Source organism: Geobacillus sp. Sah69, assembly GCF_001414205.1.
GTDB classification, from domain to species: Bacteria; Bacillota; Bacilli; order Bacillales; family Anoxybacillaceae; genus Geobacillus; species Geobacillus stearothermophilus.
This window is the reverse complement of the sequence record NZ_LLKS01000048.1, coordinates 57,672-109,830: the sequence shown is the minus strand read 5'-3', so window position 1 is coordinate 109,830 and position 52,159 is coordinate 57,672. Positions and strand designations below refer to the sequence as shown.

Genomic DNA, 52,159 nt, shown 5'->3' with positions numbered 1-52,159 from the left:
ACATAGGTCATTCGGTAAAATCGTATGCTGGGCATGATAGGCAAAACGAGCGTCCGAGTCATTGGCCGATTGAACGCATAGCTGAAGGCAGGCGCCGGATAACAAGTCATATTCAAACTGAATTTTCACCCCCGACGAAACGGAACCTCGATAGTCTTCCCCATAGTCAGCGGGAACCAAAAAGCTGGTTGAGTCCAAAATCCGCAGGCGGGTAAAACAAGTTCGATAGGTCTCCATGGCTGACAAAAGCAATGGACGTTGATGCAGGAGGAGAAGGAAAAACACTTCTCGCAAAAATGCCACGGCCCGATCGGTAAAACGCTGATTCAAGCCTTCGCTTGAAAGGGAACAGCCATGCCAGAGCGTCAAGGCCGCACACAACCGCTGAAGCGACTGTTTGGCCAGTGAGCCATCTCCCCATGCACAGAGAGTCAGAAAGGCTTCCGCCGTTAACGAACGCTGCCGCCGGATAAAGCCTGTTTTCCGTGCGAGACGGGTTAATTCTTCGGGAGAAAAGAGTTGACGAATGGTTTGAATCCATGCTTTCATTTGTTTTTCCATGAAAAAAATCCTTTCTAACGTGGAGTGTTCGTTAGAAAGGATACCATGTTTTTGACGATGCACAAAGACCAAAATTCTTAACTTGATGGGTATGGAGGGGGGTCCCCTTCTTCCTTTTTTCAACGTCTGCATCGAAACGCTGTCCATTCCAGCCTAGGCTTGGCTATGAACATGTGGGAAAAGGGGGATACATAACATGCGTGTTCTTGTCGTGGGAGCGGGGGCGGTTGGCGGCTATTTCGGCGGACGCCTGCTCGAAAAAGGCGTCGATGTGACATTTCTCGTCCGTGAGCGGAGAAAGCGGGAGCTTGAGGAACGCGGGCTTGTCATCCGCAGCGTCCACGGCGATGCAGTGCTCGCGCCGAAACTGATCGCGGCCGGTGAACGGACGGAGCCGTTCGATCTTGTTGTGTTTTCAAACAAGGCGTATCATTTGGCGGGCGCCATCGCTGATGCTAAACCGTACGTCGGTGAGACAACGATGATTTTGCCACTCTTAAACGGCATGGCCCATATGGATGTGTTGCGGGAGTCATTTGGCGATGACAAGGTGTTGGGGGGCTTTGTTTCATCGAAACGACGTTAAACGAAAAAGGGGAAATCGTTCAAACGGCTGTTGTTTTACGGGCGGCAATTGAAAACAACAGCCTAAAAATATTCATCAATCATTTTTTCGCTAGTCTTGAAAAAAGAGAGTTGTATATTTCCGTCATGTAGTGTACAGTGGATAGTGAAAACGTGTGCACAAAGGGGGAGGAAGCCTTGAAAAAAACATGGTGGAAAGAGGGCGTCGCCTATCAAATTTATCCGCGCAGCTTTATGGATGCCAACGGCGACGGCATCGGCGATCTTCGCGGCATCATCGAAAAGCTGGATTATTTGGTGGAGCTTGGAGTCGACATTGTTTGGATTTGTCCAATTTACCGGTCGCCGAACGCCGATAACGGATATGACATCAGCGATTATTATGCCATTATGGATGAGTTTGGAACGATGGATGACTTCGATGAATTGCTTGCCCAAGCCCATCGGCGCGGGTTGAAAGTCATTTTGGATTTGGTCATCAACCATACGAGTGATGAGCATCCGTGGTTTATCGAATCGCGGTCATCGCGCGACAATCCGAAGCGCGACTGGTACATTTGGCGTGACGGCAAAGACGGGCGCGAACCGAACAACTGGGAAAGCATTTTCGGCGGCTCGGCGTGGCAGTATGACGAGCGGACGGGTCAATATTATCTGCATATTTTTGATGTCAAACAGCCCGACTTGAACTGGGAAAACAGTGAGGTGCGCCAGGCGCTTTATGAGATGGTCAACTGGTGGCTGGATAAAGGTATCGACGGCTTTCGTATCGACGCGATCTCCCACATTAAGAAAAAGCCGGGTCTTCCCGATTTGCCAAACCCGAAGGGGCTGAAGTATGTACCGTCGTTTGCCGGGCATATGAACCAGCCTGGCATTATGGAATATTTAAGAGAGTTGAAAGAGCAAACGTTTGCGCGATATGACATTATGACGGTCGGCGAGGCGAACGGAGTAACGGTTGATGAGGCCGAACAATGGGTCGGGGAAGAAAACGGCGTGTTCAATATGATTTTTCAGTTTGAGCATCTAGGGCTATGGGAAAGGAGTGCGGATGGTTCCATCGATGTCCGCCGCCTAAAGCGGACGTTGACGAAATGGCAAAAAGGGCTTGAAAACCGCGGGTGGAATGCGTTGTTTTTGGAAAACCACGATTTGCCCCGCTCCGTTTCGACGTGGGGCAATGACCGCGACTATTGGGCGGAAAGCGCCAAGGCGCTCGGCGCGCTCTACTTTTTCATGCAAGGGACGCCGTTCATTTATCAGGGGCAAGAGATCGGGATGACGAACGTGCGGTTCGATGACATCCGTGATTATCGTGATGTGTCCGCTCTTCGCCTGTATGAACTCGAACGGGCGAAGGGGCGGACACATGAGGAAGTGATGAAGATCATTTGGCAAACCGGGCGCGACAACTCGCGCACCCCGATGCAATGGTCTGATGCCCCAAACGCTGGATTCACGACAGGTACGCCATGGATCAAGGTGAACGAAAACTATCGTACGATCAATGTCGAGGCCGAGCGGCGCGACCCGAACTCGGTATGGTCGTTTTATCGACAAATGATTCAGCTTCGGAAAGCGAATGAGCTGTTTGTTTACGGAACGTACGATCTGCTTTTGGAAAACCACCCATCCATTTACGCGTACACAAGAACGCTCGGACGTGATCGCGCGCTTGTAGTCGTCAACTTGTCGGACCGCCCGTCACTTTACCGCTATGACGGCTTCCGCCTTCAGTCAAGCGATTTGGTGCTCTCGAACTACCCGGTCCGTCCGCATAAAAATGCGACGCGTTTTAAGCTGAAACCGTACGAGGCGCGCGTATACATCTGGAAAGAATAAGAAGGAATTTGCCTTTCTGTGTGGAATGAATACGGAAGGGAGATGATCAACACGGGGACGGTCGATCCGATTCGCTACCCGATCGGAACGTTTCAAGTCCAACCGGAAGGAGCGTTGCGGCCGATGCCGCTGTACGTATTGACCGCGCTGTATGCATGACATGGCAGGCATCATACGGCGCAAATTGTGTCATTGCGGAAACGGAAAGGATGGTAAAAAGCCGCCGATTGGCGGCTTTTTTTACTCGATCGGCCGCACCGCTTGGGGCGGCCGATATATAGGCTCGCTCCGGAGAAAAGCCGCCTTTGCGCGGCTTTTTTCAAAAAACGTGCTGGACAAACATTTTTGTTAAACGAAAGCATACAGTTATGCTATACTGACAAATATTAAGGGACACGAAATATATATCGTACAAGGGGGATCGGTATGAATGCGCAACAAAGGCAAGTTGTTGCGGAACAGAAAGAAAAAATTTGGACGCGCAATTTTATTTTGATTTGCTTGGCCAACTTTTTCATTTTTCTTGGATTTCAAATGACGCTGCCGACACTGCCGCTGTTTGTCGAACACTTAGGCGGCAACGACCAGCTCATCGGCCTTGTCGTCGGGATTTTCACTTTTTCCGCACTTCTCGTCCGTCCGTTTGCCGGCCATGCGCTTGAGACGCGGGGACGGCGGTTTGTCTTTTTGCTTGGGCTGCTCATTTTTGTCGTTTCGGTCGGTTCGTACAGTGTCATCACCAGCATGCTTCTTCTCTTTTTGATGCGCGTCGTCCAAGGAATTGGCTGGGGGTTTTCGACAACCGCTTCCGGAACGGTGGCGACGGACATCATTCCGGCCAGCCGCCGCGGGGAGGGAATGGGTTATTACGGATTGTCAGGAAACATCGCCCTCGCTTTCGGTCCGTCGCTTGGACTTGTGCTTGCCGCTATGATTCCGTTTAGCCATTTGTTTCTGATTTGCGCTCTGCTTGGCGTTGCTTCCGTATTGTTTGCGGCGGCCATCACCTATAAAAAAGTGGAGGGAAGGCCGCGCTATGAGACGAACAAGTGGGATCTTTACGAAAAAACGGCGCTCGTTCCGTCCGTGCTTCTCTTCTTTTTAACGGTGACGTTCGGCGGCATTGCTTCGTTTTTGCCGCTATATACGGCGCAAAAAGGGGTCGGCGGTTTGCAGCTGTATTTTTTGCTTTATGCGCTCGCCCTGATGGTGACGCGCACGTTCGCCGGCCAGCTGTATGACCGGAAAGGGCATCGGGCTGTCTTTCTCCCAGGTGCGGGGCTCATTTTGCTTGCGATGCTGCTGCTCGCCTGGCTGCCGGGGGAATGGGCGCTGCTTTTGGCGGCAGTATTGTATGGCTTCGGTTTTGGCATGGTGCAGCCAGGGCTGCAGGCGTGGTCGGTTGAGCGGGCCCCTGTTCATCGGAAAGGAATGGCGAATGCAACGTTTTTCTCCTTTTTTGATTTAGGCGTTGGCATCGGGGCGATGGTGTTTGGCCAAATCAGCCACTGGTTCGGCTATCCGAGCATTTATGTAGCCGCCGCCGGTTCGGTGCTTGTTTCCATGCTCGTTTACTTGAGCGTGCTGCGCAAAGAACAACCTCTTCATCCGCGGCAAGAAAGAAACGCTTAAGGTTTGTCCTTAAGCGTTTTTCTTTAGCGCCGCGAGTGCACTTCGTAGATGGCAAATTTTAAATAGTCGCCTTCATTGGCGGCAAGCAGTTTCGGGTGGTCATAGCCGGCGCCGTTCCAGTACACTTGGCGGAGCACTTTTTTGGCGTCAAACGCCGCATCGGCGATCATCTCTTGGAACATGTGCGGGCGAACATGGTACGAACAGCTCGACGTGACGAAAAAGCCGCCGTCTTTGACGAGTTTCAACCCGTTCAAATTGATGTCTTTATAGCCGCGCAGCGCTTTTGGCACCGCGTGGGCCGATTTGGCGAACGCCGGCGGGTCGATGATGACGACATCCCACTGTTTGCCGGATCGCACTGCTTCGCGCAAGTAATCGAATGCGTTGGCGACGACAAATTCTACATTTGTGAATCCGTTTAAGGCCGCATTTCGTTTTGCCGTCTCAATTGCATGCTCGGAAATGTCGACGGCGGTGGCGTGCTTCGCTCCGTACAGGCAGGCGTTCAGCATAAATGAGCCGGTATGGGTGAAACAATCAAGCACCGTCGTCTCCGGGCCGATGAGCGGGCGGAGGGCGGCGCGGTTTTGCCGCTGGTCGAAGAAAAAGCCGGTTTTTTGCCCGTTTTCAATGTCGACAATGTATTTCACGCCGTTCTCCTCGATTTCCATCTCCGTCTCCGCTTCCCCGTACCAAAACCCTTTTTCCTGTTTGAGACCCTCAAGCTCCCGCACGGACACATCGTTGCGCAAATAAATGGCCCTTGGAGCGAACACGTCAAGCAAGCCGCGCAAAATCCACTCTTTGTGCACTTCCATCCCGAGCGCCAAAATTTGCACCACAAGCACGTCCTCATATTTATCGACGATGAGCCCCGGCAGAAAATCGGCCTCGCCGTAGACGGCGCGGCATGAACGGACGCCCGGGAGCATCCGTTCGCGATACGCCCAGGCGCGGCGGATGCGCTCAATGAAAAACCGCTCATCGAGCTCGTCATCCGGATTTTGCGTCAACACCCGGACGATGATTTGCGAGGCTGGATTGATGTAGCCTTTCGCCAACCAGTACCCTTGATGGTTATAGACATCGACAAAATCTCCCGGTGTGATGTCACCCTCGATACGGTCGACTTCGCCCTGAAAAATCCATGGATGGCCTTGTTCGAGCCGTTTTTTTCGCTGCCGCTTCAAGATCACTTTCGCCATCAGTTCCAACTCCCATCCGGTAATCAATCGTTGCGCTTTTATCATAGCGAATTGCGGAGCGCGGCGCAATGACAGCCGAAAAAAAGGTTGACAACCGATGCGGCCGTGATATGATAAATGTAAAGAAAATTTCATCACAATCAGACATCCACTAGGGGGGCCTGTAAACAGGCTGAGATCAAAGTGTGACTTTGAGACCCTTAGCACCTGATCTGGGTAATGCCAGCGTAGGGAAGTGGAGGAGCTGCAGGCCGGCTTTGGCCGCATTGGAAAATCTGTATGCTCGCGCCGCCTTCTTTACGCGAATCGGTAAAGAAGGCGGCGCTTTTATTTTGGAAAAAGGGGGAATACGAATGTCGTTTGCAAGGCGCGTGCGCCAGGCGGCTGATCCGATCTGGCAGGCGAGTTTCCGTCACCCGTTTGTCAAAGAGCTTGGCGAAGGAACGTTGGATCGCGCAAAATTCCGCTATTATGTCATGCAAGATGCGTACTATTTGCGCCATTTTGCCCGTGTGCAGGCGATCGGGGCGGCGAAATCGCCGGATTTGGCGACGACGGCCCGGCTGGCGCACCATGCCCAAAGCACATGCGAAGCGGAATTGTCGCTTCATGAAACGTTTGCCGGACTGCTTGGCATCACCGAAGAGGAACGGGCTGTGTTCATGCCGGCGCCGACGGCTTACGCGTATACATCGCATATGTACCGGGCGGCGTATGAAGGGCATTTGGGCGATGTCATTGCCGCGATTTTGCCGTGCTATTGGCTGTATTACGAAATCGGTGAGCGGCTGAAAACGTGCCGGCCGAACGATCCGATTTATGAAAAGTGGATCAGTACATACAGCTCCGATTGGTTTCGCTCGCTTGTTGAGGAGCAGATCGACCGGCTTGACGCCATTGCCGCTGCCGTGACTGAGGAAGATCGGCGCCGGATGGAACAGCATTTTTTGATCAGCAGTGACTATGAGTATCAGTTTTGGGAGATGGCGTACCGACTGGAGCGGTGGCCATCGGCCGAGCTCATGAAGAGCCGGTGAAACGGCGACAACACGAAAGGAGGAGTTTTCATGGGAACAACATCGAAAGGGTTGAAACTGGCCGATATTTTAACGACGATTGTCATTGCCGTTGTGTTCGGCGTCATTTACAAAGTGTGGGGGCCGTTGTATGAAGTGGTGAAAGTATTCGGGTTTCATGCCGATCAACTGATTTATGGCATGTGGTTTATCGCGTCGTCGCTTGCGTATTTGCTAATCCGCAAACCGGGGGTGGCGCTGCTTGCCGAGATTGCGGCTTCATCGGGCGAGTTGGTGATGGGGTCGCAGTGGGGGCTTGAGGTGTTGATTTATGGGGTTGTACAAGGGCTGTTTGCCGAGCTTGTCTTTGCGGCGTTCCGCTATCGGCGGTTTGACGTGTTTGTCGTGTCGCTCAGCGCCGTCGGCGCGACGGTCGGTTCGCTGATCATGGACTTTTACAAAGGATATATCGAGGCGCTCGCCCCGTGGAACATGGTGCTCTTTTTGCTGGCGCGTTTTGTCGGCGCCGTTCTTATCTCCGGCGTGTTCGCCGTTTCGTTGGCCAAGGCGCTTGAGAAAACCGGGGTGACGCAAATGTGGCGGCCGGCTTCCAAAGAGGACTATGATGCGCTGAACCGGTAAGGGGAATGACCGATGAAGCAAGCCATTGTCATCGAACAGCTGCGCCTGAAGTTTCCCGGGCATAGCGACTTATTGTTCCGCGATTTGTCGCTGTCCGTTGCTGCCGGGGAGAAAGTGCTTCTCCTCGGCCCGTCTGGATGCGGCAAGTCGACGCTTTTGCAAGTGATGGCCGGCATCATTCCCCACTCGATCGACGTGCCGATGAAAGCCGGGCGCCTTGAGCGGCCGGAACGATGGGGATATGTGTTTCAAGATCCGGATACGCAGTTTTGCATGCCGTATGCCGATGAGGAAATCGCGTTTGCCCTCGAAAATCGAAGTGTGCCGCGCCGCGAGATGCCCGCCCGCATCCGCTTGCTGTTGGACCAAGTCGGGTTGGCGATCGAACCGCACACCGACATTCATACGCTTTCCGGCGGGATGAAGCAGCGGTTGGCGCTCGCTTCTGTTCTTGCGCTTGAGCCGGATGTTTTGTTTTTGGATGAGCCGACGGCTTTGCTCGATGAGGAAGGGACGAAAGCCGTATGGCAGGCGGTGCGGGATGTGAGCCGGGACAAAACGGTCGTCATCGTCGAGCATAAAATCAACCATGTTCTTGACTTCGTCGACCGGATTGTGTTGCTTGGCAGCGACGGGTGCATCATCGCCGATGGAGGAGCGAGGGAAGTATTTTCCCGATATAAGGACGTCATGACGGCGGAAGGCATTTGGCACCCGGACGTTTGGGAGGAATGCGGACCGATCGTGCGCCGGGAGGAAAGGCAGGAAGGCGAGGAGCTGATCCGCCTTCACCGTTTCCGCGGCTTTCGCGGCCGGGAGGTGAAAATCAGCGTACCGGAGGCGGTTGTGCGGGCGGGAGAATGGATCGCCGTCACCGGCCGAAACGGCGCGGGCAAAAGCACGCTTTTGCATGGGTTGATGCAACTGATTCGCACCGAAGGCGAATATACATTGTTCGGGGAGGATATCGAGCTCCGGCAGCCGCTTTACCGCCATATCGCGTTCGTGTTTCAAAATCCCGAATTTCAATTTGTCACCCATACTGTGCGCGATGAACTGGCGTATTCGCTGCGGCTTGAGGGGCGATCTGAAGAGGAAATCAATGAGACGGTCACCCGCCTGCTCAGCGCGTTTGGCCTTGACGGAAAGGAAGAAGTGCATCCGTACCAGCTGTCAGTCGGGCAAAAACGGCGGTTGAGCGTGGCTGCTTCGATCGTCGCCGGTCAACGCCTCTTTTTGCTTGATGAGCCGACATTTGGACAGGATGCGAAAAACACGTTTGCGTTGTTGGCGATGTTGGAGTCATACCGAAGGCAAGGGGCGGCGATCATCATGGTCACCCACGACGAACAAATTGTCCGTCGTTTTGCGACGAGACGATGGGTGGTGGAAGACGGAGCGCTTGTTCGCGATGAGCGCCTCGCTGCTGTGGAGACTGTATTGGCTGAAGGAGGAACATGGCGATGAACTGGGACATTCAGCGCCGTGAGACATGGCTTTATGAAGCGAACCCGAGTTTGAAGCTCATTGTGCTCGTCATGCTCTTTTTTGCGGTGTTGTTCATTCATAACCCGAACGTGCTCATCAATTTGTCGCTCGCCCTGTTCGTTTTGTTTTGCTTCGGCACCGGGTATCCAGCAAAGCTGCTTGTTTGGCTGTTTTTGCCGTTTTTCCTGATCTTTGTTTCCACTGCTTCATCGATGATGATGTTTGGCGAAGGGACGACAACGTGGTTTCGCTGGGGGCTCATCCACGTAACAGCGGAAAGCTTTTGGCGCGGCATGCATCTCGGATTTCGCGCCTTGTCGCTCGGGCTGTTAGGCTTGATTTTTTCCTTGACGACTCGGCCGGTGCAGCTGTTTTATTCGCTCATGCAGCAATTGAAGCTGAAACCGAAGTATGCGTACAGTTTTTTGGCGGCGGTCCGCCTGCTGCCGATCATGATTGAGGAGTTTCAAACGGTCCGGTATGCGCTGAGAGTGCGCGGCGTGCCAAACCGCGGCGGCCTTGGCAAAGTGAAGCGTTATGCCATCCCGCTTTTGGCACAAAGCATCCGCCGCGCCCAGCGCATCGCCGTGGCGATGGAGGCGAAACAATTTTCCAACAGCGGCCAGCGTACGTTTTATTATGAAATCAAGTTTGGCAAATGCGATATTTGGTTTGTCGTCTTGACCGTTGCGTTGTTGGTTGCCGCTTATTATGCGGGCGTCCATTACCCGTATATTTCAGTCCATGATGTACGGTAGGCAGAAAGAAAGGGATTGTGATGGGGGCTCTTCACTTCATTTCCACCGGGCGGCAAACAGCCGACGAATTCGCGGCCATTTGTGCGCGTATCCATCCGTATGCGGATGCCATTCACATTCGCGAGAAAGAAAAAACGGCGCGCGAAGTGGCCGAGTTTGTCACCGCGCTGCTTTACACCGGGGTGCCGCCGCAAAAAATCATCGTCAATGACCGTGTTGACGTCGCGGCCGTCTGCGGTGTCGGCGGGGTGCAGATCGCGTATCACAGCTTGCCGGTGCGTGCCGTCCGCCGTTCGTTTCCGGACTTGACAGTCGGCTGTTCCGTGCACAGCCTGACGGAGGCGAAGCAGGCGGAAGAGGACGGCGCTCACTTTTGCTTGTACGGCCATATGTTTCCGACTGCCAGCAAGCCTGGATTGCCGCCGCGCAGCATCGATTCGTTGCGGGAGATGGCCGCGTCCGTCTGCATCCCGGTTATTGCGATCGGCGGCATTCATGCCGGCAACGCCTGCCGGGTGATGGAGGCCGGTGCCGCGGGAGTGGCGGTGTTATCGGCTGTCTTTTTAGCGCCTGATCCGGTTGTGGAAGCAAGACGTTTGGCGCAAATCGTGAGAGGGGAGAGGAAAAATGGGGGCACATTATGATGTCGTCGTTGTCGGCGGTGGGGTGATCGGGGCGGCGACAGCTTTTGAGCTCGCCAAACGGCGGCACCGCGTGGCGATTTTCGAAAAAGGAACAATGACCGGCGAAGCGTCAAGCGCGGCGGCCGGTATGCTGGGGGCGCAATCGGAGTTCGCCGCGCCGAGTCCGCTCATCCCGCTCGCCCTGCAAAGCCGGGCGCTCGTGCCGGCGCTCGCTGCGGAATTGCGGGAGAGAACCGGTATTGACATCGGACTTGTCGAAAAAGGGATGCTCAAAGTTGCGACGAATGCGGAAGAAGCGGAGGAGTTGCACCACCATTATACATTTTGGAAGGAAATGGGTGAGATAGTTCACTGGCTGGCGGCAGAAGAAGCGCTTAAGCTGGAGCCGCGTCTTGCGGGCGAGGCGCTGGCCGGCGCCATGTACATTCCCGGAGACGGGCAAGTGAGCGCCCCGGATTTGGCTGCCGCTCTTGTTTCAGCCGCCGTCTCCGCCGGTGCGCATTTGTATGAGCATACGGAAGTGTTTGACATTCGTTCGGATGCCGGTGGGCATACCGTGGAAACAGCGAGCGGAACGTTCGCCGCTGCCGCTGTCGTGATCGCCTCGGGCGCCTGGGCGGCGCGTCTGGGGGCCGCGCTCGGGTTGCCGCTTTTTGTATTCCCGGTCAAGGGGGAATGCATCATGGTGCGTACGCCAACCCCGCTCGTGCAAATGACGGTGTTTGCGAAAAATGGCTGTTACATCGTGCCGAAGCGCGGCAACCGGCTGCTGATCGGTGCGACGTCCACGCCGGGGACGTACGACCGGCGCGTGTCAATCGCGGGGGTGATGAGCCTGCTTCGCCGTGCCGCCCGTCTGCTTCCAGATGTCGAACAGGCAGAATGGGTGAAGGCATGGAGCGGCATCCGACCGCAAACGAAAGACGGTTTGCCCTATATCGGCGAGCATCCAAAGCGGCGCGGGATATTTGTCGCTGCCGGCCATTACCGGAACGGCATTTTGCTTAGCCCGCTCACCGGCCGGCTGCTTGCCGACCTAGTAGAGCGGAAAGAGCCGGCGTTTGACTTGTCACCGTTTTCATTAACGCGTCACGCGGAAGAAAAGGTGGGGGTTGAATGAATTTAGTCATTAATGGCGAGAACGTTGCCGTGCCGGATGAAGTGAAAACGGTCAGCGATTTGCTCGCCCATTTTCGACTTGATCAAAAGCTGGCCATTGTCGAAGTCAATGTTCGCATTATTCAAAAGCATGAATACGCGGTGACGGCGTTGGCGGATGGCGACCGAGTCGAAATTGTTCATTTTGTAGGAGGCGGTTGAAATGCTGAAAATTGGTCCGTATGAATTCTCTTCGCGGTTGTTGCTCGGGACGGGCAAATATCCGAGCCTTGAGGTGCAAAAAGAAGCGGTGGAAGCATCCGGCGCAGAAATTTTGACCTTTGCCGTCCGGCGAATGAACATTTTTGCGCCGGAGCAGCCGAATTTTTTAGAGCAGCTTGATTTAAGCCGATATAAGCTTCTGCCCAATACCGCCGGGGCGAAAACGGCTGAGGAAGCGGTCCGCATCGCCCGACTGGCCAAAGCATCGGGGCTATGTGATATGATTAAGGTAGAAGTGATCGGCTGCGACAAAACGCTTCTTCCCGACCCGGTTGAGACGTTAAAAGCAGCGGAAATGCTGCTGGAAGAAGGGTTTATCGTCTTGCCGTACACGTCTGATGACGTCGTGCTCGCCAAGCGCTTGCAAGAGCTTGGCTGCCATGCCGTCATGCCGGGGGCATCGCCGATCGGGTCCGGGCAAGGCATCCTTAACCCGCTCAATTTGAGCTTTATCATCGAGCAAGCGACCGTGCCGGTGATCGTCGATGCCGGCATCGGCGGGCCGGCCGATGCGGCGCTGGCGATGGAGCTTGGTGCGGATGGGGTGCTGTTGAATACGGCCGTGTCCGGCGCAGCTGATCCCGTAAAAATGGCAAAAGCGATGAAGCTGGCGGTGGAAGCGGGACGGCTCGGTTATGAAGCCGGGCGCATCCCGAAAAAACGATACGCGTCAGCAAGCAGCCCAACGGAAGGAATGAGTGTTGTTTGAATGAACGGTATTCTCGGCAACAACTATTTGCGCCGATTGGCGAGGAAGGGCAAAAGAAAATACGGGAAAAGCACGTCGTCTTAATCGGCGCCGGAGCGCTCGGCACAGGAAACGCCGAAGCGCTCGTGCGCGCCGGCATTGGCAAACTGACGATCATTGACCGCGATTATGTCGAATGGAGCAACTTGCAGCGCCAACAGCTTTACAGCGAAGTGGATGCGAAAGAGCGGCTGCCGAAGGCGATCGCGGCCAAGCGGCGGCTCGAGCGAATCAACAGCGAGGTCAAGATCGACGCGATAGTCGGTGAGGCTGACGCCGAACAGTTGGAATCATTGGCTGTCGAACAGCGGCCCGACCTATTGATCGATGCGACGGACAACTTCGATGCGCGCATGATCATCAATGATGTTGCCTACAAATATGGCATTCCGTGGATTTACGGCGCCTGCGTCGGCAGCTACGGATTAAGTTACGCGTTTATTCCCGGACGTACCCCATGTTTATATTGCTTGCTTGAAACGGTGCCGCAAGGGGGATTGACATGCGACACGGCCGGCATTATCAGTCCGGCAGTGCAGATGGTCGTCAGTTACCAAGTGGCTGAGGCGTTGAAAGTTTTAGTCGAGGACTGGGCCGCGCTGCGCGGCAAGCTCGTTTCGTTTGATCTTTGGACGAATGAATACGCAGCGATTCGCATTGACGCGGTCAAAAGAGACGACTGTCCGACGTGCGGACATCGTCCATCTTATCCGTTTCTTTCTTATGAGCATCAGACGAAGACCGCTGTGCTGTGCGGGCGCGACTCGGTGCAAATTCGCCCGTCTTCCCGGCGCCAGTACGATGTAAACGAATTGGCATCTCTTTTTCGCCGCCAAGGGCTCCGGGCCGAAGCGAATCCGTATCTCGTCTCCGTATCGCTCGGCGCCAAGCGGCTTGTCGTATTCGCCGACGGGCGCGCGCTTGTGCACGGCACAAAGGATGTGAACGAGGCGAAAACGATTTATTACCGTTATTTAGGATGAAAACGGGGACCTCTTTTTTTGAGTCCCTGTTTTTTTTCAGTCACAAAACTGTCAAAAAGCCGTCTTGTTTTCCCTGTTTTTCCCGCTATCCATATAGTACGATGAAGGTAAGAAGGCAAAGGGAGGGAAGATGGATGGATGAGTGGTCCGTCACGTTGAACATCGCCTCGTTGGTAGTGCTTGTCTACTTTATTGGCTCCTGCTGGATCGAATCGTAAAACGCGCCGGCGCACCTCGGCGCGTTTTTTGAGGTGGATTTATGGTAATATATGGAAATTAATTCCTCCCGCTATAGTCAGCTGGCGAAAAATTTGTTATATTTAAGGTAAGGAACGGAAATGGCTGCCGATAGCCGCGCAGCCTCATTCCGCCCGATGCCGAAAGTTTTGCTTCAGCAGGCATGTTTTGGGAAAGGAATGGATATGAATAACATAGTCATGGTCCGATAGGAGTGTGAAGATTCGTTGGAAGAGTGGCCGTTAAGGTTGTTCGGTTGGTTTTTCCTTTTCTTGCTCGCGAACGCATTGTTTGCATCGGCTGAGGCGGCGTTTTCATCGGCCAGCAAAACCCGGTTAAAACACTACGCGGAAGAGCATTCAAACAACAAGCGGCTTCAAGCAGTGGTTGGGCATCTTGACCGTGCATTGTTAGCGCTTGCTATGGCCAGCCGTCTAACAGGCATCATCGCGGTGGCGCTATTTATCGAGATCGCTGCTTCTCTGCTTGGGGAGCAGACCGGTTTATTTGTCGCCATTGCGGTCATGACCGTTTTGTCTGTCGTCTTCGGTGAAATTTTGCCAAAATCGATGGCGAAAGAGTACGCGGAGCCGCTCGCCATCCGGTATGCCGGCCTGGCCTATGGGCTGATGAAGCTCATGGTGCCGATTACGGCATTGTTTCAAGCCCTGAAAGAGCGTATGACCCGGCGATTCGCCAACGGGGCTGCCGTGCCGGCCGTCACGGAGGAAGATATTAAGGTGATGGTCGAGCTGAGCGAAGAAGAAGGGGTTATCGACAACCAGGAAAAAGAGCTGATTCAACGTTCGCTCGATTTTGATGAAATTTTAGTCGGAGAAATTTTTACACCGCGCGCCGATATGGTGGCGGTCGAGGTCAACCAGCCGATTGAAGAGATTCGCGATGTATTTTTGGAGGAAAAATATTCCCGAATCCCGGTCTATGAAGGGGATATTGACAACGTAATCGGCATTTTGTCGGAAAGTGACTTTTTCAGCGAACTTGTCCAAAAGCGTGACGTGTGCGTCCGCGAGCTGTTGCGCCAGCCGCTGTTTGTCGTCGAATCGATGAAAGTGTCCGATTTGCTGCCGGAGCTGCAAAAAAGCAAGGTGCATATGGCGATCGTTGTTGACGAGTTTGGCGGCACGGCCGGCTTGATTACGCTTGAGGATATTCTTGAGCAAATCGTCGGCGAAATATGGGATGAGCATGATGAAGCGGTAAAAACCGTGCGTCAAATCGATGAACATAGTTTTGAATTCAGCGCTGAACTGCCGCTTGACGAATTTTGCGAAGTGATGAACATCGACGTGCCGGAAAGTGAATCGCATACGTTGGGCGGCTGGATTTTTGAAATGTTTGAGCGCATTCCGGCGGTCGGCGAAACGTTGCAATACGGCTCGCTGACGTTGACCGTCCGCCAAGTCGACAACCGTCGCATCCGCAAAGTGCTTGTTTCCTTGAGCCAGCAACCGCTCGCCGAGCAGGCGGGGGGCGTCTAGGCGCTTTCGGACCGCATGAATATAGAAGAGCCCCAGGCTGACTGCCTGGGGCTTTTGCCATCTATTATGAAGTTGTCTGTCAACCGGTTATTGAATGTTGCCGAATTGGCCGCCGAGTTGTTGTTGAGCCATCGCTACAAGGCGTTTGGTAATTTCCCCGCCGACCGAACCGTTTGCGCGCGAAGTCGTGTCAGCGCCAAGGTTCACACCAAATTCTTGGGCGATTTCGTACTTCATTTGGTCGATCGCTTGTTGGGCACCAGCGACGAGCAGTTGGTTATTGTTGTTGTTGTTGTTGCGTGCCATAGTTGATCATCTCCCCTTAGAAATTTTGATGGCTGGGTTGGCTGGATTTGCACCAGCGCTGCACGCGAAGAAGCGTGCTGCCAAGCTTGGCTGAACCCAACGGCCCACCTGCTTTTGCGTTCGCCAGCGGAAGTGTTTTGGCAGGCGTCCTGTTTCGCTGGCGGTACTCATAGTTTGGAACGTTTTTTGCCCGTTATTCACTGCGATAATATGGTAATTTTTTACGTTTTATCGACGCCATCATTAGGAAATATCTAAAAGTAAGAGGCATCTTAGAGGAGGAAGCAGCATGAATGTGTGCCCACTTTGCAACGGGTTGCGCCGGGTGACAGTGTATTGCAGCTATTGCCGGCAGCCGATGGAAGACCAAGGGAAAGTGACGGATTATTTCGATGACTACAGTCCGTACATGGATGCGGATGTGATGAAGCTTGCTGACGGTTACCCGCACACATATCGAAACCATGAATGCGTCCATCTGTTCTATTGCCCGCACTGCCGGGAGGAGGAGGTGCGGTTCATTAAAGAATAGGCTCTAGCGATGCGCTAGAGCCGAATAAGTCTATATACAAAACAATGGGGGGAGCTTACTTCTCATCCGCCGCCCGGATGCGCCGCTCCGTCTCGACGTCGAAGAAATGCGCTTTGTTCAAGTCAAACGCAAGGTCGATGCGGTGGCCCGGCTTGATTTCCGTGCGGGCGTCAATGCGGGCGACAAACTCCTGGCCGCCGATGTTTGAATAAATCATCGATTCGGCGCCAAGCAGCTCAGCGACTTCAACATGCGCGGTCATTTTTGTCGTTGGCGATGCCTCCAAGAAGAGCGGCTCATCATGAATGTCTTCCGGACGGATGCCCAAAATGACTTCCTTGCCGACGTACCCTTGGCTGCGCAGCACTTTCATTTTCCCTTCTGGCACGCCGAATGTCGTCTGGCCGACGACAAACTTGCCGTCTTGCAGCGTTCCTCTAATAAAGTTCATCGCTGGCGAGCCGATAAAGCCGCCGACGAAGATGTTTTCCGGTTTCTCATACACTTCGCGCGGCGTTCCGACTTGCTGGATGACGCCGTCTTTCATGACGACGAGGCGGGTGGCCATCGTCATCGCTTCCGTTTGGTCATGGGTGACGTAAATCGTTGTCGTTTCAAGACGCTGATGGAGTTTGGCGATTTCCGAGCGCATTTGCACGCGTAATTTGGCGTCCAAGTTTGAAAGCGGTTCGTCCATTAAAAACACTTTCGCATCGCGGACGATGGCGCGTCCCAATGCTACGCGCTGCCGCTGTCCGCCGGAGAGCGCCTTCGGTTTGCGGTCCAAATATTGCTCAAGGCCGAGAATGCGAGCTGCTTCACGGACGCGTTTCTCGATTTCCGCTTTCGGGAACTTGCGCAGTTTTAAGCCGAACGCCATGTTATCATAGACGCTCATATGCGGATAAAGGGCGTAGTTTTGGAATACCATGGCAATATCGCGGTCTTTGGGCGGTACATCGTTCACTCGTTTTCCATCGATGTAGAGATCGCCTTTAGAAATTTCCTCCAGGCCTGCAATCATCCGCAATGTTGTCGACTTGCCGCAGCCGGACGGACCGACAAAGACGATGAATTCCTTATCTTGAATATGTAAGTTAAAATCTTTTACAGCCGTGACGTTGTTATCGTAAATCTTATACACATGATCCAACACGAGTTCCGCCATCACGAATCCCCCTTTATTGAAATCGTTTTCTCACACTCATATTATATAGATGAATGTGAATATTCGTGAATAGACAAGGTGCACAAAAAAAGCTGCCCGTTTTCGGCAACATGACGGGGAAGCGTCCGCTGCTACGCACGGCGTTGGTGCAAAATAGCCAAATAGGCAGCCGCGGCGCCTTTAAACCGCTTGATGTCAATGCCGGTTTGCTCGGCCCATTTGTCGATCCGATATTGCAAGCTATTGCGGTGCATATATAGTTTTTTCGCCGCCATGGAGACGTTTAAATTGCACTCTAAAAATGTTTCCATGGCGCGCACTTCCTCTTCGCCCAGCCCATCGAGAAACGATAAAATTTGCCCTGTCTTGCCGTCGTCTGCTGCGCTTTCAAGGAGTGGAAGCGGAATGACGTCCTCCCATTCGTACACCGTCTGTTTCGGCCAAAAGCGCCGGGCGGCGGCAAAACATTGCTGCTCGAGAAGGAACGACTCGTACAGCTCCCCGTTCACCGGGCGAACGGGGCCGATCAGCAAATGCATCGTCGCATAAAAATCGGCGGCGAGCGCATCCGCCATTTCGGCCAGCAAGAGCGGCTCGGCCGTCCGTTTTTGTTTGGCCTCAATCAGCAGCCCGCGCTTGTCTTCATTCCAAACGATCAGCACCCGCGAGGCAAATAGGTTGTGAATCGTTTCGGCAAATTCCTGTTTGTTGGCGATCGGGCGATTGACGAGAAAATGAATGAACCGGCAGTATGGGGCAGAGAGCATCGCAGGAGCGTCGGGGCGGCCGGTGGCCATCCATTGTTTCCACGCCCGTTCTTCTTCGCTTTCCGGCTCCCGCCGGCGGTTGGCTGGGGTCAATAACAGCGCCAACAGCTGCCGCTCTCGTTCCGTCAACCGCTCTTTGGCGATGCCCACCTCATCGCCCCCGGCGGTATAAAACCATTCGTACGCCTCGGGATCGGCCGGTTGACCGTTGATGATAATGTCCCCTTTATAAAGTGATTCGAGCTCTTTTAACATCACGGCGCCCCCTTTTCTACCTTTTTTCATTCATTATAACAGAAAGGCCGATTTTCCTGGTGGACAGGAAAATCGGCTCCGTTTACTCGCCGGCGTCGTATGGCGGTTCTTCTTTGACCAGGTCGCGCGCTTCTTCGATGTTGACCTCATCACCGCGGCCGTGCACGACGCCGCCAGCCATCCCTTCATTAATCATGCGGTCAATATCCATGTAATATTCATCGCGCCCCTCATATAAGGCGTCTTGGCGCCCCGCTTCGTTCCGCTCCATGGTTTCGCTCCTTCCTCATCGTTTTTTCCTAGTTTGTCCGAAACAGGCATAGACTATCCGCTTCGCTCATATGGATGAAAGAGGACTGGCAAGAAGGAGGGTGTAAGGGATTTTGTCGAAAAATATTTTTTGGACACCCCTGAGGAGCCGAAAAGCCTTGATAAATCAACATTTCTAGAGGGAGGGAAATAGGGTGGTTGCTGTGATCAAACAATTGCTGGAAACGACCGCTGTGGCTGAAGAAAAAGCTCGTCAGTTGGCAGCGCTTGAAGAAGACGGGCAAACATGGGAAACGTATTTCGCCGAGGTTCAGCGACAACGTCAACTTTGGCAGTATGTTCACCATTTGATGACCGGTGCAGGCTGGGGTGAGAGAAAGAAACAGCAAGAAGCGGCCAGCACTGGCCGCTTCGAGTTGCTGCAAGCGCTGACCGCCGATGAGTGGAAAAAAGCGAAGCTGTGCCGACAAGTAAGTCAGCGTTTAAGCGGAGCCGTCCGGCAGGCGGCAGACGGTGTGCTGCAGCAGGCACTTCGTTATAGCAAAGAATTTTTTGCTATGGCGCAAGATGAGCTAGTTCGGCAAACAGTCGATTGAGCCGCTGAAGCCGGCGTGCTTCAATATCCGGCTCGTCAAAAGCCATCGGTTTGGCGTTTATTTCATAAATGTAAAGCTCCTGCTGTTTTCCGACGCCGATGTCGGCAGAAAATTCGCCGACAAGGCCGAACTGCTCGTTGAGGCGTTCGCCGCTCCAGGCGATGAGGCGCTCGAGCGCCTGTTCATCAATGCGGCTTTGAATTTCCGAATACGGAAGGATCGTTCCGCCGTGAAATACATGGGTTGTCAACGACCGAGGGCCGGCGAGGCGGACGCCGACGCCGGTGATCGTATGGCGATGGCGCTGCCAGTGGGCGAGCACGCGCAAATCGTAACGGCGCCCGTTCCATGTGTCCGTACAGGCGGCTGCTTGAACAATATAACGATGGGATTGGACAAGCGGCTCTAGCTCGTCGAGCGACCTTACCCGTTTTTGGCCGCGGGGGGATTCGCATATGGCTCCCGCCCCAGGCGAGGCGGTGAGACGGAGCAATCCGCTCCCCCTTGCCCCGTCGTCTCGTTTCAAGTAAATACAGCCGTATTGATGGAGCCAAGAGTGAATATCAGCCAACGAACGGACCGGCGCCGTTGGCAGCAGATGAGGCCAAAGACGGCGGTCCGTCTGCAACGCGCAGCAAACGTCCGATTTGCGGAAAAAAGAGCGGTTGACGAGCGGGATGCCATGGGAGGCAAGCCGGGCGGCTGCTGTTTGAAACGGCTCACTCTGTTCTTCTTCCCGGCTTTTGACTCGGTTGTAGACGACGTCCGGCAACGGAGTGGACGATTCGACAAACCGTTCGAGCGCCGGGGCGAATACATAACCGGAGACCATATTCTCGCCAATGCCGGCCGCGGTGCTGACGATGGCGATGCCGCCATCGGCATGAAGCGAGCGGATGACGGTCTCCACCCATGGTTTCCTTCCGCCAAGCAAAGCCGAAATGGATGATTCGCTCACCAATATGCCGACAAGCGGCCCGACCCGCCCGTTTTGCTCGTTGACCGCAAAGGTAAGATCGGGGAGGGAGGCGGCGGCAAGCTCGCCGCGGCCGAACCGATAGAAGCCGTCCGGCCGCCTGCTCACCCATTCATTGGCGTCGCGCCGGTAACCGATCGTGATCATAGTCCAAACGCCTCTGGATCGATGATGGCCGTTTTGCTTAGATGGATCGCATAGGCAAGCGGCAGCAGCGCCGTCCGCTCATCAGCCTCCTTGAGGCCCGGGTGTTTAAAGATAGAGCGCCCCGGTTTGGAATTGGCTTCAAACATCCAAATGTTTCCCTGATCATCTACCCCAAAATCAAAACCGATTTCGCCAATTAACGTGTCTGATGTTTCATCGAGGCAACGGCTAAGTGTCAAGGCGGCGTCGCGGAGGCGGGCGAGCACCGTTTCGCGCTTGGCGGTGTTTGGAAAAATTTCTTCCAATGTTTTGACCATGCCGCCGCTGTTCATATGGGTTGTAATGCTTTGCCGCCCGGCTATTTTGGCGGCGACGGCGCTTACTTGCCATTGGCCGTTTTCATTTTTGTTCGTATGGACGCGGAAATCTGTCGGCCGTCCGTTGATGGTGATGAGCGGGACGGCTTGCTGAATGACGTAACGATGAAGCGGGGCGTGGGTGAGCAAATGATGCCATAGCGCCATGGCGGTCGGAAACAGCGTTGTTTTCGTTTCGCCGTGTTCGTCACGAAAGCGGCATTCGTATGCATCCTTTTTTTTCACCAAATGGTAAATGCCGCGCCCGAGGCTGCCATCAGCCGGTTTCACATACGCTCCCGTATACCGGTTGAGAAACTGTTCGATCGTCTGCCGCGTGACATAGGCGGAGGTTTCCGGCAAATATGGCCGTGCGTCGCGATGGACGGCAAGCCGGCGGTACACCTCCCATTTATTGAAAAAGCGCCCGTTGAACACTGGAATGCCATAGGCGGTCTGCAGCGTTTTCGTCACGGTTTGGAACATGTCGTCATTTTCAATGCGCCGGTTCGGCAGGCGGTTGTAAATCACCGTCGGCAACGGAACCGTATGCCGTTCCCAACCGCGTTCCGTGTAAAAATAGCCGTTGACCGTTCCATGCTCCCAGTCGATATGAGGAAGGCCAAACAAGAAGGCGAACCCGCCGACTTGTTTTTCTTGCGCTAACAGTTTGGCGAAGAAAAAACTGCGCCCTCCGACCGGACGATGGGGCGACTTGGTAAATCCAGCGGTGAAAACGCCGACGAGCGGTCCGATATGGACGGCTTCGTCAGTCAAAAACACGTGCACCTTAGCGGCAAACGGGATCAACAGACGCTGGGCGACATCGCCGGCGACGATGATGCTGTCGGACGGTCCGGAAGATGAGATGATCGTGCATGGAGCGAGGAAGCTGCCAAAGGCAACGGCTGTTCGTCCTTCCGCTTTCAGTGAGGAGGGAAGGATAACTGTATTGGACTCGTTGTCATCAATGACCAATGGATAGATCATCGGTTGGCCACCTCGCTCGCCAAAAACCGGCAATACTGAAGCGGCGCTTCGTAAATATCGTTTTGCTGCTCTGGCGGAAGAAGGCTGATGATTTTCCTTCCCGGCTTGGAATTGACGTCCAAAATCCAAACCGCTCCGTTGTCAGCAACGCCGAGATCCAGACCGATTTCAAACAACGGACCGAGTTCATTGTCCATATAAGCCGGCAACGTACGGATGATCGTGTCAATGCCATCCAGCACTAAGATGCGTTTCGAAGAAGGAAGGTGGTCGAACCAGTCAGCGAACGGGCGCATGTCTGCACCAGCACGGAGATTGGCCACCCACGTTCCAGGGCGTCCGATGCGCACAGCCCGCACCCGTTCAACCCAGCGTCCGGTTTCATCTTTTTGCAGCAGAAAGCGAAAGTCGAACGGTTCTCTTGCCTCGGTGGAGAGGGAGAGAAGCGGTTGAAGCGCATAGCCGTCCCGGCGCTGCAAGGAAGCGACGAATTGTTCAAGTTCGTTTCGGCGGGTGATCACGGCCCGCTCTTGGCCGCGCCCGTCTTGAACGGACAATGTCTTCCCTTTCTTTTGGATAATATAAATGCCGCGTCCGCCAGAGCCGTGCACCGGTTTGGCGACGATGGCTTGTTCATGGCGAAGGAGATCAAGCACGTGATCGGCGCGCTCAAGACGGACGGTCGGCGGCACATATGCCGACAACAGCGGATGGGCGGAAAGCGTCTCATAGACGCTCCACTTGCCGGGCAGGCCATAGCCTAAAAACGTGACATCCGGGCGTTGCTTCAGCCAATGCATAATCGGTTTCGCTTTTTTGGAACGGTCGTCGTGGCCGTAAAAGCAGCGGTCGTACAAAAACGGCGGAATGGGAAAGACGGCATCGGTCCATTCCCCACTTTTGTCATCAAAGACGACACCGCGGACATTTTCCGTTCGCGGGTCGATCGCCAGCGGCGAAAAACGGTATATGGAAATGCCATACTGCTTGGCGCGGCGGGCTACCTCGGTGCAGTACACGCTTTCCTGTTGCTCATCAAGGGTGACAAAACCGAGTGAAATCAATGTCGTTCACTCCTTTTCTTCCATCAATGTCAGGCAATAATCAATCACGGCTTTCGCGGATGGGCGCACCGTTTGTTGAGAAAACGTCATTTCCGCCTGTTTGGACGGTTTTGTATTCACTTCGATGATCCATGGCCGTCCATGGACGTCAATGGCCAGATCGATGCCAAACTCTCCATACAGTCCTTCCGCTTCCGAGGCGAGAACGGCGGCGGATTCCAGTGCGATTTCTTTCAGAAGCTGTTTCTGCTGGAACACGTCCGCTCTCGTATACCACTTCCGCAAGACATCATTGACTGCCATCAGTACTCCGCCGCGGGCAAGGTTCGCGACAAACTGCTCGGGAGGGGCCGCGCGGGCGACCGCTGACGTGACGCGCCAATCGTTGTGGCGGATGCGATGGCAAAGAAGGCGAAAATCGACAGGGCGGCCGTCAATCGTTTGAAGTTCAAGGCCTTGCTGGATGATCATCGGCGTCCGGATTTGTGGCTGCAAGGCAGAAACGGCCGCGGCAACCGAGCGGTATAGCGCCGATGACGAAGAGGTGGAACGGCGGAGACAAATTCCTTCATCGGTGCATTCAATGCGGAAAATCCCCCGCCCTTGGCTTCCGTGCACAGGCTTGAGAAAGACGGACGGGAAGGCGGCGAGAAACGCCTCGAGTGAGTCTTGGCCGTCCCACAGCGCCGTTTTCGGCAAGTACGGATGCAAGTACTCATGCCGCTCCAAATAACGGTGCACCTCCCATTTATGCAAAAAGCGGCGGTTGAACATCGCCCCGTCTTCCTCGTCAAGCCGGGCGAGCAGCTGCTGAAAGGCAGGCGCATATTCAGACTTGCGGGAGTGAAGGCGGTTGTAGACGACGTTCGCCCGCGGCACGCCCCCCTTGATCCATTCGCTGCCGGTTAACCGATATCCGGTGTGCTGCAAATAGAGTGACGGCGATGTGACATAAACAAAAAGGCTGTGCGTTTCTCCATATTTTACCAGTTCCTCACAAAAAAGGTGGATGGAGCCAAAAGAGGCCCGTTCCCGGTCTTCCTTTATTTCAGTCAATACGGCAACGGTTCGTTGGTTGCTCATCGCAGTCCCTCATTTGCGCATTTGTCAGGCAAGTTCTATAATGAACAATTAGGCAAACGTTTATATCGTATCGTATGATGAGAGCCGCTGTTTGGTGACAGCGGCGCGGATGAAAGGGGAAGGCGATGGGAACGTTCATTTATTTGTCGTTTATGGTGGCGGTTGGAGCGCTTATCGGCGGGGTGACGAATTTGATCGCCATTGTCATGTTGTTCCGCCCGCACGAGCCGATGTACTTGTTTGGGAAACGGCTGCCGTTTACGCCCGGCTTGATTCCAAAACGGAGGCGGGAACTGGCGGAACAGCTTGGGAAAACGGTTGTCGAGCATTTGGTGACGCCGGAAGGGCTCCGGCGTAAGCTCAACGATTCAGCCTTCATGGCGGAGGTGGTTGAGGAAGGACGGAAGTGGCTGAAACGGTGGCTGGCGCGCCGGGAGACGCCGGCGCAGTTGCTTGAGCGTCTCGGCATTCGTTCTCCGGATGAGCGTCTTGAGGCGTTGGCGGCCGGACAAGCCGCGCAGGCGTATGAGCGATGGAGCCAAACGTGGCGCACGCGGCCGATTTGCGATATACTGCCGCTTGAGTTGAAAGAAACGATGGAAGCGCGCATCGAGCAGCTGGCCGGCTACTTGGCCGACCGGGCGCTCGAGTATTTCAGCAGCGCGGAAGGAAAACAACAGCTTTCCGGCATGATCCAACGCTTTTTTCAAGAGCGGGGAATGGTCGGGGGCGTGCTGCAAATGCTGCTTGGCAATGTCAATTTAGTGGATAAAGTGCAGCCGGAAATCGGCAAATTTTTGCGCCATGCCGACACAAGGGCGGCGATCGCCCGCCTCCTTTGGACAGAATGGAACAAATGGATCGACTATCCGCTGGCAACGGTGGAGGAGATGGTCGGACGAAGACGCATGAGCGAGGCGGTGCAGGCCGCAGCCCGCGGCCTCGTCCGGGGAAGCGGCTGGCTGCACCGCCCGCTCGCCGATCTTCTTGCGCCATATGAACAGGACGTACTCGACCGGTTCGTTCCGCAGGCGGTTGCCGCTGCTGTCCGCCTGCTCGGCGATCAGATGGAGTCGGTTGTGGCGCAGCTTGGATTGGCAGATGTCGTTCGTGATCAAGTCGAATCGTTTTCGCTCCGAAGGCTGGAGGCGATCATTTTGGCCATCGCCCGACGCGAGCTGAAGATGATCACCTATTTAGGCGCTGTGCTTGGCGCAATAATCGGCGCCGTCCAGGGCATGATCGGCCTATGGTTGTAGCAGCGAGTCATATGACCGCCGACTGGCGCATACGCTAGAACGTAAACGATATTGAAGTGGGAGGCTTCTTCTTATGTCCGAATCTCTTCGTGCGCTCGCAAGACAGCTTGAACAGGCGATCTGGGCGAGCGAGCCGTTTCAGCAGCTGAAACAGGCGTACGATCATGTCCGACACGACGACACCGCCTATCGGCTATTTGCTAACTTCCGTGACATTCAGCTTCGGCTGCACGAAAAACAAATGCGTGGAGCCGCTATTTTGCCGGATGAAATTGAACAGGCGCAAAAGGCGATGGCGCTTGCCCAGCAAAATGAGAAACTGGCCCGTCTGATGGCGCTCGAGCAGCAAATGAGCATGACGATCGCGGAAGTGCAACAAATCGCCATGAAGCCGCTTGAAGAGCTGCATCGTTCATTTATGGAAGGAAGGTAGGAAAAACACCCGGTCGGGTGTTCTTTTTTTGCCCGTTTCGTCATAGTCATAAAAATGATAAGGAATGCAAAGCCGCCCCCAGCTTGCTGGCGGCGGCAAGAGAGGTTGAGACGGACAAAAGGGGGAGACAGCCGTGTATAAGCTGTTGGCACTCAACATTGACGGAACGATTTTAAAAAACAACGGCCGCCTGCCGCGCGAAACAAAAGAGGCGGTCGACTATGTGAAGAAAAAAGGAGTTTATGTTACGTTAATCACGAGCCGCAATTTGCTTTCCGCCCGCAAAGTGGCGAAAGCGCTGCGGCTTGATGGGATGCTCATTGCATTCCAAGGAGCGATGATTGCCAGAACGCTTGATGATAGGCTGTTTGACGCCGTGATCCCTGAGGAGCGGACGTTTAATATCGTGCAAATTTTGGAAAATTTCAACTGCAACATCCGCCTCATGCATGAGCGGTATTCGCTCGGCAATCGGAAGAAAGTGAAGAAAAACCTTGTCGTGCAAACGGTTCTCTCCTCAAGCGACCCGTTTTTCTATCCGACTCAATTTGTCGATTCACTTGGCGATGTGCTGATCGACGAACCGATCGCTGTGCCGAAAATTGATGTATATTTTGCTACAGACGAACAGAGGGATGCAGCGGCCGCTTTATTGACGAAATCGATTCCGTCCATTGATATGATTATGCAGCCAAACGGAAAAATGGAAATTGTCCCGCAAGGAGTGTCTAAACTAGCGGGGTTGCGCCGGCTGGCTCAACATATCGGCGTATCGTTGAAAGAAACGGTGATGATCGGTGACGGCCTTGACGATTTGCCGGCGATTGAAGCAGCAGGGCTTGGCGTCGCGATGGGCAACGCGCCGCTTGAGGTGAAGCGGGCGGCCGACTGGGTGACGCGTTCGAACGAACAGCTCGGCGTCTCCTACATGGTGAAAGAACATTTCCGCAAACAGCAACGGATCGAGTTTTTACAAAAACTCAAAACGAAACAGTAAGAGGCTTGAGCGGGGAGCGAACCGTGAGCGGACAACTGGCGCTTGCCGTTTTCACGAAAATCATAAAAATGAGGCCGGAGCGAATGTCCGGCTTTTTTTTAATCTAGTTGGCCGGGCGAGAGTCATTTCCATAAAGTCGGCGGCAAAGGTGCATTCTTCCGCTTGACGAAGGAAACAGCCGTTCAGTACACTGAAAGAAGTTTGAAAGAAAAGGTGATGAACGTGCGGATCGAAATTCAAGGACTGCCGCATCCGGAACGGTTTCAGCGCCCGCTTGAGGTGATGACCGAGCTGTTTTTCGAAGCGCCGGAGCTGTCGTTCGCGCCGCTTCCTGAGGCCGATATGGCCGTTATGTTTTCCGTCAAGAAAGACGGGGGCATCGCTGTTTCGGGGACGCTGCTTGACAAGACGTCGGGGCGCGTGGAGGAAGTAAGTCATGAACGCAGCACGCCGGCGGATGCTGACGGGAAAACGTACGAAAAACAGCTAAAAAACGCCGTTTTGCATGTCTATTTGACGTTGCTTGAGCGTTCTACCGGCCTCATTCAGCCGTGGGGCGTGCTGACCGGCGTCCGCCCGGTCAAGCTGCTTCATCAGCTTTTGCGCTCAGGCCTTTCGAAAGAAGAGGCGCATCGGAAGCTGGCCGAGGAGTACTTGGTGACTAAGGAGAAAATCGAACTAATGCAGGCGATCGTGGATCGCCAGCTCACGGTCGTGCCGGATTTATACGATTTGGCTCATGAAGTGAGCATTTATATCGGTATTCCGTTTTGCCCGACGAAATGCGCGTATTGCACATTTCCAGCGTACGCCATCAACGGCCGCCAAGGGTCGGTCGACGCCTTTTTGGCCGGCCTTCATTACGAAATGGAAGCAGTCGGCCGCTTTTTGCGCGAGCGCGGCATTCGCATTACGACGATCTACTACGGCGGCGGGACGCCGACGAGCATTACGGCCGACGAGATGGATCGGTTATACGCTCATATGTATGACGTATTTCCAGACGTCGACCGCGTCCGCGAAATCACGGTCGAAGCCGGGCGTCCGGATACGATTACGCCGGAGAAGATTGACGTATTGAAAAAATGGAAGATCGACCGAATCAGCATCAATCCACAGTCGTACATTCAAGAGACGTTAAAAGCGATTGGCCGCCATCATACCGTTGAAGAAACGATTGAGAAGTTCCACTTGGCGCGGCAGATGGGGATGAACAACATCAACATGGACTTAATCATCGGACTGCCGGGCGAAGGGCTTCCAGAGTTTACGTATACGCTTGAACAGACGGAACGGCTTCTGCCCGAGTCGCTGACCGTTCATACGCTGTCGTTTAAGCGGGCGTCGGAAATGACAAAGAACAAACAAAAGTACAAAGTCGCCAGCCGCGAGGAAGTGCAGGCGATGATGAAGGCGGCCCAGGAGTGGACAAAGGAGCACGGTTATGTCCCATATTACTTGTACCGACAAAAAAACATTCTCGGCAACTTGGAAAACGTCGGCTACGCCTTGCCGGGGCACGAGAGCCTATACAACATTATGATCATGGAAGAACAGCAGTCGATCATCGGCCTTGGCTGCGGGGCGTCAAGCAAATTCGTCGATCCGAAAACGCGGAACATCACCCGCCAGGCGAATCCAAAAGAGCCGAAAGTGTACAACGAACATTTCGCCGAATATACGGAAGAGAAAATCAATCTATTAAAGGGAATATTTGGATAAATAACAACACCCCGGGAACAACCCCGGGGTATTTTGATTAGCGGTGAAATAAAATGAGCTTGCCGCTGGCATTGACGCAACGGTGTGTTTTGTCCCAACAGCCGCGCTCACGCAATTTTTGCTCGCCGATTTTTTTCGCTTCTTCATCATTGGCGGCTTCAAACGTTTCATCAAGCAATTTTTCCCCGTCGCGCTCAAACGCGGTCAACGTATACGTCGGCATGTCACCATCTCCTTTCGCTGAATCATCATTCATTTCTCTTTCGTTTAGAGGTTGGATCGGCAAATTCCTGCTTTTATCTGAAACTTCGCGGTTCGTCTGTTTGCCTTGGAGGAACCGTCTCTGAATGATATCTTTATTGCGCGATGTATATGTTTGTTTTGATGTATGGAGGAATGATCGCGACGGAGGTGGCGACGGAAAAATCGTCGCGCGTGATGGAAATTTTAGTGTCAAGCGTCCCGCCAGTCCAACAGCTGTTTGGCAAAATCATCGGCGTTGCGCTTGTCAGCTTGACGCAATTTTTCGTGTTTTTCGCCGTTGCGTTCGCCGCGTTAAAAACGAGCGGGCAGGAAGTGTGGCGTTTCCTCGGATTGGATCACCTGCCGGCCTCGATCTTTGTGTATGCACTCGTTTTTTTCTTGCTCGGTTACCTCTTGTATGCGGTGCTGTTTGCCGTGCTCGGTTCGCTCGTCAGCCGGGTTGAGGATGTACAGCCGGCGATTACGCCGGTCATGATGCTGGTTGTCGCTGCCTTTATGATCGCGATGTTTGGCTTGAATGCGCCAGAGGCGGCGTTCGTGACCGGCGCCTCGTTTGTTCCCTTTTTCGCTCCGATGCTCATGTTTTTGCGCATCGGCCTCGTTTCCGTGCCGGGGTGGGAAGTGGCGCTTTGCCTTGTGCTTTTAGCGGCGACGACTGCCTTGCTGATCTATTTTGGCGCCAAAGTGTATCGAGGCGGTGTGCTGATGTATGGACGAATGAACATTTTCAAGGATGTGAACTACCCCACTTAATTTTCTAGCGAAAATTTGAAGTGGGGGCTTCCAAAGAAGTTTGACTGCTTCAAGCAATCCTTATTCTTTGAGGCGTGTCCACTTCGCCGCTAGAGCATAAGACACTCAGGTCTACAGCTTTACTTTTCTTTAAGATGTTTAATGCGCCATTGACATCAGCATTCATTAGTTTGCCAGACTTTGTTCGATACAARCCKCGCTTAATACGTTTGCCRCTGAACTTATATTCTTTTGGATTGTCGGCATTATATTCAGGAATCTCATCGCCGTCAAAAAAGCTGGCTTGAGACGTATATGATTCTTCCTGTTTCAAGAATTCAATGCCGTAAAATTCACAAAGATATTCTAGTTTTTCTTTTATGTTACCGAGAGGAATATTGACGTAACTATTCACCCCAGTGCTAGTGTATAAAAAAGCCCAGCACAAATAGGGCATTTCGGTCATAGAAAATGCCCTAGGTAGCGGAAAGAACTCGATCGATCGTTTCGCCTGCCAACAGAAGACATAACGAATCCCACACGTTTTTTTCGTGTTTCGTCAGTGTGGAAACGATGCTTCTTGCGATGCAAAACGACTGCGCGAATGTTTCTTCGCGAAACGTACCCGAAATGTTCTCTTTGACTTTGACCATGCGAAGATCGCGTTCGGCTTGGTTGTTATCAAAGGGAACATGTACTTCACGTAAGAAACGCAGCGCTTCTTCCTTTCGTTTTTGAAGGCGTCGAACAAAAGCGAGTGCTTTTTTCGGAAGAGGCGTCATCGTTTCTAATCGGTGTTGTGCTCTTTCTAGGATGCGATCATACACTCGTTCCCACCGTCTCGCTTCTTCTTCGGAAAGTGCACCGTGATGGGCTTCGACGGCTTGCTTGGCGGCTAACAGAAACGTGGTCATGCGCATCGCCCACGTATGCCCCTGTTCGATGAATCCTTTTAACTCACGCAAATGGTGGGCATGACAAAGGGCATGGGTGGCATGTGTGTATTTCGGATACGTACCGAACGCATCGTGCATCATCGTCCCTTCATATCGGGGAAGAATCCCGATMTCATCGGTCGCTTTTTTTCCACGAGAAGCGTGAGGAGCCAAGTATGTATATCTCGATGTACACGCGACATGCACCCATGCGAGTTTCCCATTGATGCGCAAACTCGTTTCATCGACATGCAGGATGTTGGATTCAAGTAAGGCGTCTTCGATGATGTCCATATTTGATTCCAGCGCTTCGCGTCCTCGTTTCACCATATTGGCAAGRGTTCCTGTACTAATCGAGTGTTGATATAACGCTTCGATTGTATCACTTAAACGCTTGTACGGGATCAATTGGATATGATGTAAATAAACAACGAGCGCCGTGAGCCGTGGACCGTATTGCACATGATTCGTGACATGGGATGGGAATTCGGCTTGTTGCACGCATCGACAATGTGGACACGATTTCACTTCACGTTCATGTTGTGTCACCTCGATCGCCACAGGAGGGACATCAAACACTTGACGGATATCGACTTTGAACGGTTTGACGTCACGCAAAGAAGCCCCACATCCTTGACACGTATGCACACGGTGGACGACACGATGATGTGGATGTTCCACTTGACGGAGCGTCGTTCCTTGATGTCCTTCTTGTCCGCCTGGCTTGTTGCCAGATGGTTGACGAGAAGAACGTGTGTTGGCAAAACGGTCAGAAGATGGGGGCAAATGGCTATTGGAGCTGTTTTTTTTCGTGCGTGCTTCCAGCTCTTGAACACGGTACTTCAGTTGTTCATTTTCTTTGCGTAGTTGTTTGTTTTCGTGACGCAAATGTTCATTTTCTTGAACGAGTTGATGAATGAGCTGTTTTTGTTGTTGGACTTTGCCGATTAAGCCCTCAACTGTAAATACAGCTTGTTGTACCGTCAACATGTGATTCACCTCCTTGTCTATCAATATTCACATCATAGACAGGAAAAGCAAAAAATATTCAGCTCACTTTATGATGTGGCTGAATAGTTACGCCGATGATCATCGTGATCATCATCGGCGTCATAATCGTTCCGGATTGGGTGGCGCTCACACCGACAATGCCTTGCATAAAAAACGGCACAAACATAATCGCGCCGAACATACCGACGCTCATAAAAAAGCCGATGCCATTGAGCAGCGTAAACGTCCGGTTGCGGAAGAGCCAAAGCGGAATGATCGGCTCCTCCGCCCGTTTTTCCGCCCAAACAAACAAAGCGAAAAAGACAACCGCGGCCGCAAATAACGAAACGATTTGCCACGACCCCCACGGATATCGGTCGCCGCCAAACGTCAACCCCAACAACAAGCTGACGACGCCCGCCGTCAACGTCGCCATCCCGGCGATGTCAAATTTCACCGGCCCTTCGGCTTTATATTTGCTTAACCCCATCGCAATCAGCACCGTGGCGAGAATGCCGACCGGCAAGTTGATGTAAAACACCCAGCGCCAGTTCAAATGGTCGACGATAAAGCCGCCGATTTGCGGGCCGAGCACTGAAGCGAGACCGTACAAACCGCCGAACACCCCTTGCCATTTCGCCCGCTCCTTGCCGGTAAACACGTCACCGATGACAATCATCGCCATCGGCATCATAATCCCGCCGCCCAGTCCTTGAATGCCGCGGTAAACGATGAGCTCGGTCATATCGTTCGCCATGCCGCAAAGCGCTGAACCAACCATAAAAATGACCAACCCGCTCACATAGACAATCCGACGGCCCAATAAGTCGGCGAGCTTGCCGGCGATCGGCACGACCGTCGTCGACGTCAACATATACGCTGTCGTCAGCCACGTCATAATCCCCAATCCGTGAAGCTCCCCGACGATGCGCGGCATGGCCGTTCCGACAATCGTCCCGTCTAATGCCGCAAACAGCATGGCAATGATCAGCCCGGTAATGAGCAACGGGCGATGACGAATGGTGCTCGTCGGCACTGCTATCGCTTTTTCCATACTTCTCTCTCCCATCCGTTTTGTCGTTGGTATTCATCCATTTCTTTGACCAATGCATCCAAAGCCGGTGCGAGTTGAGGCGTTTGTTGATGACGCAAATACAACAGCAGCGCTTCGACGATATAGACGCGGGGCGGCGCGTGCCGTCCAAGCAGCTCCTCCTCCAGCGCTGCTATGGCTTCGAGCACATCGCTTGCCTGCTTTGGATCGAGATCGTTGACAGCCTCCCGGACGGCGGCGAACGCGGAAGCCAGCCGCTCCCGCTGACGCTCTCGCTCCTGCTCCTCCATCTTCACCCATGGCGCAAACGACTCTTCCGTCAAAAGCGGACGCTCCTCAGCCGTGAAGCTAGCGACAATGGCATCAAGGCGGCGCATGAGAAAACGAGCCGCCTCGTCCGCATCAAACGCCTCCTCGCGAAAAAAGAAGTAAAACAAATATTGCCGGATGATGCCGTTCGTCATCATGGCCACATCATACACATACGGACCAACCGCCTCGCCATAGACCTCCGTTAGGCGCGTGCAATACCATAAAAAAAGGCGCCCATGCTGGCGAAACATATACCGCTCCACTTCCGGATTGACTTTCGGCAATTGTTCCGACATGATCATGCGCAAAAAGTCTTTGTACTCGCGAATGTGAGAAAAATGGGCCGCCAACTGGCGGACAAACCGCTCCTTTTCCGGGCCATCCCCGCCGGATGCCGTGAAATCTGCGACCATTTTTTCGCTGTAATAGCGAAGCACTTCAAGCAATAATTCCTCCTTCGAGGCGAAATGATGGTAAAACGCCCCTTTGGAAATGCCCCACGCCTCGACCAAATCTTGAATCGAGGTGGCATGATACCCTTTTTCCGCAAACAGTTTCATCGCGGTTTCAATAAAGCGAACGCGCCGTTCATCCATGGCAACGACTCATTCCTTTCCCATTCGCTCTCATCCATTGCCGGTACGACGGCAACACCGCGCGCGGTTTCACGACATCAACCCGTACGCCGCGCTGTTGCAGCCATTCTACCAACCGTCGAACATGGATCATTGTCCTCGCCTCCATATCACTTATGACCAAATGGTCAAAATAATTATAAACCAACGTCATAAAGATACGCAACTCAAAAACGATTTTTTTGACCAATAGGTCGATTTTTTGCTAATTCCATTGAACAATCGGTCAATATCCCTGCCTTCAAACAAAAAACGGCCCCACCGCCTGATTGAAGACGGTGAACGGCCGTCCTTGCTATTCGATCGCTCTCGCCGCAAGCGCCAACGCGCCCGCGATGCCGGCGTTGTCGCCAAGCCCTGGGAGGACGATGTACTCGTCGATCTTCTCGAGAATCGTTTCGTGCTGAACATACCCATTGAGCAACTCCTGCACATGACGGCGCACAAGCGGCAACACGTGCGTCTGCTTCATGACGCCCCCGCCCGTGATCACCTTTTTCGGCGATAAAATGAGGATGTAGTTGGCGATCGCTTGGGCTAAGTAAAACGCCTCAAGCTCCCACACCTCGCTCCGGTCGGCCAGCTCCGCCCCCTTTTTCCCCCAACGCCGCTCAATCGCCGGGCCGGACGCCATGCCTTCTAGACAGTCGCCATGATACGGGCAGATGCCGGCAAACGCATCATCCGGATGGCGGCGGACGAACATATGTCCCATTTCTGGATGAAGCATCCCGTGAAGCAGACGCCCTTCCACGACGGCGCCGACACCAATGCCTGTCCCGACCGTCATATATAGGCAGCTATCCAATCCTTGCGCCGCCCCCCAGCGCAGCTCGCCGAGCGCCGCCGCGTTGACATCCGTGTCAAAGCCGATCGGCACGGGAAAATGCTGCTTCATCGTGCCGACAAAATCAAACTGCGCCCACGCCTGTTTCGGCGTGCTCGTAATGTACCCGTACGTCGGACTGTCCGGACGCAAATCGACTGGGCCGAATGACCCGATGCCAATCGCCTCGATGCGGTGCGGACGGAAAAAGTCGATGACGTGCGCCATCGTCTCTTCCGGCGCCGTCGTCGGAAACACCGCTCGTTCATGGATGTTCCCCTGTTCATCGCCGATGGCGCAGACAAATTTCGTGCCTCCAGCTTCAATGGCTCCTAGGATCATATGTACGCCTCTCTTTCTTCATCTGCTCTTTTCTTGTATCTATCTTACTAGAAAAAGGGAGAGGGCATCAATGACAAAAAGCCGCTGATCAGCGGCTTTTTGAAACATAGCGCAATCGATTCTATTGTCTACCGGGTTTGTTGATCTACACTGCTGATTGGCTCACCCCTTCACCGAACCAGCCAACAACCCACGGACAAAATATTTGCCAAGGAAGATGTACACAAGCAAGGTCGGCAGCGCCGCCAACAGGGCTCCCGCCATTTGCACGTTCCATTGGACGATTTGACTGCCGGATAAGTTTTGCAAGGCGACCATGATCGGCTGTTTGTCCGATGTCGTGATCGTCACGGCGAACAAAAACTCGTTCCAAATGTTTGTAAACTGCCAGATCGCCACGACGACAAATCCAGTGATGGACAAGGGGAGCATAATATAACGAAAAATACGGACAAACCCAGCGCCGTCGATTTTCGCCGACTCAATCATTTCATCGGGGATCGCCGCGTAGAAATTCCGAAACATCAGTGTGGTGATCGGAATGCCGTAGACGACATGGACGAACACAAGCCCCGGAATCGTGTTGTACAGCCCGATTTCGCGCAAAAATTGGATGAGCGGAATGAGAATGCTTTGATACGGAATGAACATCCCGAACAAAATGAGCGTAAAGAGCGTATCCGCTCCTTTAAACTTCCATTTCGACAGTACATAGCCGTTGAGCGACCCCAGCAGCGCGGAGAGCAGCGTCGCCGGCACGACGAGCAAAATCGAATTCCAAAAGTTCGGGGCGAGCTTGTCAAATGCCGTCGCGTAGCTGCTCCAATCGATCGTTGACGGCAGCTTCCACATATCGGCCAATGTCACTTCATCGAGCGGCTTCAAGCTCGTTGTGACCATGACATACACCGGCAACAGGAAAAACACGCTCATGACGAGGGCTAACAAATACAAAAACGGCCGCGCCCACATGGATCTCGCCATCACGATCCCCCCTTGCGGCTTGAGATGAGATACGGAACGATAAAGATGGCGACCGACAGCAGCATCACGATCGCAATCGCCGCGCAGTTTTTGGTCAAGCAAAATGGCAAGCAGTTGGCCGAGCACAATGACGGCGGCGATAAACAACACCGTAAACACAAGTGTATTGCGCAAGTCGGCCTGGAAGCGGAAATCATGAAACAAATACAGATAGTTTTTCAACCCGGCAAACGACCAATCCGGCACGAGCGAATTCCAGTTGCTCAAGGACACATACCCCGTCCAGCCGATAAACCCGTACACAAATAAGAAAATCAGTACGACCGACGGTGCCAAAAACGCCGCTGCCAGCCAATGATCGGCCGTCCATTTCCGCTTTTTCCGCACCGCGGGGACATATGCTGTCTTCTCGGCTGGCGTGATGTTGACCGTTTCCACTAAGATCCCTCCTCATGATGACGAAAAGGGGAAGAGAATGGCTCCCGTCCCCTTTTCCCGATTACTTCTTCAGTTCTGCGGCGGCCGATGCCAACGTGTCGATGAACGTCTTCACATCTTTTTGCGTCACGAAAATGTTGACGGCCTGATTGACCTTCGTGACAAACCCTTCCGGCGCTGCTGAACCGTGCGCTAAGCTCGGCGCCAGCTCCGCCGTCTTGAAGTCTTGCATCGTTTGTTTGCCGTATTCATCGTACTTGGACGGATCCGCGTCGATGCGGGCCGGGATGGAGCCTTTCAGCGGGTTAAACGCATCTTGCCCTTCCACCGAACCAAGCACCGATAAGAACTTCTTCACATCGTCCGGGTTTTTCACGCCTTTCGGCAGGCCGAACGTATCGGTGATGACCATAAACTTGCCATCGGTGTTCGGTGTCGGTACGTAGCCGAAATCTTCGTTCACTTTTAATTTTAGGTCGTTGACGAAATAGCCTTTGGCCCAGTCGCCCATCAAAGTGCGGATTGATCTGGCTTTGCAAGCTTTTCAGTTCAAGTTCTTTCACGAGCCGGTCAAGCTCCGCTGCTTCTCGATGACAGCAAAAGCTTGTATAGATATAGATGCAACGAAGAAGGTGAACAGATCCTTGACGGAAAAGCGGTTTGTCCATTTTCGACTGTCGAAGGCAAGCCTTTGGCTTGCCCCGTCACGCCAAGGCGTGACGGAAGACCGAACAACCACCTGCTTCACAGACCCATCTATGGGTCTGGAAGCGGCGTTGTTCGGTCGCCCGACAGTCGATAAAAGCTGCAAATGGTCAATCTTCAAATTGCATCTATATGAACAAATAGGGGTCAGTCTGGCCGTCATCATTCGCCATGCGGCGGTGGCCATGCCCATCATCAAGTGCAGAGCGAGCAAAAAAACCCCGTTCCGAAACAAGCTCGCTGCATCGGAACGGGGTCTCTCCACTCGTTTATCCTTTCAACTTTTCCACCGCCTCCACTGGCAGTCCGGTCAACTCACAAATCGTTGGCACATCATATCCTTTCCCTAACATCCGTTTCGCAACGTCCATCTTGCCTTTTTCCATCCCCTTTTCCACCCCCCGTTGCTCGTACGACACGATGAGATCCATCACTTTTTTCGCTTCCTTCGTTTCCATTTCGTTCACCTCGTTTCGCAATTCGAGTTCCTCTTGTTCGGACAACCGCAAATACGTCTCAAAAAAGCCAAACAACAGCCGCTGTTTCGCTTCATCAAGCTCCAAACGGACGAGCATGCGCAAAAATTCTCTTTTCACGGCCACTCTTTCACTTTCATTATACCCCATTTTGCTTAACAGAGCGGCGGCGACCGGGTTATCGCGGCGAATGTACTCGCGCCATGGCAACTTGCGCAGTTCAACGGTAAGAAAGCGGAAATCGACAACGGTTAGGAACGAAAACTGGATGGTGAACGAGGACGGTTCATCGCGGTGTTCGTCATAGCTGAAGATGGCAATGGGAAGAATGCGACGGCGGTATTTTTGAAACAAACGGCTGACATAAATGAACATGCGCTCGGGAAACGTCGGCTGCGTGTAACTTTGGTGTTCGATATGGACGATGATCAGCCCATCTTCCCCTTTCAATTTTGTTTCCACCAATAGATCGACACGGTGCTTTTCGCCGGCTGCCACATCCGTAAACACCTCTTCGGACAAAAAGGAGATGTGGCGGAAGTCGACTTGTTCATACACATGCGGGAAAAACAGAAGCAAAAACTCTTCAAAAAACGTCGACAACAACTCCTTAAACAGCCGATCATGGTCGATTCGCGTTTCGGACACGGTCTCCCTCCTTGTGATATTTGAACTTCCTTTATTTTCTTCGCCGCGCCTTAGGCAAAATCCTGCCGAAAAGGCTGGTGAAAAGCATTGATTTTGTCTAAAATAAGGGGAACGTGAACGGGAAGAAAGCCCTTGTGTTGTGCGGCTTTTCACGATGAAATGACAAAGCCGCCTGTCACTGGCGGCCTTGTCAGTCCACTATAGCTTAGTTTCCAGCCGCTGCTTTGGTCTGTTTGAAAAACTGCGGCAAGTATTCTTTATGCGCTTCAAGCATTTCGTCCAACATTTGTTTGGCGATGGTGTCAGACGGCACAAGCGGATTGATCGTCATGGCGACGAGCGCCGTTTGGTAGTCGCCGGTGACCGCCGCTTCGGCTGCGACGCGCTCGAACGACTTGATTTGCTGGACGAGCCCACGCACCGCGACCGGCAAATCGCCGACGGCGATCGGTTTCGGTCCATCTTTCGTGATGACGCAGTTTACCTCCACCGCCGATTCCGGAGGGATGCTCGCAATGGCGCCGTTGTTTCTCGTGTTGACCGGCTGAATGTCGCGCTTGTCGTTGTAAATGGAGCTGATCAAGCTGCACGCGGCGTCGCTGTAGTACGCCCCACCACGCTGTTCGAGCTGCGGCGGCTTGATGGCCAAGTTCGGGTCTTTGTACAGCTCGAACAGCTCTTTTTCGAGCTGCTGCACAACCTCGGCGCGCGTCCCTTTCGTTTTCGCCGCCTCCAGCTCCTCGGCGAGCATTTTGTCTGTTTGGTAGTAATACCGGTGGTACGGGCAAGGCAGCACCTTCAACCTTTTTAAGAAATCCGGCTCCCAGCCAAGGTCAACGATGTTTTTCATCGTCACACCGGAGCGGTCTGGATGGGCGACGAGATCAATCACCTTTTCGGTCACCTCGACGCCGTCCAGATAGACGTGCAAGCCAAACACCATATGGTTCAAGCCGGCAAAATCAATGTGCACGCGGTCGGCATCAACGCCAAGCAGCTTGGCGACGCCCATGCGCATGCCGATCGGCACGTTGCACAACCCGACGACTTTCTCCTGCTTCGTATAGCGCAAGACGGCTTCCGTCACCATTCCAGCCGGGTTTGTGAAGTTGATCAGCCATGCATCGGGGCAAAGCTCTTCCATATCGCGAATGATGTCCAAAATGACCGGAATCGTCCGCAATCCCTTAAACAATCCGCCCGGGCCGTTTGTCTCCTGGCCGATCACCCCGTATTGGAGCGGGATGCGCTCGTCTTTCGCCCGTGCCTCTAGGCCGCCGACACGAAATTGCGTCGTAACAAAGTCTGCTCCTTCCAAGGCCCGGCGGCGGTCTAGTGTCAAATGAATCTCAATGGGCACACCGGCTTTTTCGACCATCCGTTTGGCCAGTGCGCCAACGATTTCGAGTTTTTCTTTGCCTTCCGGAATATCGACAAGCCACAATTCCCCGACCGGCAATTCATGATAACGCTTGATCAACCCTTCGACCAATTCCGGCGTGTAGCTCGACCCGCCGCCGATCGTCGCCATTTTCAATCGTTTATCCATACTCCTCTTCCCCTTTCGCCCTGTTGGGCATGGTATAATCAATGTAGGAATCAACCAGTGGGCTTGGAAGCGCCATCCTTTCCCAGCTATCGCACGTTCCGTCCCATGAAAGCGAGGTGTCCCGATGTTCACTCCTGAACAAATCGCCCAGTTCTCCGAGCTCGACTACGCCATTTACGACTATGTGATGAAACATCCTCATGAAGTCGCGTACATGCGCATTCGCGAGCTCGCCGAGGCCGTCCATGTCTCGCCGCCGACCGTGCTCCGCTTTTGCAAAAAGGTCGGATGCGAAGGGTTCAGTGAATTTAAAACGAAATGGAAGCTGTATTTGCGCGAGACAAAGCGAACCGCGATCATCAGCAGTCAAGAGGCGCTTAAGGAATTTTTCGAACGGACGCTGACCGCCGATTACGAGCGGACCATTCTGGATGCGGCAGCCGCGATCGCCCGGGCGGATCACGTGATTTTTGTCGGCTCCGGCAGCTCCGGCATTTTGGCTGAATACGGATCGCGCTATTTTTCTGCCTTTCAAAAGTTTTCCGTCTACATCAAGGACCCGTTTTTTCCGATTTACGGCCATTATTTCCACAACTGCGCCGTGATCGCCTTGTCGGTGTCTGGAGAGACGTCATATACGCTCGCCCAAGTGCACCGGTTCAAGGAAAACGGCAGCACGATCATCAGCATCACCAACCGGAAACATTGCACACTCGCGAACATCTCGGACTACAACTTGACGTATTATGCCACCGCCGAGCGGATGGGACAGACGGATGTGACAACACAACTGCCGGTCGTTTATTTGCTTGAGCGGCTCGCGAAGGAAATGTACCGGTTGCTGCCGGCGCAGACTGACCGCGGGCCGAGCGGGCGGTGACAAGGCTACAGCTCGGCACCGTTCGTCGCAATCACACGCTGATACCATTTGTTCCCTTAAACGTTCGGCCCGGCTGTTTGGCAAACACATCCCATACCGATAATCCTTTTCCATCTTCGTTCCACGCCCCTTCGACTTGATACGCAGCTGATGCTGCGCCCCATAAAAACTCAGGCGGGAACGGTTTAAGATGACGATGCTCCATTCAGATCGTCTCCTTTCTCGCAACAACGTCGATGAATCATTCTATCACCAATAAACCGTGTTTGGCGAAAAAAGTAAAGGGCGCGGCGGCTTTTTGTAACGAGACGAACGTGAAAAACAATTGTTTCTTCGGAGTAACAAACTGTTACAAAAAGGATAAGAAAAGCAAGCGCGCAGTATGCAAAAAGCAACCGTGAGGACGTTTCATGAAATGCGAGCAACGGCACTCTCCATCCTTGTAGAGAAACACAAGAAGAAAAAGGTGCTCCGTTCCATTGAGAGCACCCTTTTCCCCATAAAGGCCCGTCTTCAGCCCATTTATGTTTGGGAGAAATATTCAACCTAATCCATCGAGCCGCCATACAGATGAAGCGTTACGGCAAAAAGATTTTCCCCGGATTGAGAATGCCGTTCGGGTCAAACAGCTGTTTCAACCGTTTCATCCAAACGACGGCGTCGCCTTTTTCCTCGCGCAAAAACGTCCGTTTGCCAATGCCGATGCCGTGCTCTCCCGTGCACGTGCCGCCGCGCGATAAGGCGTAGCGGACGATATGGGCGTGCACCTGCTCGATCCGCGCCATCTCCTCGGCGTCATTCGGATCAAAGGCAAGCACGGTATGATAGTTGCCATCGCCGACATGGCCGAAAATGGCGGCAGTCATCTTCTGCTCATCAACAAGCCGACGCGTATCGGCAATGGCGCCGGGCAGTTCGGACAGCGGCACGCACACGTCGGTGGAGAGCATCGACTTGCCTGGATAGGCGGCTTGAATGGCAAACGCCGCATGGTGGCGCGCTTCCCACAGCTTCGCGCGGGCGAGCGAGTCGGTCTCGACCACAAACGAAACCGCCCCCTCCGCTTCGCACAATTCGTTGACAAGCTTTGTCCCTTCCTCGACGCTTGACGGGCTGCCGCTCAGTTCAATAAACAGCGTTGGTTTCACTGGATAATCGGTTTTTTTGTACGCATTGACCGCCGCGATCGTCGCCTCGTCAACGAGCTCGATTTTGTCGGGGCCGACGCCGGACCGCAAAATGGCAAACGCCGCTTGCGCCGCCGCCTCAAGCGATGGAAAACACACTTTGATCGCATTGGTCGCCTCTGGAATGCCATGCAGGCGGACGACGAGGCGGGTGAACACGCCAAGCGTCCCTTCCGATCCGACGAACAAGCCGGTCAAGTCATAGCCGTCCGACGATTTCACCGCCAAACTTCCCGTCTGAATGACTGAACCGTCCGCGAGCACCACCTCTAATCCGAGCACTTGATCGCGCATGACGCCGTACTTGACGCAGTTCGTTCCGCTCGCATTCGTCGCCGCCATGCCGCCGATCGTCGCGTCGGCCCCCGGGTCGACTGGGAAAAACAGTCCGTATCGCTTCAGCGCCTCATTCAGTTGCAGCCGCGTCACCCCCGGCTCGACGATGGCGAGAAAATCGTCCGGGCGAATGTCGATGATGTGGTTCATCAACGTCAAATCCAAACTGATGCCGCCCGCAACTGGAATGACATGCCCTTCCAAGCTCGTGCCAGCGCCAAACGGCGTCACAGGGATGCGGTGCTCGTTGGCAAACGCCATCACCCGGCTCACTTCCTCCGCCGTTTTCGGAAAGACGACGACATCTGGCGCATGCGGCGCATGGTAGGCGATGCCTTTGCTGTGGTGTTCGAGCACCGTTTCATTGATGCTCACCCGCTCGCGGTCGCCGATCAATTCCAGCAGTGATTCGTATACGTTCATCGTTCTCCTCCTCACCCGATCGGATCAAGCGGTGCCATCCATCGATGCGCCACCTTTTCTCTTGACGCACTCTGATGGTGGATCGATCGACCCGGATGGCATGGTTCGTTTAGTAACGGAGCAACGTTTCAATTCCTTCCGCAATCCGCTCGGCGTTCGGCAGCCAATCATCCTCGACCGACGGCACCGGGTACGGCGTGTCGTAGCCGGCGATGCGCACGATTGGAGCTGATAGAGAAAACAGCGCCCGCTCGCTGATCAAGGCCGCCACTTCCGCGCCAAACCCGCCTGTTTTCACCGCTTCATGGACGATCATCACCCGCCCCGTTTTTTCGACCGAGGCGAGGATGGCATCGATATCGAGCGGCTGAAGGCAGCGCAGATCGATCACTTCCGCGTCAATCCCTTTCGTCCGCATCTCATCGGCCAGTTTGGCGACAAGCGGTACGGTCGGCCCCCACGTGAGGATCGTCACATCTTCTCCTTCTTTGACGACCCGCGCTTGGCCGAGCGGAATCGTGTACGGTTCTTCCGGCACCTCCATCCGAAACGCCCGGTACAGCTTCATCGGCTCCAAAAACAAAACCGGGTCTTCATCGCGAATGGCGGAAATCAATAGCCCTTTCGCATCGTAAGGATTGGACGGCATGACCACTTTTAAGCCTGGGGAATGGGCAAACAGCGCCTCGAGCGCATCCGAATGCAATTCGGGCGTCCGCACCCCGCCGCCGTACGGGCTGCGCACAACGATGGGGCACGAAAACCTCCCGGCGGAGCGGAAGCGGATGCGCGCCGCCTGGGCCGCCAGCTGGTCCATCGCCTGGTACACAAACCCGAGAAACTGAATTTCGGCAATCGGCCGCATGCCATTGATCGCCAAACCGATTGACGTGCCGATAATGCCCGATTCCGCAAGCGGCGTATCAAACACACGCCCCTCGCCAAATTGCTCAAGCAGCCCGTCCGTCGCCCGGAAAACGCCGCCGTTTTCGCCGACATCCTCGCCAAGCACGATGATGCGCGAATCGCGCTCCATCTCCTGGCGCATCGCTTCATTGATCGCTTCAATCATCGTCAGCTCGGCCATTTATCTCACCCCGCTCCGTTGTTTGCGCCGCATCACTTCTTCTTTTTGCTCGGCAAGCAATGTTGGCGCTTCGCTGTACACGTAATCGAATACATCGACAATCGAACCGGACTTGCTGGCGATGGCCGCCTCGTACGCCGCCGTCACTTCGTCATTCACTTGGGCGACAAGTGCTTCTTCTTGCGCTTCCGTCCATAATCCGCGCCGTTTAAGCAGCACGCGCAGACGGTAAAGCGGATCTTTCGTCCGCCATGCTTCCACCTCTTCCGGCCGGCGGTATTTCGTCGGGTCGTCCGCCGTCGTGTGCGGCCCAAGCCGATAGGTGAGCGCCTCGATCAACATAGGACCCTCGCCGCGGCGGGCGGCTTCGACCGCCTGTTTCATCGTTTCATAAACCGCCAGCACGTCATTGCCGTCAACGAGCACCCCTTTCATTCCGTAAGCGAGCGCTTTTTGCGCGATCGCCCGGCTTGCCGTCTGTTTCCGGTACGGGACGCTAATGGCGTACTGGTTGTTTTGGCAGAAAAAGATGACCGGCACGTTGTACACCGCGGCAAAATTCATCGCTTCATGAAAATCGCCCTCTGACGTCGCGCCATCGCCAAAATACGCCACCGATACGTGCGATTCGCCTTTCAATTTCGACGCCCACGCGCAGCCGACCGCATGCAACGTCTGCGCCGCGATAATGATTTGCGTTGGGAAAATGTTCAATCCTTCCGGCATCCGCTTTCCCGACAGGCGGCCCTGCACATAATGGAAAAACTGCTCAAGCGGCATGCCGTGCATCAAGCAGACCGCCACTTCGCGGTAGCTCGGGAAAATCCAGTCGTCTTTTCGAAGCGCAAGGGCGCTGCCGATTTGCGCCGCCTCTTGACCGCTAAACGGGGCATACGTCCCGATCCGCCCTTGCCGCTGCATGCGCAAAAGCCGCTCATCAATGACGCGCGCCCGCCGCATTTCCCGGTAGGCACGAAGCAGCCACTCATCGGAAAACGCCGCTAACTTCTCCTCATCGCCATTTCCGTTTTCATCGAGAATTCGCACGATCTCGACCGACAATTTGTCCGGGTCAAACATGGGCTTCCCTCCTCATCATTTTTTCATCACGGCCCAGCTGCTTCTCTTTGGCGCTCGCTCTCTTCCAGCACGAAGACATGTCCTCCTAACCGAGCGCCGCCTACCGCACGTCCAAGAGCAACACTTCCGGATTTTCCAAATAGTGCGCCACCGTCCGCATAAACCGCCCGGCCGGCTCGCCGTCAATGACGCGGTGGTCAAAGGTGAGCGACATCCCCATCATATCGCGGATGACGATTTCATCGCCGACGACAACCGGGCGCCGTTTGATCGCATGAGCCCCGAAAATCGCCACTTCCGGATAGTTGATGATCGGCGTCGCAAACCAGCCCCCGCCCGCCCCGGTGCTCGTGATCGTAAACGTGCTTCCTTGCAGCTCCTCAAGGCGAAGCGCCTGGCGGTGCGCTTTTTCTGACAGTTCCGCGATTTCGATGGCGAGCTCGCGGATCGATTTTTGATCGGCGTCACGGATGACGGGGACGACGAGACCGGCTTTCGTCGCCGTCGCGATGCCGATGTGATACCGTTTCTTCAACACGATTTCGTTCGTTTCCTCATCCAGCACCGCATTAAACATCGGATATTGCTTCAGCGCCCTTGTCACCGCTTTAATAATAAACGGCAAATACGTCAGTTTGATACGTTCTTCCGCCAATTGATTGGCAAGGTGCTTGCGGATTTCCACCAACTTCGTCACGTCCACCTCGTCCATGCCGGTTACATGCGGCGCCGTGTACATCGATTTCACCATTTTTTCGGCGATTTTTTTGCGCAAGCCTCGAAGCGGGATTCGCTCTTCTTCTTCAAACACCGCATCCAAACTCGCGATGGATGTCCATGAGGCTATACTCTCCTGCCGTCCTCCGGCCGCACTCGCGCTGCCGGTCGGCAGAACGCCGGCTTCGTTCGCTTCCCTTCTTGCCGCCTCCGCCACCGAAGCGGCCGCCTCGCGCTCCCTGATATACCGCTCCAAATCGGCGAGCGTCACCCGACCGCCTTCGCCCGTTCCTTCCACTTCATCGATCGGAACACCCATCTCCCGCGCCCGCTTGCGCACAGACGGCGCGGCAATCGCCCGCTTGCGCCCCACCGTTGGGCGCGGGGCTTCTATATGAACAGCAGACGCAGGCTCCTGAGCCAAATGGTCAGTCGGCGCCGCTTCGGCCGCCACCGCCGCCTCGGTTTCCACGACAATCAACGGCTCTCCAACCTTCACCGTCGCCCCTTCCGGCCTGGCAAGCGCCACCACTTTGCCAGCGACCGGCGTCGTCATTTCGACCATCGCCTTATCGGTTTGAATTTCGGCAATCGGCTGATCCGCCTTGACCACATCCCCTTCCCGGACAAGCCAGCGAATGATTTCCGCTTCATGCAGCCCTTCACCGATGTCGGGCAATTTAAATTCATAGATCATGTGATATCCCCTTCCCCTTGTTCTCATGCTGTGATGGGAAACAAACACAATGGTGCAGCATCAATTGGTGCGGCGATCATGAGGAAACATAGAAGTTAAGCGCTTACAAAAAACGTGGTGACCATTCGTTTTTTCTACCAAAATATAAAATGAATATTTTAAATTTTCCAACCTACAAGATTTATGATAGTCTATAGATTGTCAAACTGTCAATATAAGGAGAGCAGACATTTTTCGCCCGCTTCGACAATCAACGACAGCAACTTCCATTATCGCAACATAACATTTTCGATTTCATTTGTCCCCAAACACCGGGAACGGGTCCAAAACGGCGGGGAGGCTGTTTTTCCCAGTATGAGCCATACAGGCGCCAATCGGCGGCATTGGGTGAAAAAGAAGTTGGTTTTATAAGGTTTTTCTAATTGAAAAATAAAACTAGTTCAACGGCATCACCCGTTTATATAAGGAGAGGGAGGAATTGACATGCGCCTTGCCACGATTCACCATATCGCTTTGATTTGCTCGGACTATGAACGATCAAAACGATTTTATACAGAAATTCTCGGATTTCGCCCCATCCGGGAGCAATACCGCGCTGAGCGCCGTTCGTACAAACTCGATTTGGAAGCTGATGGCGGCATTCAGCTTGAGCTATTTTCCTTTGAAAACCCGCCGAAGCGCCCAAGCTACCCGGAAGCGTGCGGACTGCGCCATCTTGCTTTGGCGGTGGACAACCTCGATGAAGCCATTGCCTACTTGCGCCAACACGGCATCGATCCCGAACCCGTCCGCGTTGATGAAGCGACCGGCAAACGATTCACCTTCTTCCAAGATCCGGACGGGCTGCCGATCGAGCTGTATGAAAACTAGAGAGAAAAGCACAGTTGCTCCATGACGATGACAAAACGAAGCCTCTCCGTTGATTTGTGGTACAATGGGGGCGATACAAATGAAGGAGGCCAAACAACATGATTCGAGTCGCAACCATCGGCACAAACTGGATCACCGAAGCATTTCTTGACGCCGCGCGCCTCGTCGATTCCTTCGAACTCGCCGCGGTCTACTCGCGAACCGAGGAGACCGCAAAGCAGTTTGCCGACAAAGTCGGGGCGCCGCGGACGTTCACGGACTTGCAAAAGCTGGCCGAAAGCGACGGCATTGATGCCGTCTATATTGCCAGCCCGAACGCACTTCATGCCGAGCAGGCGATTTGGCTCATGAACCACGGCAAGCACGTCTTATGCGAAAAACCGCTCGCCTCCAATGCGAAAGAAGTCAAAGCGATGATCGAAGCGGCCAATCGAAACAGCGTCGTATTGATGGAAGCGATGAAGGCGACGTTGCTCCCCACTTTCCGATCCATCCGCGAGCACTTGCCGAAACTCGGCCGCATCCGCCGCTATGTGGCAAACTATTGCCAATACTCATCGCGCTATGACGCCTATAAGCAAGGAACGGTGCTCAACGCCTTCAACCCCGCTCTCTCGAACGGGGCGTTGATGGACCTTGGCGTCTATTGCCTGTACCCGATGGTCGTTTTGTTCGGCCAACCCCGCAGCGTGAAGGCGCAAAGCGTGAAGCTCGAATCCGGCGTTGATGGCGAGGGCTCGATCGTGCTCGATTACGGCGACATGGACGCGGTCGTCTTTTATTCGAAAATCACGAACTCACACTTGCCTTCGGAAATTCAAGGGGAAGACGGAAACATGATTATCGACGCCATCCACACACCAGCCAAAGCGGAAATCCGCTACCGCGACGGACGCGTCGAGGACATCACCGCGCCGCAGGACAAGCCACCGATGTATTATGAAGCACAAGAGTTTATCCGTTTGATCGAAAACGGAGAACGCGAATCGTCCGTCAACTCGCACCGCCATTCGCTTTGGACGATGGAAATCATGGACGAAGCGCGAAAACAAACCGGCATCGTGTTCCCAGCCGACGAGCGATAATAAAAAGGTTCCAACCTAGTCTTCCTGGGGCTCGGTTGGAACTCTTTTTCTTTCTGTCTCATTGGATTTCCTTGGCTACCGATAAGCCATGGCTGTCACCTTCTGCTAAAATACGGGCCAAGCCATCCGCTTTCATGCGTCATGACAAACGTCCAGTTGAACTCACTGTCCACCACATATAGATCGATTTTGTCGTTTTCCGTTGCCAGATCGGCGGCTTTCAAGCCGGACGCATCCTCCACGGTGAACGCATCGTCGCCATGTTGAAAGAAAAGATAGCAACATGTTTTCTCTTCTTGATCAAACGCCATTTCCGCTTCTTCTCCTGTGAAACAGCCTCTCATCCCATAGCTGAACACATGCCATAAGTAGCCGTTGACTCCATTCCGATTATGAAGGTGGATGTGTTGTTTTTCTTCCTCGGTCAAATGGCCGGCAAACACCTCTTCCCACTGTTGTCGCCATTGCGCTCCGAAACCGGACTGTTTACGGATTTTGATGTTTCGGCGAGCTAACTGATGAAATAACTCCATTTCGTTTCTCCTCCAGTGACCTAATGTGGCACCGCCTTCATCGATGTGCTCATTTCGTCTATCAACAAGATGGCTTCTCACCATCTTCGTCACACCGAGCGGTTTTCGTCCGCCCAGCCACTTCCCTGTTTCCGTCCGCACTTCGACGAGCAGTTGCTGCGCACCCTATGCAAGATAGTTTCCCCGCTCTTTGCGCCTGCCTTGCTGCACCGCCCCTATTCCCCCGTCTCGGCAAACCGGCGGATGCGCGCGCCGATTTCATCGCGGACGCGGCGGAACACCGCGAGTTTCTCCTCTTCGGTCCCTTCCGCTTTCGCCGGGTCGTCAAAGCCCCAATGGACGCGCTTCACGTGCGGCGGTGTGACCGGGCAGTGGTCGGCCGCATGGCCGCACAGCGTCACGACCAAATCAGCGCGGTTGAGGAGATCCGGGTCGATGACATCAGACGTTTGGTTCGAAATGTCGATGCCGACTTCCTTCATCACTTTCACCGCATTCGGATTGAGGCCATGCGCTTCAATGCCGGCGCTGTGCACTTCCCATTCCTCACCAAGAAGTTGTTTCGCCCAGCCTTCCGCCATTTGACTGCGGCACGAGTTGCCGGTGCATAAAAAGTATATGACTTTTTTCTTCATCGCTGATTCCCACCTTTACGTTGATGTTGGATTGCCCGAAGAAAAATACTTTCGCTGAAACGCCAATGCTACGTTGACAAGCGCCAGCATCACCGGCACTTCAATGAGCGGACCGATAACTGCCGCAAACGCCGCGCCCGAATGAATGCCAAACACCCCAACGGCGAGGGCAATGGCCAGCTCAAAGTTGTTGCTCCCCGCCGTAAACGCCAGCGTATGAACCTCCCCCACTTATCGAAGTGGGGGTTTCCTGTTTCCCCTTCGGAGGTGGATGCATGATAGGCTGGTTGGCAGCCTATCTGCAGGCAACACCTGGCACCCGTCCCGTTGGGAGCCACAGGCAACATGAGTATCCATGATACTCAAGGGCGGGAACTCGCCATCTACGACTTCATACCTAAGCAATCCGTCGATACGTAAACGGTTTGACCGTAAATTCCAATGGGCGGATTTCACCATAATATACTTTGGCAAATAAATTCATTGCCCCATGGATATCACGGTGTCGTTTGTACCCGCATTGACATGTATAATTTCTAGAAGAAGATTTATTTTTCTTCCCGCAAACAGGGCATGTTTGCGAGGTATAACTTTCATCTTTTTTCTCGATTTGAATTCCTTCGGCATTCAATTTGTATTTGAGATAATCAAATAATTTTCCAAACGACCAATTGGATAATTTCTGATTGGTCTTTTTGTTTCGTTTCTTTTTCGTATTCCGTTGGATTCCTTCGATATCTCCAATGACGACTTCTTTCACTTGGTTTTCCAAACACCAACGAACAAATTGTCTCGTGGTTTTGTGCAGTGCATCCTTTAGTTGTGCCTCTGATTTCGAAAGTACATATTGTTTCGCCCGATTGTACTTTTTCCATTGTTTGGAGCCTTTTTTGCATCTGCTCATGAGTTTTTGCAGTTCTTTTAATTTCTTGTTTCTCAACCGATGAATGCTTCTTATTTTTCTTCCCGTGATAATGAGGCTTTCCCCATTTTCACAAATGGCTGCGATGGTGTGAATTTCCCCTGGGTCAAYAGCAACACGGTTTTTACATGGATTTTCTTTTGGTTTTTTCCCATCTTCATACGATAAACAAAGCCACAAACCACGGTCATAGACCAACTCGATTTCTTTGACTTTTCCGTTTGGAAGTTTCTCTTTGTCGATTTTCACCACCAAAGGAGATTGTCGTTTTCGATTCCAAATTCCTAGCGACAGTTCCAACGTTCCGTCTTCATGCAAAACAAACCCATCTTTTGCCCAYTTCGTGTTGAAATGTTTTTTCTTTTTGTATGGATATTTGATTTTTTCTCCTTTTTTCCGTGCTTCTTTTGCCCCATCACGGGCAAAGATATATTTATGCACAACCGCCTGGATGCTTTGGCTGTGGATAGAAAAACGACCTTTTGTTGCTTTTTGCAGTTCCGTTTTGGTTATCCATTTTCCTGTTTCCAAATGATGTTCTTTTGCCAAACGAAGGCATTCGTTCCAAACTTCTGCGGAGATACGATTGCATTCAAATAGTTTTTGGATAACTTCTTTCTTTGCCCGAAAACGGGTTTTCAGCGTTCGATACATGGTTTCGCCTCCTATGTTTATTGTATTCTATTGCCATCCAAAGAAGAAAGAAAAAAACAGAAAAACCGAACGCCATTCATCCCCCACCTGTAGAGGTGGGGGACTTCTGGCTGATTTATGTTAAAACGGCGCTCGACCCGCAAGACCGCGACCATCTCGCCATCGAACCGCACCCGCTTGTCGCCGCGTTTCTCGAGGCGGCCCGCCAATTAGGTTTCCGCCTTCGCCATGTGCAATGCGAACAAGCGCCGCGCTATTGGCAACAGCGGCTGCCGTTTGTCCAAGAGTTTGAATTCAAGCCGGCAAGCGGACCGTTTAAAGGCCGACTTGACGAACTGGAGGCCATTTTCTTTGTCTCCGAGCATGGGGTTGAAGCCATTTTAGAGATTGACCGCAAAGCGCGCGGGTTTGCTGGATTGCTTTCCGAGGCGCTTGATATGGACGAAACGCTTGTCCGGTTCACATACGGCACAGGCGACATCCCGGCATTGCCGCAATTACTGGCAGATGCGATCCAGAAGTACAGTTAGACGGAAAAAACGAAAAGGGCCGTCCGCCATCTTTTTCCTTCCGCTTCTGAAGTTTGTAGGTGGGGCATAGGTTGCACATCTATCCCTGTAAATGATTTCTATTTGTTTCAAAAAAGGATGGCAAAAGCAATAAATCCCGTTTCTCCCTATCCGAGAAACGGGATTCCTTCCATCATGATCCCCGAACAAGCAACGCACAGCACTCGACATGGGCCGTATGCGGAAACATGTCTACCGGCTGGACGGTTTTCAATGTATAGCCGAACGAGACTAGCTCCGTAATGTCTGACGCAAACGTCTCCGGATTGCACGAGACATACACAACCCGCTCCGGCCGCGCCCGGCCGATTTTGCGCATCACCTTCCCGCCCGCCCCCGAACGTGGAGGATCCAAAAGCAGCAGCTCCGGCCGCCCGAACTGCTCCAACACGTCATCAATCCCGCGCCGCGCATCCCGTGCCAAAAAGTACGTATTGTCAACGCCGTTGTCTTTCGCGTTTCGTTTCGCCGACTCGATCGACGTTTCCACAATTTCAATGCCCGCCAACGCCTTCACCCGCTTGGCGAACGGCAAGGAAAACGTGCCGACTCCGCAGAAGAGATCGATCATTTTCTCATGGGGCTTGGGCTCGCCCATCTCCAACGCCAGTTCAACCAATTTGGCCGCCTGCACCGGGTTCGTTTGGAAAAACGTATCAAACCAAAGACGGTAGCGGAACCCGCACAATTCATCGTAAATGAAATCCCGTCCGGCCAGCACGTGCGTTCGTTCCGCCTGGGTGCGGTCGGCCCACGCCCGATTCTCCAGCCAAAGCAAACTTTTCACGTCCGGGAGCGCCTTCGTGATCCGCTCCGTCAAATCAGCCGCCGCTTCTTTCAACTCCCCTTCCGGCGCCTCGGTCGCAAAGAGCGCCACCATCACCTCTCCTGTCGCAAACGACTCGCGCACCATGACGTGGCGAAGCAGCCCTTCATGGGTGTCTTTGTGATACCCAGGCAGCTGATGATCGCGCGCCCAACGCGCCACTTCCATAGCGGCTTTGACGATCTTCTCGCCGGCAATGAGACATGTCTCCAACGAAACCACTTTCCGGAAATTCCCTTGCTCGTGCAGTCCAAGCAGGCCCTCAGGAGAGAACGTAAACTCCATTTTATTGCGGTAATGCCACGGATGTTCCATCCCGATCGTCTCGCGCACAACGTCCGGATCAAATCCGTGCTGGGCAAGCAGCGCCTTCACCTGTTCGGTCTTATGCCGCAGCTGTCCCTCATAGCGCCAGTGCTGCCAGACACAGCCGCCGCAGCGGTCAAAGTGCGGACACGGCGGATCGAGCCGCTCTGGATGCCGCTCGATCACTTCTTCCACTCGGGCATGGGCCCTCCGGCGTTTCGGCCAATCGATCAAAACCCGCACCTTTTCACCAGGAAGCGTGGACGGAACAGTGAGTTTGAGCTTTTTTCTCCTCCCTTCTTCTTCCTGCCA

General features: G+C 53.7%; 46 protein-coding genes, 11 pseudogenes and 1 riboswitch (1 of these 58 running past the window's edge). Of the genes and pseudogenes, 25 read left to right on the top strand and 32 right to left on the bottom strand.

All coding sequences use genetic code 11. From position 1 onward, the window contains the following. Positions 1–693, bottom strand: a pseudogene (locus tag AP057_RS12025) (hypothetical protein); the annotation flags it as partial. Between the two features lie 64 nt (positions 694–757). Between AP057_RS12025 and AP057_RS12020 the strand changes: the two are divergent. From AP057_RS12020 to AP057_RS12005, 4 genes and pseudogenes are all read left to right on the top strand, one after another. Further along, a pseudogene (locus tag AP057_RS12020) lies at positions 758–1,188 on the top strand (2-dehydropantoate 2-reductase N-terminal domain-containing protein); the annotation flags it as partial. Positions 1,189–1,323: 135 nt separating this feature from the next. Then, a complete protein-coding gene (locus AP057_RS12015; RefSeq protein WP_055358846.1) occupies positions 1,324–2,991 on the top strand; it encodes an alpha-glucosidase in 1,668 nt (555 codons plus the stop codon). 102 nt (positions 2,992–3,093) lie between these two features. Next, a pseudogene (locus AP057_RS17910) lies at positions 3,094–3,207 on the top strand (metal-dependent hydrolase); the annotation flags it as partial. Positions 3,208–3,417: 210 nt separating this feature from the next. Further along, positions 3,418–4,623, top strand: a complete 1,206-nt coding sequence (locus tag AP057_RS12005; protein WP_055358844.1) for an MFS transporter — start codon at positions 3,418–3,420, stop codon at positions 4,621–4,623. Between the two features lie 23 nt (positions 4,624–4,646). On the opposite strand, the gene AP057_RS12000 is transcribed toward AP057_RS12005, so the two are convergent. Beyond that, on the bottom strand, positions 4,647–5,831 hold the full coding sequence (locus tag AP057_RS12000; protein WP_055358848.1) for a class I SAM-dependent rRNA methyltransferase: 1,185 nt from the start codon (positions 5,829–5,831) through the stop codon (positions 4,647–4,649). Between the two features lie 143 nt (positions 5,832–5,974). Beyond that, positions 5,975–6,082: riboswitch (TPP riboswitch) on the top strand. 102 nt (positions 6,083–6,184) lie between these two features. On the opposite strand from AP057_RS12000, the gene tenA reads away from it, so the two are divergent. From tenA to AP057_RS11950, 10 genes are all read left to right on the top strand, one after another. Further along, entirely contained in the window at positions 6,185–6,868 is a 684-nt protein-coding gene (tenA, locus tag AP057_RS11995; RefSeq protein ID WP_055358843.1) for a thiaminase II, read from the top strand. Positions 6,869–6,898: 30 nt separating this feature from the next. After that, positions 6,899–7,489, top strand: a complete 591-nt coding sequence (locus AP057_RS11990; RefSeq protein ID WP_055358842.1) for an ECF transporter S component — start codon at positions 6,899–6,901, stop codon at positions 7,487–7,489. Positions 7,490–7,501: 12 nt separating this feature from the next. Then, positions 7,502–8,956, top strand: a complete 1,455-nt coding sequence (locus tag AP057_RS11985) for an ABC transporter ATP-binding protein (protein WP_033013863.1) — start codon at positions 7,502–7,504, stop codon at positions 8,954–8,956. Next, the gene (locus tag AP057_RS11980) at positions 8,953–9,735 is read left to right on the top strand and encodes an energy-coupling factor transporter transmembrane protein EcfT (RefSeq protein WP_033013862.1); all 783 of its coding nucleotides are present in this window, start codon (positions 8,953–8,955) and stop codon (positions 9,733–9,735) included. Before AP057_RS11985 ends, AP057_RS11980 begins: the two co-directional genes overlap by 4 nt. A 20-nt stretch (positions 9,736–9,755) precedes the next feature. Continuing rightward, positions 9,756–10,379 carry a thiazole tautomerase TenI gene (tenI, locus tag AP057_RS11975; RefSeq protein ID WP_055358841.1) on the top strand — a complete coding sequence of 208 codons (624 nt, stop codon included), beginning with the start codon at positions 9,756–9,758 and terminating at the stop codon, positions 10,377–10,379. Further along, positions 10,363–11,499: a glycine oxidase ThiO gene (gene thiO, locus AP057_RS11970; RefSeq protein ID WP_055358840.1), complete on the top strand. Its 1,137-nt coding sequence runs from the start codon at positions 10,363–10,365 to the stop codon at positions 11,497–11,499. The genes tenI and thiO overlap by 17 nt, the downstream gene beginning before the upstream one ends. Then, positions 11,496–11,699, top strand: coding sequence for a sulfur carrier protein ThiS (gene thiS / locus AP057_RS11965; protein ID WP_033011052.1), 204 nt, complete (start codon positions 11,496–11,498; stop codon positions 11,697–11,699). Before thiO ends, thiS begins: the two co-directional genes overlap by 4 nt. Position 11,700: 1 nt before the next feature. Further along, the gene (locus AP057_RS11960; protein ID WP_033013859.1) at positions 11,701–12,468 is read left to right on the top strand and encodes a thiazole synthase; all 768 of its coding nucleotides are present in this window, start codon (positions 11,701–11,703) and stop codon (positions 12,466–12,468) included. Then, positions 12,465–13,490 (top strand): thiazole biosynthesis adenylyltransferase ThiF, encoded by a 1,026-nt coding sequence (locus AP057_RS11955; protein WP_033013858.1) that lies wholly within the window; start codon positions 12,465–12,467, stop codon positions 13,488–13,490. The genes AP057_RS11960 and AP057_RS11955 overlap by 4 nt, the downstream gene beginning before the upstream one ends. A 464-nt stretch (positions 13,491–13,954) precedes the next feature. Further along, a complete protein-coding gene (locus tag AP057_RS11950; protein WP_055358839.1) occupies positions 13,955–15,229 on the top strand; it encodes a hemolysin family protein in 1,275 nt (424 codons plus the stop codon). An 87-nt stretch (positions 15,230–15,316) separates the two neighbouring features. Here the strand turns inward: AP057_RS11950 and AP057_RS11945 are convergent, their stop codons facing one another. Further along, on the bottom strand, positions 15,317–15,535 hold the full coding sequence (locus AP057_RS11945) for an alpha/beta-type small acid-soluble spore protein (protein WP_055358838.1): 219 nt from the start codon (positions 15,533–15,535) through the stop codon (positions 15,317–15,319). Positions 15,536–15,824: 289 nt separating this feature from the next. On the opposite strand from AP057_RS11945, the gene AP057_RS11940 reads away from it, so the two are divergent. Next, positions 15,825–16,067 carry a hypothetical protein gene (locus tag AP057_RS11940; protein ID WP_033013856.1) on the top strand — a complete coding sequence of 81 codons (243 nt, stop codon included), beginning with the start codon at positions 15,825–15,827 and terminating at the stop codon, positions 16,065–16,067. 55 nt (positions 16,068–16,122) lie between these two features. Here the strand turns inward: AP057_RS11940 and AP057_RS11935 are convergent, their stop codons facing one another. The 3 genes from AP057_RS11935 to AP057_RS11925 all read right to left on the bottom strand — a co-directional run bounded on the left by AP057_RS11935 (position 16,123) and on the right by AP057_RS11925 (position 18,528). Continuing rightward, positions 16,123–17,235: an ABC transporter ATP-binding protein gene (locus AP057_RS11935; protein ID WP_055358837.1), complete on the bottom strand. Its 1,113-nt coding sequence runs from the start codon at positions 17,233–17,235 to the stop codon at positions 16,123–16,125. Positions 17,236–17,366: 131 nt separating this feature from the next. Beyond that, entirely contained in the window at positions 17,367–18,257 is an 891-nt protein-coding gene (locus AP057_RS11930; RefSeq protein ID WP_033011061.1) for a CdaR family transcriptional regulator, read from the bottom strand. Positions 18,258–18,339: 82 nt separating this feature from the next. After that, positions 18,340–18,528 carry a hypothetical protein gene (locus tag AP057_RS11925; RefSeq protein WP_033011064.1) on the bottom strand — a complete coding sequence of 63 codons (189 nt, stop codon included), beginning with the start codon at positions 18,526–18,528 and terminating at the stop codon, positions 18,340–18,342. Positions 18,529–18,721: 193 nt separating this feature from the next. Here AP057_RS11925 and AP057_RS11920 point away from each other — a divergent pair, with 193 nt between their 5' ends. After that, a complete protein-coding gene (locus AP057_RS11920) occupies positions 18,722–19,123 on the top strand; it encodes a hypothetical protein (protein WP_055358836.1) in 402 nt (133 codons plus the stop codon). Here the strand turns inward: AP057_RS11920 and AP057_RS11915 are convergent. The 4 genes from AP057_RS11915 to AP057_RS11900 are packed head-to-tail and all read right to left on the bottom strand — an operon-like array spanning position 19,083 to position 23,739. Then, positions 19,083–20,246 (bottom strand): YheC/YheD family protein, encoded by a 1,164-nt coding sequence (locus AP057_RS11915; protein ID WP_055358835.1) that lies wholly within the window; start codon positions 20,244–20,246, stop codon positions 19,083–19,085. The genes AP057_RS11920 and AP057_RS11915 overlap by 41 nt on opposite strands. Then, a complete protein-coding gene (locus tag AP057_RS11910) occupies positions 20,243–21,592 on the bottom strand; it encodes a YheC/YheD family protein (RefSeq protein ID WP_055358834.1) in 1,350 nt (449 codons plus the stop codon). The genes AP057_RS11915 and AP057_RS11910 overlap by 4 nt, the downstream gene beginning before the upstream one ends. Further along, positions 21,589–22,656, bottom strand: coding sequence for a YheC/YheD family protein (locus tag AP057_RS11905; RefSeq protein ID WP_055358833.1), 1,068 nt, complete (start codon positions 22,654–22,656; stop codon positions 21,589–21,591). The genes AP057_RS11910 and AP057_RS11905 overlap by 4 nt, the downstream gene beginning before the upstream one ends. Positions 22,657–22,662: 6 nt before the next feature. After that, positions 22,663–23,739, bottom strand: coding sequence for a YheC/YheD family protein (locus tag AP057_RS11900; protein WP_055358832.1), 1,077 nt, complete (start codon positions 23,737–23,739; stop codon positions 22,663–22,665). A gap of 125 nt (positions 23,740–23,864) precedes the next feature. Between AP057_RS11900 and AP057_RS11895 the strand changes: the two genes are divergently transcribed. The 4 genes from AP057_RS11895 to AP057_RS11880 all read left to right on the top strand — a co-directional run bounded on the left by AP057_RS11895 (position 23,865) and on the right by AP057_RS11880 (position 28,150). After that, on the top strand, positions 23,865–24,998 hold the full coding sequence (locus AP057_RS11895) for a DUF445 domain-containing protein (RefSeq protein WP_055358831.1): 1,134 nt from the start codon (positions 23,865–23,867) through the stop codon (positions 24,996–24,998). A gap of 73 nt (positions 24,999–25,071) precedes the next feature. Next, on the top strand, positions 25,072–25,431 hold the full coding sequence (locus AP057_RS11890; protein ID WP_033013848.1) for a YlbF family regulator: 360 nt from the start codon (positions 25,072–25,074) through the stop codon (positions 25,429–25,431). A 133-nt stretch (positions 25,432–25,564) separates the two neighbouring features. Further along, positions 25,565–26,428, top strand: a complete 864-nt coding sequence (locus AP057_RS11885; RefSeq protein WP_055358830.1) for a Cof-type HAD-IIB family hydrolase — start codon at positions 25,565–25,567, stop codon at positions 26,426–26,428. A 216-nt stretch (positions 26,429–26,644) separates the two neighbouring features. After that, the gene (locus AP057_RS11880) at positions 26,645–28,150 is read left to right on the top strand and encodes a coproporphyrinogen III oxidase (RefSeq protein WP_055358847.1); all 1,506 of its coding nucleotides are present in this window, start codon (positions 26,645–26,647) and stop codon (positions 28,148–28,150) included. A gap of 37 nt (positions 28,151–28,187) precedes the next feature. Here AP057_RS11880 and AP057_RS11875 read toward each other — a convergent pair whose 3' ends face one another. Continuing rightward, positions 28,188–28,373: a YhzD family protein gene (locus tag AP057_RS11875; RefSeq protein WP_015374028.1), complete on the bottom strand. Its 186-nt coding sequence runs from the start codon at positions 28,371–28,373 to the stop codon at positions 28,188–28,190. A 131-nt stretch (positions 28,374–28,504) separates the two neighbouring features. Between AP057_RS11875 and AP057_RS11870 the strand changes: the two are divergent. After that, positions 28,505–29,167: pseudogene (locus AP057_RS11870) on the top strand (ABC transporter permease); the annotation flags it as partial. Positions 29,168–29,216: 49 nt separating this feature from the next. Here AP057_RS11870 and AP057_RS11865 read toward each other — a convergent pair. The 11 genes and pseudogenes from AP057_RS11865 to AP057_RS11820 all read right to left on the bottom strand — a co-directional run. Continuing rightward, positions 29,217–29,555, bottom strand: a pseudogene (locus AP057_RS11865) (zinc ribbon domain-containing protein); the annotation flags it as partial. 67 nt (positions 29,556–29,622) lie between these two features. Next, complete coding sequence (locus AP057_RS11860; protein WP_055358828.1) at positions 29,623–31,071, bottom strand: IS66 family transposase; 1,449 nt, start codon at positions 31,069–31,071, stop codon at positions 29,623–29,625. Between the two features lie 94 nt (positions 31,072–31,165). Next, positions 31,166–32,125 (bottom strand): annotated as a pseudogene (locus AP057_RS11855) (MFS transporter); the annotation flags it as partial. After that, complete coding sequence (locus tag AP057_RS11850) at positions 32,110–33,033, bottom strand: TetR/AcrR family transcriptional regulator (RefSeq protein WP_055358827.1); 924 nt, start codon at positions 33,031–33,033, stop codon at positions 32,110–32,112. The gene AP057_RS11850 and the pseudogene AP057_RS11855, both read right to left, overlap by 16 nt. Next, positions 33,026–33,166, bottom strand: coding sequence for a hypothetical protein (locus AP057_RS17560; RefSeq protein WP_033008215.1), 141 nt, complete (start codon positions 33,164–33,166; stop codon positions 33,026–33,028). Before AP057_RS17560 ends, AP057_RS11850 begins: the two co-directional genes overlap by 8 nt. Before the next feature lie 201 nt (positions 33,167–33,367). Next, positions 33,368–34,240: an ROK family protein gene (locus AP057_RS11840; RefSeq protein WP_055358826.1), complete on the bottom strand. Its 873-nt coding sequence runs from the start codon at positions 34,238–34,240 to the stop codon at positions 33,368–33,370. Positions 34,241–34,402: 162 nt separating this feature from the next. Further along, entirely contained in the window at positions 34,403–35,224 is an 822-nt protein-coding gene (locus AP057_RS11835) for a carbohydrate ABC transporter permease (protein ID WP_011232675.1), read from the bottom strand. A 75-nt stretch (positions 35,225–35,299) separates the two neighbouring features. Continuing rightward, positions 35,300–35,662: pseudogene (locus AP057_RS16480) on the bottom strand (carbohydrate ABC transporter permease); the annotation flags it as partial. A gap of 61 nt (positions 35,663–35,723) precedes the next feature. Next, positions 35,724–36,176: pseudogene (locus AP057_RS11830) on the bottom strand (carbohydrate ABC transporter substrate-binding protein); the annotation flags it as partial. A 460-nt stretch (positions 36,177–36,636) separates the two neighbouring features. After that, positions 36,637–37,491 (bottom strand): Rpn family recombination-promoting nuclease/putative transposase, encoded by an 855-nt coding sequence (locus AP057_RS11825; protein ID WP_055358825.1) that lies wholly within the window; start codon positions 37,489–37,491, stop codon positions 36,637–36,639. 205 nt (positions 37,492–37,696) lie between these two features. Next, on the bottom strand, positions 37,697–39,040 hold the full coding sequence (locus AP057_RS11820) for a 6-phospho-beta-glucosidase (RefSeq protein ID WP_055358824.1): 1,344 nt from the start codon (positions 39,038–39,040) through the stop codon (positions 37,697–37,699). A gap of 124 nt (positions 39,041–39,164) precedes the next feature. Between AP057_RS11820 and AP057_RS11815 the strand changes: the two genes are divergently transcribed. Then, positions 39,165–39,920, top strand: coding sequence for a MurR/RpiR family transcriptional regulator (locus AP057_RS11815; RefSeq protein WP_055358823.1), 756 nt, complete (start codon positions 39,165–39,167; stop codon positions 39,918–39,920). 43 nt (positions 39,921–39,963) lie between these two features. Here the strand turns inward: AP057_RS11815 and AP057_RS16475 are convergent. From AP057_RS16475 to AP057_RS11795, 5 genes and pseudogenes are all read right to left on the bottom strand, one after another. Beyond that, positions 39,964–40,125, bottom strand: a pseudogene (locus tag AP057_RS16475) (family 1 glycosylhydrolase); the annotation flags it as partial. Between the two features lie 373 nt (positions 40,126–40,498). Further along, positions 40,499–41,866, bottom strand: coding sequence for an FAD-binding oxidoreductase (locus AP057_RS11810; protein WP_055358822.1), 1,368 nt, complete (start codon positions 41,864–41,866; stop codon positions 40,499–40,501). 109 nt (positions 41,867–41,975) lie between these two features. Beyond that, positions 41,976–42,953: an alpha-ketoacid dehydrogenase subunit beta gene (locus AP057_RS11805; protein WP_055358821.1), complete on the bottom strand. Its 978-nt coding sequence runs from the start codon at positions 42,951–42,953 to the stop codon at positions 41,976–41,978. Then, positions 42,954–44,033: a pyruvate dehydrogenase (acetyl-transferring) E1 component subunit alpha gene (pdhA, locus tag AP057_RS11800; protein ID WP_055358820.1), complete on the bottom strand. Its 1,080-nt coding sequence runs from the start codon at positions 44,031–44,033 to the stop codon at positions 42,954–42,956. A 100-nt stretch (positions 44,034–44,133) separates the two neighbouring features. After that, on the bottom strand, positions 44,134–45,447 hold the full coding sequence (locus tag AP057_RS11795) for a dihydrolipoamide acetyltransferase family protein (protein WP_055358819.1): 1,314 nt from the start codon (positions 45,445–45,447) through the stop codon (positions 44,134–44,136). 483 nt (positions 45,448–45,930) lie between these two features. On the opposite strand from AP057_RS11795, the gene AP057_RS11790 reads away from it, so the two are divergent. Beyond that, the gene (locus tag AP057_RS11790; protein ID WP_033011380.1) at positions 45,931–46,317 is read left to right on the top strand and encodes a VOC family protein; all 387 of its coding nucleotides are present in this window, start codon (positions 45,931–45,933) and stop codon (positions 46,315–46,317) included. Positions 46,318–46,415: 98 nt separating this feature from the next. After that, positions 46,416–47,402, top strand: coding sequence for a Gfo/Idh/MocA family protein (locus AP057_RS11785; protein ID WP_055358818.1), 987 nt, complete (start codon positions 46,416–46,418; stop codon positions 47,400–47,402). 95 nt (positions 47,403–47,497) lie between these two features. Here AP057_RS11785 and AP057_RS11780 read toward each other — a convergent pair whose 3' ends face one another. The 4 genes and pseudogenes from AP057_RS11780 to AP057_RS11765 form a co-directional block, all read right to left on the bottom strand. Beyond that, a complete protein-coding gene (locus AP057_RS11780; protein WP_055358817.1) occupies positions 47,498–47,935 on the bottom strand; it encodes a DUF4275 family protein in 438 nt (145 codons plus the stop codon). A 215-nt stretch (positions 47,936–48,150) separates the two neighbouring features. Continuing rightward, positions 48,151–48,570, bottom strand: coding sequence for an arsenate reductase (thioredoxin) (gene arsC / locus AP057_RS11775; RefSeq protein ID WP_011232692.1), 420 nt, complete (start codon positions 48,568–48,570; stop codon positions 48,151–48,153). A gap of 15 nt (positions 48,571–48,585) precedes the next feature. Beyond that, positions 48,586–48,786: pseudogene (locus AP057_RS11770) on the bottom strand (arsenic resistance protein); the annotation flags it as partial. A 181-nt stretch (positions 48,787–48,967) separates the two neighbouring features. Further along, complete coding sequence (locus tag AP057_RS11765; protein ID WP_055358815.1) at positions 48,968–50,146, bottom strand: RNA-guided endonuclease TnpB family protein; 1,179 nt, start codon at positions 50,144–50,146, stop codon at positions 48,968–48,970. A 122-nt stretch (positions 50,147–50,268) separates the two neighbouring features. Here AP057_RS11765 and AP057_RS11760 point away from each other — a divergent pair. Then, a pseudogene (locus AP057_RS11760) lies at positions 50,269–50,676 on the top strand (sporulation protein); the annotation flags it as partial. 172 nt (positions 50,677–50,848) lie between these two features. Here AP057_RS11760 and rlmD read toward each other — a convergent pair. Beyond that, on the bottom strand, positions 50,849–52,159 hold the 3' portion of the coding sequence (gene rlmD, locus AP057_RS11755; protein WP_055358814.1) for a 23S rRNA (uracil(1939)-C(5))-methyltransferase RlmD. It continues 78 nt past the right edge of the window; 1,311 of the gene's 1,389 nt are visible here — the last part of the coding sequence; its start codon lies off the right edge, out of view; it ends in the stop codon at positions 50,849–50,851.

What these genes read in the sequence shown, in the direction of transcription:
- AP057_RS11785 (WP_055358818.1), top strand. Translation starts at nt 46,416, where the DNA reads ATGATTCGAGTCGCAACCATCGGCACAAACTGGATCACCGAAGCATTT.
- AP057_RS17560 (WP_033008215.1), bottom strand. Translation starts at nt 33,166, where the DNA reads ATGATCCATGTTCGACGGTTGGTAGAATGGCTGCAACAGCGCGGCGTA.
- AP057_RS11940 (WP_033013856.1), top strand. Translation starts at nt 15,825, where the DNA reads ATGAATGTGTGCCCACTTTGCAACGGGTTGCGCCGGGTGACAGTGTAT.
- tenI (WP_055358841.1), top strand. Translation starts at nt 9,756, where the DNA reads ATGGGGGCTCTTCACTTCATTTCCACCGGGCGGCAAACAGCCGACGAA.
- tenA (WP_055358843.1), top strand. Translation starts at nt 6,185, where the DNA reads ATGTCGTTTGCAAGGCGCGTGCGCCAGGCGGCTGATCCGATCTGGCAG.
- AP057_RS11875 (WP_015374028.1), bottom strand. Translation starts at nt 28,373, where the DNA reads ATGCCGACGTATACGTTGACCGCGTTTGAGCGCGACGGGGAAAAATTG.
- AP057_RS11910 (WP_055358834.1), bottom strand. Translation starts at nt 21,592, where the DNA reads ATGATCTATCCATTGGTCATTGATGACAACGAGTCCAATACAGTTATC.
- AP057_RS11895 (WP_055358831.1), top strand. Translation starts at nt 23,865, where the DNA reads ATGGGAACGTTCATTTATTTGTCGTTTATGGTGGCGGTTGGAGCGCTT.
- AP057_RS11945 (WP_055358838.1), bottom strand. Translation starts at nt 15,535, where the DNA reads ATGGCACGCAACAACAACAACAACAATAACCAACTGCTCGTCGCTGGT.
- thiS (WP_033011052.1), top strand. Translation starts at nt 11,496, where the DNA reads ATGAATTTAGTCATTAATGGCGAGAACGTTGCCGTGCCGGATGAAGTG.
- AP057_RS11980 (WP_033013862.1), top strand. Translation starts at nt 8,953, where the DNA reads ATGAACTGGGACATTCAGCGCCGTGAGACATGGCTTTATGAAGCGAAC.
- AP057_RS11880 (WP_055358847.1), top strand. Translation starts at nt 26,645, where the DNA reads ATGAACGTGCGGATCGAAATTCAAGGACTGCCGCATCCGGAACGGTTT.
- AP057_RS11915 (WP_055358835.1), bottom strand. Translation starts at nt 20,246, where the DNA reads ATGATCACGATCGGTTACCGGCGCGACGCCAATGAATGGGTGAGCAGG.
- AP057_RS11820 (WP_055358824.1), bottom strand. Translation starts at nt 39,040, where the DNA reads ATGGATAAACGATTGAAAATGGCGACGATCGGCGGCGGGTCGAGCTAC.
- AP057_RS11900 (WP_055358832.1), bottom strand. Translation starts at nt 23,739, where the DNA reads ATGAGCAACCAACGAACCGTTGCCGTATTGACTGAAATAAAGGAAGAC.
- AP057_RS11930 (WP_033011061.1), bottom strand. Translation starts at nt 18,257, where the DNA reads ATGTTAAAAGAGCTCGAATCACTTTATAAAGGGGACATTATCATCAAC.
- AP057_RS12005 (WP_055358844.1), top strand. Translation starts at nt 3,418, where the DNA reads ATGAATGCGCAACAAAGGCAAGTTGTTGCGGAACAGAAAGAAAAAATT.
- AP057_RS11790 (WP_033011380.1), top strand. Translation starts at nt 45,931, where the DNA reads ATGCGCCTTGCCACGATTCACCATATCGCTTTGATTTGCTCGGACTAT.
- AP057_RS11835 (WP_011232675.1), bottom strand. Translation starts at nt 35,224, where the DNA reads ATGGCGAGATCCATGTGGGCGCGGCCGTTTTTGTATTTGTTAGCCCTC.
- pdhA (WP_055358820.1), bottom strand. Translation starts at nt 44,033, where the DNA reads ATGTTTGACCCGGACAAATTGTCGGTCGAGATCGTGCGAATTCTCGAT.
- thiO (WP_055358840.1), top strand. Translation starts at nt 10,363, where the DNA reads ATGGGGGCACATTATGATGTCGTCGTTGTCGGCGGTGGGGTGATCGGG.
- AP057_RS11805 (WP_055358821.1), bottom strand. Translation starts at nt 42,953, where the DNA reads ATGGCCGAGCTGACGATGATTGAAGCGATCAATGAAGCGATGCGCCAG.
- AP057_RS11990 (WP_055358842.1), top strand. Translation starts at nt 6,899, where the DNA reads ATGGGAACAACATCGAAAGGGTTGAAACTGGCCGATATTTTAACGACG.
- AP057_RS12000 (WP_055358848.1), bottom strand. Translation starts at nt 5,831, where the DNA reads ATGGCGAAAGTGATCTTGAAGCGGCAGCGAAAAAAACGGCTCGAACAA.
- AP057_RS11925 (WP_033011064.1), bottom strand. Translation starts at nt 18,528, where the DNA reads ATGGAGCGGAACGAAGCGGGGCGCCAAGACGCCTTATATGAGGGGCGC.
- AP057_RS11935 (WP_055358837.1), bottom strand. Translation starts at nt 17,235, where the DNA reads ATGGCGGAACTCGTGTTGGATCATGTGTATAAGATTTACGATAACAAC.
- AP057_RS11850 (WP_055358827.1), bottom strand. Translation starts at nt 33,033, where the DNA reads ATGGATGAACGGCGCGTTCGCTTTATTGAAACCGCGATGAAACTGTTT.
- AP057_RS11810 (WP_055358822.1), bottom strand. Translation starts at nt 41,866, where the DNA reads ATGAACGTATACGAATCACTGCTGGAATTGATCGGCGACCGCGAGCGG.
- AP057_RS11960 (WP_033013859.1), top strand. Translation starts at nt 11,701, where the DNA reads ATGCTGAAAATTGGTCCGTATGAATTCTCTTCGCGGTTGTTGCTCGGG.
- AP057_RS11780 (WP_055358817.1), bottom strand. Translation starts at nt 47,935, where the DNA reads ATGGAGTTATTTCATCAGTTAGCTCGCCGAAACATCAAAATCCGTAAA.
- AP057_RS11840 (WP_055358826.1), bottom strand. Translation starts at nt 34,240, where the DNA reads ATGATCCTAGGAGCCATTGAAGCTGGAGGCACGAAATTTGTCTGCGCC.
- AP057_RS11890 (WP_033013848.1), top strand. Translation starts at nt 25,072, where the DNA reads ATGTCCGAATCTCTTCGTGCGCTCGCAAGACAGCTTGAACAGGCGATC.
- AP057_RS11985 (WP_033013863.1), top strand. Translation starts at nt 7,502, where the DNA reads ATGAAGCAAGCCATTGTCATCGAACAGCTGCGCCTGAAGTTTCCCGGG.
- AP057_RS11795 (WP_055358819.1), bottom strand. Translation starts at nt 45,447, where the DNA reads ATGATCTATGAATTTAAATTGCCCGACATCGGTGAAGGGCTGCATGAA.
- AP057_RS11815 (WP_055358823.1), top strand. Translation starts at nt 39,165, where the DNA reads ATGTTCACTCCTGAACAAATCGCCCAGTTCTCCGAGCTCGACTACGCC.
- arsC (WP_011232692.1), bottom strand. Translation starts at nt 48,570, where the DNA reads ATGAAGAAAAAAGTCATATACTTTTTATGCACCGGCAACTCGTGCCGC.